The sequence below is a fragment of the Algoriphagus hitonicola genome (assembly GCF_900113375.1).
GTDB classification, from domain to species: Bacteria; Bacteroidota; Bacteroidia; order Cytophagales; family Cyclobacteriaceae; genus Algoriphagus; species Algoriphagus hitonicola.
The window spans coordinates 6,530-64,200 of sequence record NZ_FOPC01000011.1; the positions used below are offsets into that span (position 1 = coordinate 6,530).

Here is a 57,671-nt window from a genome sequence, read left to right on the forward strand (position 1 = left end):
TGCACAGAAACTAAAAAATGTACCGTCCCGATGGGACTCCTAAGCTAGATCTCAGCCATTTTTCCAGCCGTTAAAACGGCTGGCAAGAAAATCGCTCGTCACTCCGTGACTTTTCGCCCCGTTTTGTGTCCTCACGAATCGGAAGAATCTGATTGATGTCAGTGTCAATTCCTTCCGTCTCCCGTCATCCCTCTCATTTCTTATCTCTTAATTCTTGCCTCTTTAATAGCCACTAATTCACGAATGGCTTTCGGTGGAATCGGTGGAAAACCAAGTTTCATTTCCTTCCGTTTTCGGTCCTCCCTCTCATTTCTTATCTCTAGTCTCTTATCTCTTTTTTCCAATCTCTCCTCACACGAACCCCTTCAAAGCCTGACTCAGATCCTTTTTGGTCATGATCCCTCCTTTTCGCCATAGGATTTTCCCTCGTTTGAATAGGGCATAGTGGGGGATGGATCTCACGGCAAATTGCTGGGCAAGTTGGGGATGTTTTTCCACATCAATCTTGAGGAGCTTGATTTTTCCCTGCATGGAATCCAATACCTCTGAAATGACCGGCTCCATGGTCTGACAGGGGCCACACCAATCTGCATGGAAATCCACCAATAGGAGATCGGGACTTTTGCTGAGGAGTTCTTTGATGTTCTTTTTTGCCATGTTCCCTAAAATAAAAAAACCGGCTGAAAAACCGGTTTTTTTTAAGAGATGAGTGGAAGATTAATTTTGGTCTGCTGGAGGGGTAGGCATTTCTAAACCTAACTTAGCCAATACCAACTCAGTGAATTTATCTTCTTCTTTGGTATAAAGTAGAATAGGAGCCTGACCTGCAGTCTCTGCAAATACATGCGTGTAATCATTTTCAGCAGCAACAGCATTGATCGCATTGATAACTTTAGTCTGCACGGGCTCAAGTAGCTCTTGCAGCTTGCGCTGATAGCTGGTAGATGCATCCTGATCGTATTTCTGAAGATCCTGCTGCAGTTTGCCTAGTTCTTCCTCTTTGGCAGCTCTTGCTTCCTCCGTCATAGACGCAGCAGCCTGCTGATAAGATTGTACCTGTCTTTCAAAATCACTGGCCTTGGTCTGAATGCTGGCTTGAAGCTGAGATTGGTAGTCCTGAAGGTCTGCCCCGATCTGCTCCATTTCTGGCATGAGGTCCATGATAAATTCGACATTGGTGTAACCAATTTTTAATTCTTGCGCTTGGGCGACAAATCCTACGCAAAGCATTGCAATTGCGGAAAGGATAACTTTTGCTTTCATATGAATCTTATTTATTTAATTTTAATTGTCTTATTCCTGCCTGTCGGAAGACAGGGAATCTCACACTCCTGATGAATTATAAATTAATATTTCAGGGAAATGCTCGATTTCATCATTCTTGTTTTTTGTATTTTAATTATTGTCTTCTATTCCTAATTCGTCCAGGACAAATTCCGAGTAATCATGCCGAGGGTCTGTCCAGATAATCCCGGTGGCACTGGCGGCTTTGTCATAAACCATCCCCAAATTATTCCGTCTGGATACCCGCTCGAGGGCATCGTAGATTTTGGACTGGAGCGGCTGCATGAGTTCGGCCTGTTTTTGATAGTACTGTCCGTCTATTCCAAAGATCCGGCTGGTAAAGGCTCTGGCTTCTTCCTCTTTCTTTTTTATGTCCTGTAATCTAGTCTGGTACATTTCCTCTGTGAGAAGCACTTCCTCAGCTTTGAGTTGGCTGTACATTTCTTGAATCTCTTTATCCAAACTTTGTGCCTCATTCTTCCAAGCATCGCTGAGCTTTTTTAGTTCCTCTTGGACGATTTTGTAATCGGGATGCTTGTTGAGAATGTACTCAGTATCTACATAACCCCATTTTTGTGCTGTCAGCGTACCTGAAATCAGCATAAAGAGCAACAAAAGTACGATTTTTGGCGATTTATTCATTGGTCTGTTTTTAAGATTTGACTCTATGCAACGAATCAAAGCTCGATAAATTTTGACATAAATTAACCAATTCGCATCTGTTTTCAATTTTATCTAAACTGCTGCCCGATGGTAAAGTGGAATTGTGCGCCACTTCGCTGATTCGATCCTGGAATCGCATCAAATCCATATCCCCAGTCTACACCGAGTAATCCAAAGGCCGGCATAAATATCCGGGCTCCCAAGCCAGCGGATTTTTTCAAATCATAGGGATTGAAATCCCTGTAGGATCCCCAGTTGTTTCCCGCCTCAGCAAATCCCAAAAGGAAAATAGTTGCGGAAGGATTCGGAGAAACCAAGAATCGCAATTCCATCACGTATTTATTGTACACGATCCCTCCGTAAGGATCTGGATTTTCTGTACCCCGTGTATCTCTACCAGGGGTGATGGATTGGTTTTCATATCCTCGAAGACCAATGATTTCCTGACCCAAAGCGAAGTTGTTGAAGGTCATTCCATCTCCACCCATTACGAAGCGCTCCAGCGGAATCATTCCGATTTTATCCCCATAGGATCCAAGGAAACCCATGTGGGCTCTTGCACTGGCTACGAGTTTTTGTGAGCCAAAGAGCGGAGTATAAATGGATGCATCAAACATCCACTTGTGGTATTCCAGCCATTTGAATTTCTCCTCATCGGCAGTTTCTCCATCAATATTTTTATTGAGGGAAGAATAGGGAGGAGTTAGGGACGTAGAAAGGGTAATGTTAGACCCAAATCTTGGATAGATCGGGTTGTCCACGTTGTTTCTACTGATGGTATTGTTGAAGGTTAAGCTATTAGATTTTCCGGTAGGGTAGCTGAGGCCAAATGAAGTTCCAAATTGGTCAAATTCATATATCTGGAATTGAATGGAATTGCTAATGCTGAAGTTATCATCCGGCCAGGTTACTCTTCGGGCCAAACCAAGCGTCGCTCCGGTGATTTTAAAGAAGCCGAGTTCATTACCAAAATTGTTTTGGCTAAAGAAATCTACCTGTCGCTGAACGGAGTGATTGAAGCTAAAACTCAAGGCATTTGGCTTTTTGCCTCCAAACCAAGGTTCGGTTAACGAAACGGAGTAGTTTTGGAAAGATCGGCCATTGGCCTGAACACGGAGGGAAAGTTTCTGCCCATCACCTACCGGTAGTGGATCCCACTTGTCGAAGTTTCTCACATTTTTCAGTGAGAAGTTGTTGAATACTAAGCCCACCGTGCCGACGAACCCATAGAATCCACCCCAACCTCCAGAGAGTTCGATTTGATCATTAGGCCTCTCCTCGAGCTCAAAAGTAATATCTACAGTTGCAGCTTCGAAATTAGGTCGAAGGTCCGGATTGATTTTTTCTGGATCAAAGTACCCCAACTGAGATAGTTCTCGAATGGTACGAACCAACAAACTTCGGTCAAATTTCTGGCCCGGGAGTATTCGGATTTCCCGCATGACCACGTGATCGGAGGTTCGCTCGTTTCCTTTGATTTTTACGGAATTCACCGTGACCTGAGGTCCTTCGAACACCCGCATTTCCATATCTATGGAATCACCGACTACATTGACTTCTACGGGATCAATGTTGAAGAAGAGGTAGCCGTTATCCTGATAAAGGGAACTGACATCATCACCTTTTTGCGGATCATAATTCAATCGGGTATCAAGTTTTTCCTTGTCATAGACATCTCCTTTCCGAATACCCAATCTAGTCAATAGGACATCATCCGGATGAATAAAATTCCCTTCAAAAGTGATATTTCGGTAGTAATATTTCTGTCCTTCTTCTACTTCAATATCGATGTTGATTTTCTCCTCATTGAACTTATAAACTGAGTCTTCCAGTATTTTCACATCTCTGAAGCCTCTACTCTGATAGAAATTGAGGACGTTTTCCTTGTCATTTCTATATTCTTTGGGGATGTACTTTGATCCGTTAAAGAAATTCAGTTTGAAGTTTTTATTGATGTAGGTTTTTACGCTTTCCTGAGAGACTGAGTCTGTGCGAAATGCAGCATTGGCATAATCACTGGCAGAGGCTGAAGTCAACCGCGAATAAATATCTCTAAAGACGGATACTCTTGCGTGTTCTTTGGTCTTTTTAAGTTTCTTTTTAACTCTGGAATCGGCGATTTCATCATTCCCGAAAATTCGGATTTCATTGATTTTGACCTTGGTTTTGGGATCTACATCAAAGCGAAGTTTCACCGAGTTGGGCAAAGTGGTATCTCTTACTTGGACTACTTTGACTTCAGTGTTGAGGAAGCCTTTATCCAGGTAGTATTTCTCAATATTTCGCTGTGCGGTATTCATGACATCCTCCCGGACGACTCTACCACGGATATTGACTTTGTCTCGAAGCTCACTTTCTTGAGTTTTGTTTACACCGGTGAATTCCACCCGTGAAAAGCGGGGGCGCTCAGTCAAATCGAGTAATAAATAGATGTCTTCTCCTTCGATTTTGGTCACCAAGATCTGTACATCTCCGATGATTCCCTGGCCCCAAAGTTTCTTAAGCGCACCGGAAATAGCATCACCGGGAACTTCAATCCGGTCATCGACTTTTAGTCCTGACAAAGAAATGATGGCGTTTTCATCCAAGGTGGACAGCCCCACAGCCTTGATTTCGGCGATGCGATAAGTCTGAGGTTTGGAATAGTTCAATTCCAAAATATTCACAGGTTTGGGCGAAGTATAGCGACTTTGGCCCAAACGAATTTGTGCCGTAGCTGCTGTAGTCCAAATCAGACAAAACAGGATCAATAAACTTCTTTTCATTAATTACTTAAGATTTAACTTGCTCTCCGGTTTTTCCAAACCTTCTTTCTCTGTTTTGGTAATCCGCAATCGCGGCCACCAAATGTTCCCTTCTGAAATCCGGCCATAATACGGGAGTAAAATGCAACTCCGTATAGGCCAATTGCCACAGGAGGAAATTGCTGATTCGAAACTCTCCGCTGGTCCGGATCATCAATTCCGGATCCGGGATTCCGGCAGTTTCGAGATGGTCAGCGACTACCTGCTGGGTGATTTCCTCCACCTTGAGTGTTCCTTCTGAGATTTTTTGAGCAATGCGTTTGGTCGCCTGAGCGAGTTCCCACTGTCCGCTGTAGCTTAGGGCTAAAATGACCTTAAGGCCATCATTTGCAGCAGTGGTTTTTTTTGCCTCCATGAGTTTTTCATAGGCGGGGGCTGGGAGGCTATTCAGGTCTCCGATGCTTTCCAGACGAATGTTGTTTTTCATCATCATGGGAACTTCATCGGTGATGGTTTTCACGAGGAGTTCCATCAGTCCGTTGATTTCTTCTTGCGGACGGGACCAGTTTTCGGTAGAAAACGAAAACAAGGTAAGGTATTCTACCCCGAGATTTTCGGCTCCTTCTATGGCATCTTTAACTGCCTGAATGGCATGTCGATGTCCGAATATCCGCATGGCTCCTTTCTTTTTGGCCCATCGGCCATTTCCGTCCATGATGATTGCAATATGTCTGGGGATCCGCTCTCGGTCTAGTACTTCCTTCATTACTTGGTTTCCGATACCTTACATTTTTGGAGGTACAAAAATGGGATTTCTTTTCCAATAATTAAGGCTATGGCTCAATTAATTAATAGGCATAGCACTTTGTACTGGCAAAGGTATAGCTCAAAGTAACTCCTAAAAAGTAATACCAATCCTTGTCATAGGGGTTTCCAAAATTGATCCCATAGGGCTGATCTGGATTGGCAGGGTCTGGAAAGCGCGGCACGGGTTCAGTACTGCTGTCGATTTTATCCAAATAATCGGTGAAAGTCGCACGAATACCCGCCTCGAGGGCTAGAGTCCATCGGTCGTTTAACCGGTACTTGACCCCGCCTCCAAATGGAATCACGACTGTGCCTACATTGTATCGCTCGGATACATTATACGCATAGGTGTTTCCCTTTGCGAAAAGATGCGTATATCCGAGTCCAAAGAAGGCATAGGGTGACCAGAAGAATTCTGAATCGTTTCGTAAGAAATCCAGAAAATTAAACTCCATGACCGCCGATCCTTCAGCGAATCCGCCTCGAAAACGAGCATCTCTTCTTTCCATAGCCAAGTCCATAGGACGTACACTATCGGTAGCCCGAAGCGTGCCCAATGTGACTCCTACCCGGAGAGTCCACACATTGTCAAAATTTCTCTTGCCAAACAACGTTCCTTGAAGACCTAAATGGTCCAGGTCAATATGACGGAGAATATCGCCGGTGTAAGCCGTCGTCCCCAGTCCCCCTCCGATTTCGTATTTCTGAGCTTTCACTTCCCATGACCAAATGGACAATAGAAATAAAAGCAAGAGACTGATAATCTGAAATTTGACCTTTTTCAAGACGATGCAAGTTAGGAAGTACACAACGTTTAAAAAACGCTGTTCAGCATTTCTGCGGTTAATAATTGTTAAGCTTGTTTTGGATAGTTTTTTAACGACCGAGATTCAATTTCTCATATCCAAGCCCCAATTTAATTTATATCTCAAGGTATCAAAAAAATTATAACTGGGTAATTTCATCAATCGGGCATGAAATCGTTCTTTTCGGACACTGAGCTTTAATTCCGAAGAAATCGAAGTGGACCTTGAATCTAGGGAAATTAGAAACTTCTCAGTCCGGCCCTCAATCTCAAAGCTGATCTCACTATCATCGGATACGATGATAGGTCTTACGTTCAAATTATGTGGACTCACCGGAGTAATCACCAGATTTTTGGCTTCAGGAGAGATCAAAGGGCCTCCGCAGCTCAATGAATATCCGGTAGACCCTGTGGGCGTAGCTACGATCAGTCCATCAGCCCAATAGCTATTTAAGTATTCGCCATTGATGTAGGTATGTACCGTAATCATCGAAGAGGTGTCTCGCTTATGGATCGTAAATTCATTCAACCCAAAATTCAATCCATTGAAAAGCTTACGTTTGCTTTGTAAAGAAATGAGCGTTCGGTTTTCGATTTGGTAATTCTCCTCCGCAATGTGCCGAATTGCTTCCTTTATTTTATCCGTTGCTACCGTGGCCAAAAAGCCCAATCTTCCTGTGTTCAAACCTAATATGGGAGTTTCTAAGCTTCCTACCTGACAAACCGCATCCAGAAGGGTCCCATCGCCACCGATAGAAATAAGGAAATCCATCAACTTCATATCTTTTTTGCTTTCCAGGACAGAATAGTTTAGGCCGATGTTTCCATGCATTCTGATTTGGCGGTCAAACTGCTTGGTGACAAAAATTTCGAATTGATAGCTTTCTAAAGCTGAAAATAGGGCTTGGACGTCTTTGAGGAACTCTAATTTTAAGGCCAAGCCGTGCAAAGCGACTTTCATACCTTAAATATCTAAAAATCTCAATAAGTTTCCGATTCGGTCTTCCTCGCTGCTTACGCCGGTTTCTTCTTGATAATGGTCTAAAATCCTGAATCCAAATCGCTCCAAAGTTGCTTTGATGTGACGCAGTTCAGGTTTGTCCAGCTTTAAAGTTAATTTGATTTTAGAATCATCCAGCGGATCATTACTGATAAAAGAACTCAGAACTTTGGTATTTTCGGATTCTATTATTCTGCAGATTTCTGCCAATGAATAATCCGTCATATTCATGGAAAGGATCAAAACGGAGCCCTGAGATTGGATAGAAAGGCTATCTGCAAAGGCGGAAATGGCATCTTCCATAGTCACTACCCCGAGATAGGCAAGTTCACGGTCTAGGACTGCAACTACATTGGATTGAAACTCGGCGCTGACTTTAAGTACATCATAAATATGCTTGTCACTGAAGACCCAACAATTCGCTGCTTCAGGTATAAGACTGCCTACATTTTCATCCGGATTATTCTGATCAAAAATCATTTCGTCGCGAAGCAATCCCAGAAATTTACCCTGTTCCACTACCGGCAAGACGTCGGTGCGGATTTCTTCCATCCAAGCGAGCGCCATTTTAGTTTTGTCCGTCAGCTTGAGAGGAGGAATCAGATTATTAATAAATTCGTAGGCCTGCATGAAAGAAAGATAGGGAATGATTTAGAACTTTTAAAACGCCGAAGGCAGCTTTCTTGTTCCTTTTTTCAAATGGGGACTATTTATGCAACTGAATTTAACCGATAAAATAGTTGTATCCCAGTCCTAAAACTATACCTCCGGCTATGATCAATGGAGAGGTGATTTTGGTAAATTGAAGTAAAGAGTAGGTGCCCAGTACCATTAAAATATTAATCAAATTGGCCTCCATCGGCTCGAAAAGCAAATAAGCCGCTGCAATGAGCATCCCGCAGGATACCGCATTGATCCCTTCAAGTGCGGCTCTGACGGGGCGGTATTTTTTCAATTGCTCCCAAAATCTAATCACGAAGAAAATCATAAATATCCCCGGTAAAAAAATCCCCGCAGCAGCTATCAATCCCCCCGATAAAAAACCCAAAAACCCGAATTCTCTCATAGACAAGGCACCCACATAGGAAGAGATGCTGAAAGTAGGCCCGGGAATTCCCTGAGAAATCGCATAGCCAGTCAGAAATTCTTCCGAACTCAAAAATTGCTTAAAGTCCACAAACTCAGTGTAAAGATACGGGACCAATACCTGACCACCTCCGAAAATCAAACTCCCGTTTCGATAGAAGTTTTCGAATAAAATCACCGGCTGATATTGAGTAATTGCTCCCAATGTCGCAGCAAAAACCAATACTCCGGCCCACAAATAGAAATTGCTCCATTGGATTACTAGAGGTTGATCCTGTTCGATTTTGGGTTGTTTTTTATATTTGATAGAGGTGCTGAGCCCTCCTATGATCAACAGCACCGGGAAGACATAGGGAGAAGAATAGAAAAATGAAATAAAGGTCGAAATCAAGACCAATACCATTGCTTCGGTGGTTTGGACCATTTTGCCAATGGTTTTCTGAGCTGCAAAAATGATAAATCCAATGGCCATAGGCTGGATGAACTTAGCAAAATTGAGTGCTCCCGGAGTGTATTCTTGTAAAAAATGGATCAATGCTGCGGCAGCTGTCATCAATAAGGTCGCTGGAATAATCCATACCAAAAGTGCCAGATAGGCAAGGTTTGGGCCACCGACCCGAAACCCTATCGCTGAAACTAGTTGGGTGGAAGAGGGGCCGGGCAGCATATTGCAGAGGGCATTCAGCTCCCAGAGTTCTTCTTCGGAAATGTAATTTCGCCTTTGAACCATCCGCTCCAAAAGCATGGCTAAAAATGCTTGAGGACCGCCAAATGCAGTAACAGAAAGGGCCAGAATGTCCCTTAAAAACAGGTAATATCTGACCCTTTTTACCGACATGCGCTTATTTGCGTAAACCTAGTTCGCGAAGCCGCTCTTCCAAAAACTCTCCCGCTGTAGCATCGGTAAATTGTTTTGGGTGTTGCTCGTCCACACAATTGGCAAGGCAAGTCAAATCCATTTCAGATCTTGGATGCATGAAAAACGGAATAGAATATCTACTCGTATTCATGAGTTCTTTAGGTGGATTGACTACGCGATGGATGGTAGACTTTAATTTTTTATTGGTCAGGCGCTCCAGCATATCGCCCACATTGACAACCAGCTGATCTGGTAATGCCGTAATAGGGATCCATTTGCCATCTTTTCGAAGGACCTGCAAGCCGTCAGCACTTGCCCCCATCAGAAGGGTGATCAAATTGATGTCTCCATGTTCGGCTGCTCGGACAGCATCAGCAGGAACTTCCTCTGGATTTTCAATGGGGAAATAATGAATTTGACGCAGGATTGAATTTCCATATGCCACTTTGTCTTCGAAGTAGTCTTCTGGCAAGTTCAGGTTCAATGCAATTGCCTTTAGCATATTTCTGCCGGCATTTTCCAAAGTTTGGAAAGCTTCCAAAGCATCATTTTTAAATTGTGGAAGCTCCTCCGGCCAGATATTTTCCGGATATTCATTTTTCACAGAATCTCCATCGGGAATTTTGCTGAGTTCCTGACCCACATGGTAAAATTCCTTGAGGTCACCGGTGTTTCGTCCCTTGGCGTGTTCTTTTCCTTTGCCGGTGTATCCGCGCTGAAATCCGATTTCCGGTTTTTCATAGTTCATTTTGACCTCATCGGGTAGGGCAAAAAACTCCTTAATAGAGCTGTAAAGTCTATGTTGGAGCTCCTGAGAGAGGCCATGGTTTTTGATGGCGACAAAACCTATGTTTTCATAAGCTTCACCTAATTTTTTTACAAATTGAGCCTTCTGTTCTGCATTTCCCGAGGTGAAATCTGCTAAATCCAGGCTGGGTATTTCGTCAAATAGAATTTCCATATTGTTGATATTCCAGAATTTTTGGGTAAAAATAATACCTTTAGTATCAAATTCTTTCACAATCATGAAAAACCTGAACGGAGTGCTGGTTTTACTTTCCTTTTGTCTCGCCTGTGGCGAAGAGCGAAAGCGCATCAACGAGGTGGAAATAGATTCCTCCGGGGATTCGACAGCCTTGGCAGAAGAAAAGCCGAGGGTTCAATTTTACCAGGTGGAAGAGGAGGAAGCTTATCCGGATGCCATCTTGGAGTTGTATTCTCCGTTGGGAAATCAAGTATTTGACCCAGGTGAGGTCCCTTTTGAATTTAACATCAAGAATTATCCCTTTGGTGAGGTGGGTGATACTTCCTTTCGACTTTATACCATTCTAAACGGAGGAGACCCGGTGGGTTTTCGCACACCTATTTTTCAGCAAGAACTCGGAGAGGGGAGTTTTCGGGTGGTTGCCTATTTGGTGGATGAAAAAGGCATTTCGCTGAAAAATTTTGGGAATTATGTGGATCGGGATTTTCAAGTTGGTGAGTCCAGGCCCTTTCCTTATTCTGCCGAACCCTATTTAGGATTAAATCTCCCACATAATGATCAGGAGTTTGAACAGGCTGAACCCATCGTGGTGGATTTTTTGGTAGTAGGTGGAGATATGAAGCTGGATGGGCTGATCGTCCGCGTGGAGATCGGGGAGTTGAGTTATGAGGTAGATCACATGGCTCCAATCCACCTCGAGAATATGTTGCCGGGAGATTATTTGCTTCAAGTCAAATTGCTGCGCAAAGATGGAAAGGAGCTCGAAGGACCTTTCTCCTCGGTTACCAAGCGGATTCTTGTGAGATAAGTGCTTATCTTTGGCAATCGAAAAAAATAAACCATGCTATTAGTTAATACTATTCGAGATCAATTTGATCGGGTTTTGGCCGGTCTGGAAAAGCGGAATTTCCCAGAAGCCAAGTCTATTTTGACCCAAGTCATCGCGCTGGATGATCAGCGAAAAGCCAGTCAAACCCAGAGAGATCAACTTCAGGCCGAGTCCAATTCGATATCAAAGGAAATCGGACAATTGATGAGGCTTGGAAAAAAAGAAGAAGCCGAAATAATAAAATCAAAAACCACCGAACTCAAGCTGCAGGTCAAAGAACTTGAGGATAAAAATGCCACCGCTGAAGAGGAATTAAAGGCTTTGCTCTATACGATTCCCAATATTCCTCATTTTTCTGTTCCTGCAGGAAAATCTGCCGAGGACAACGAAGTGGTATTTGAGCATGGCGTGATTCCCGATTTGGGTGAAAATAAGGTGCCACACTGGGAACTGATCAAAAGCTATGACATCATCGATTTTGACCTGGGTGTGAAAATAGCTGGTGCAGGTTTTCCGGTTTACAAAGGAAAAGGAGCTAGGCTTCAGCGAGCACTGATCAATTTCTTTTTGGATGAGGCTTTGGCAGCAGGATTTATGGAAGTGCAGCCGCCCATTTTGGTCAATGAGGATTCGGGCTTTGGGACAGGTCAACTTCCGGACAAGGAAGGGCAGATGTACCATGATGCCGCAGATAATCTTTATTTGATCCCAACGGCAGAAGTACCGATTACCAACCTTTATCGTGATGTGATCTTATCAGAGGAGGATTTACCCATTAAGAATGTCGGATATACACCTTGTTTCAGGAGGGAGGCAGGTTCCTGGGGTGCTCATGTCAGAGGACTGAATAGACTCCATCAGTTTGACAAAGTAGAAATCGTTCAAATCACCCATCCCGATCATTCTTATCGGGCGCTTGAGGAAATGAGTTCGTATGTTCAAGGGTTGCTTAAAAAACTGGAATTGCCCTATCGCGTCTTACGATTGTGTGGAGGAGATATGGGCTTTACGAGTGCTTTGACCTATGACATGGAAGTGTACTCTGCCGCCCAAGAGCGATGGCTGGAGGTGAGTTCGGTGTCCAACTTTGAGACCTATCAATCCAATCGCTTGAAGCTTCGCTTTAAAGATGGAGATAAAAAGACCCAATTAGCTCACACCTTAAATGGTTCAGCTTTGGCCCTACCTCGGATTGTGGCGTCTATTTTGGAAAATAACCAAAGTCCCGACGGGATTCACATGCCAAAAGTGCTTCATTCCTATTTGGGATTTGATAAAATTTAATCTAAAGCCGCTCCATTCGAGCGGTTTTTTTGAAAGTGTAAATGTCAAAATCGATGAAAAACTGCCTTGCCCTTTTGATTTTGCTGCTAAGTGGTCTAAGCTTAAATGCTCAAGAAAAATCTGATCGTGATCAAATCACCGAGACCGTAAACTGGTATTTTGAAGGGATGATGGAGCGGAATTTGGAAAAACTGGAACGGGCTTTTTTGCCCGAGGCCAGGTTGATTGGATATCGTGGGGAAAATTTGACCATTACGGATTTTAAAACCTGGTCGGGAAATACGGCTTCGGGAAATCCGAGAAATGCTAAGGAATACAGAAATGAGATCGTGTCTATCCGAGTCCAGGGAAATACTGCCTCTGTCGAAACAGAGTTGTATTGGCCGGAGATTTATTATTATGATTTTTTGACTTTGATTAAAGTGGAAGGAAGCTGGAAAATCGTCCACAAAAGTTGGTGGGAAAAGCCACTATAAACTCAGCTTTTGATGAATATCCAATACCTGTGGAATCAACAGGGCATTGTCTTTATTTTTAATTACAAAATCTGCCTTTTCGTTTTTGACTTCATCAGGTAATTGCTGATCGATAATTTGGTTGATCTGCTCGAGCGTGCGATGAGCATCTCGCATGAGAATCCGATTGACTCGTACTTTCAAAGGCGAACTAATTGTAATTACGGCATCGAGCTTTTCTTCTCCACCGGTTTCAAAAATCAATGCGGCTTCTTTGAGTACGTAAGGACTGTTTTGTTGATTTGCCCAGTTTTCAAAATCTTCACCTACGGCAGGATGCACTATACTGTTGATGAGTTTAACCTTTTCAGGATCAGAAAAGACGGTTTTTGCCAAAAATTCTCGATTGATGGTTCCTTGTTCCGTGTAGCTTTCCGCACCAAAGTTTTTTTGAATTTTCTCTTTTAAGGCTTGATTATCATTCATTAAAAACTTAGCCCGATCATCAGCAGAATAGATTGGAATACCTAAGATTTCAAAAATTCTGGCAACGGTAGATTTTCCCGAGCCGATGCCTCCGGTAATTCCTACTCTTTTTGGTTTATTCATACTTAAGTCTAAGAATAGACGGTTCTATTCGTACCTGATCCAAAAAGGGCGGCATAGGCCTGACCTGCACATCAATGGTAGAATCTTGCCTGTTTCGTTTAGCAAAATCAAGAACGGCTTCAAATTCCAGCTCTTTCAATTCTTCGGTTTCGCGTTCGTCCACCAAATAATACATCATAATGAGCGGTTCTTCCTCCTCCAGCGTGACGGTTCGGGGAAAATTTATCTTCTTGATCTTTAGTCTTTTATTTCCTTCGAGGAAAGCCACCAAATCCAAACTGACGGCCACGGTTTCTTCTTCAATTTTGATAAATTCCTCCAGTTCCTTTGAAACGCTCAATTCGACATTTTTAGTAAGATCATCCTGAAGTCGATTTTCATCCAGATTTACTGGAAATTCTCCTTCAAAAAGTTCAATAATGGATTGAGGCCCTGTGACTGTAATTTGGCTGGGCTCAAAGGCAGGTTCTTCTAAAATTCTAAAATTATTGGCTAAGGTAAAACTAGTAGAATCGAGAACCGGGATCAATTTTACAGTTTGAATGGGATCAATTTCATAGTGAATGGAATCATCCACAATAGAAATCAATTGGGTAGGGGTGATAAATTCCGAAAAAGTACGTTTGAGATCAGAGGCAAGGATGTAATCAGAATTTGCGGGACGATCTAATTCGATAGAAAAGGGAGTATTGTTGACGTTAAAGTATTTGCGGAGCAGATCCCAGCCATTACCGCTGATTTCGATTTGGACTGACTCGGGCAAAGGTTTGACAGCCATGTAATCTTCCTGATCGAAGATGAATTCGATCGGAAAATCGACAATAGTGGTATAGTCGTCCTTATTCAGGGCGTTTAAAATCCAAAAAGTGGTAGCCGCTGCCACGCAGAGTACTACCACTTTTAGATTAGAGAGTTTTTTAGGAGAAATCCTTTCTGAGGATTTTTTAGTATCCGGCAAAATTCAATTTTATTTAGACGTTTTTTTGGAGAAATCCATGGAGACGGCAGATTTTTCAACCCTGACCTTGAATCCGCGATCCAGTTCGAGGATCACGATGTCATTTTCGACTGAACTGACCTTGCCATGAAGCCCACCAATGGTGACGACATCGTCTCCTTTTTTGATTTCTTCAATAAATTTTTTGGTCTCTTTTTGTTTTTTCTGCTGTGGTCTGATCATAAAGAAATACATGATCAATATGATAGAACCAAACAGGAAAACCTGTCCCATAATGCCTGAGCCACCCGCGGCGGCCTGTGCCAAAACTGTTACGATCATGGATTATCTTTTCACAGGACCGACTGCTCCGGAACCAGCAACTTTAGGAGTCACGGTTCCTCTCATTCTTAGTCTTGTAACTGTTGGGTTTGTATTTGCCTGAATCGTAACGGTTGGAGACTGAGCTCCGGATTTTGCTGCGGAGTTAAATACCACTTTGACAAAACCTTCTTCTCCTGGATTTACCGGCGCTTTGGTCCAGTCAGGGCTTGTACATCCGCAAGAAGCCGTGATATTAGAAATAACCAAAGGCGCTTCACCGTTGTTGGTGAAATTAAATACGCGCTCGATTACTTCACCTTCTCGGATAGTGCCAAAATCGTATTCCATTTCTGAGAATTCGAAAGCTCCCAAGCTGCTGGGATCAGCAGTCTGAGTGGATTGGGCATTGACTGGAGTGACTGAAGAGCCACCAGTTTCTAGTTGGGCGATTTTTTCCTCTAGTGCCTTAATCTTAGCATCTTGCTCGCTTTTTTGGCTACATGAAGTACCCAAAGCCAAGGCTAGGACCAAAGCAGCTAAACTCATGAATTTCATTTTCATATTAGTTTTTCTCTTGATTTATTTGGTCGATTAATTTATTTACATCAGTAAGCAGATTTTCTGCTTTATTTTTTGCCTCGGTAATGACACGTTTGCCTTCTGTCTTGGCCTCGTTTAGGTGAAGTTCTTTTCCTTCGACGAGTTCATCGATCAATTCTTCCAGCTCTTTTTTGTATTTGGAGAGCCTGAATGAAAGACGGTCACGTGTATTACTTCCTGTGTCAGGGGCGAAAAGTACACCCATAGCGGCACCTACTCCGGCCCCAATGACAAATGCGATGAGTGAATTGCTGTTTTTGCTCATAATTTTATTATTTATTGTCCAAAAGTCCTCTTCCGCTTTTACGGATTTTTCCTTGATCGGTTAGCTCTTTTGACATGACATCTAGTAGTCCATTTACAAATTGCTTGCTTTTGGGCGTACTGTATGTTTTTGAGATGTCGATGTACTCGTTAATACTGACCTTGACAGGGATGCTCGGAAACCGCTGCATTTCTGTGACGGCCATCGATATGATGATTTTGTCGGTAAATGCCAAGCGGTCGATGTCCCAGTTTTTTGTTTTTTGGGCGATCATTGTCTTGGTTTCAAGATCGCTTTCGATGGTGAAGTTAAAGATATTTTGAAAAAACTCCTTATCCTCTTCCCAGTTCATGGCGATCTCGGGCATTTCACCTTCCAAATTATCTTCCGGATTGGCGGCATTCTTTAATACTTTAGATGCCAAACTCCTTACAATGGACTTGTTCTCTGTCCAATTAAGGTCTTTTTCCGAAAAGTAGTTCAATATGACCTCGTTTTTGAAGATGATTTTTTTCAAAAGCTCATCCACTGCGGCGAAATCTTGCTCCAAGGTAGGTTCGGCAATTGAAATGTATGCCTGATATTCCGGAGAGGGTTTGATGTAATCTCTAAACCATTCTCTAATCTCCAGCTCGAGATCATTTAGATTCGCATTGTTTTTGGCAACCGCTGCCCGATATTGATCTGATTCCCTCAAATTGACCAAGATTTGGTTTTTGGCCAAGTTCAGTTCATTGGCAAATACAGCAGGTTTGGGGCTATTAAATCGACTTTTCTTTTCGGATTCCTTTTCCACATGTTTGGAAAAAGCCTGTAGCAATTCGATAGCCAATAGGTAAAGCTGTGGAATACGCTCTGCGGAGGCGACCATATTTTTGAGAAGAAAATCTTGGTCTTTTTTATTCGATTTGTGAAACTGCTGAATCGCTTCGAGTACTACTTTTTTTACTTTGGGGCTGGTTTCAGCAGCTTGGAGATGACCTTTGGATTCCAGGTTTTTTTCAAATAGACCGATGGCCAGGTCAGCTTCTCTGCCGAGAGCAGCTTTGTCCTGCACCTCCATACTATTCAAGTCTGGTAGAAAAGACTCTCGTATAAAGTCCTTCGCAAGGTTGAAATTTGATCCCTTGCATTGCTCATAGGCGTAAAGGTTTTGAAAAGCTTTGACCCTGAGGATTCTTCTGTTTAGCATAATGTGTAAAACGAGCTGTAAATATAGGCATTTTGGATGGGCTTGTCCCAGCCTATCAAAGACAAAAAACCACCGAAAGTGGTTCCGGTGGTTTTTACTTGTAATTTGAAGTGTTTTAGAAAGAGAGTTTGACTCTTCCGATAGCATTTATCCGTTCTTGCGCAGCAGCAATTGCAGCTTGCTGTGCCGGGATTTTTTCATCTTCTGATTTTTGTAAAATGCTCAGACAGGTATCGTATATTTTTTCGGTTTGTTGAAAAACGATTTCCCGGTTATAACCCCCTAAGTATTCCGCTCCTACATTGATTACGCCACCGGCATTGATCAGGAAGTCCGGAGCAAAGACAATTCCTTTTTCCAATAACAATTTTCCATGCTTGGTTTCGTCTTGGAGCTGATTATTGGCACCTCCTGCGATCACGGCACACTTCAGTCGATCGATGGTTTCATCATTAATGGTAGCTCCTAAAGCACAGGGAGCATAGATGTCCATGTCCAGGTCGTAAATTAAATTGGGATCGATTGAAACCGCGCCGGTTTCGAGGGCTACTTTTTTTAGCTTTTCTTCAAAAATATCAGTGACTAATACTTCAGCGCCTTCTTTTACTAAATATTCGATGAGGTATTTCCCAACTTGTCCCACGCCTTGAACTCCGATTCGTTTTCCAGACAGTGAATCTGATCCAAACGCTTTTTTGGCAGCAGCTTTCATGCCCATGTAGACACCAAAAGCCGTGACCGGAGAGGGATCGCCTGCTCCGCCTTTGACCTCTGGCAAACCTGTCACATGGCGGGTTTCCATGGCGATATATTCCATGTCGGAGGTTTTCATATTGACGTCTTCCGCCGTGACATATCTACCTCCGAGGCTTTCGACAAATCTTCCGAATCTTCTTAGAAATGCTTCGTTCTTCAGTTTTGGATCCCCGATGATGACGGCTTTTCCCCCGCCAAGATTAAGTCCCGCCAGGGCGTTTTTGAAAGACATGCCACGTGAGAGACGAAGGACGTCTGTGATCGCTTCCGACTCTGAAGCATAGGGCCACATGCGAGTGCCTCCCAAGGCCGGGCCCAGTGTCGTATTGTGAATCCCAATAAGGGCTTTTAGGCCGGTGGGCTGATCATGGCAAATCACGAGCTGCTCGTGATCCATGGTGGTGATTTGTCCAAAGATGGATCCTTCTTTCACGGTTTCGGAAGCTTTAATCTCTAACATGTGAACTTAGCTTTTTAGAATGTGTTATATTTGGGTTGTCCCTTTTAGGAAACAGGCCGATACAAAATTAAATACTTTTATTGGCCTTCAAAGGGTGAAGATATTCAGTTTCTACATTCTAATTCCTCGATTTTAACGTTTTTATTTGGTGAAGCCACTCTGGAGACTCAATAAGTATTTATATAAATACAAAGGCTTATTGCTTTTGGGAATACTATTTACTGTAATCTCAAATATATTCGTAATTATCCCTGCGCAACTGGTCAGACTTGCCATAGATTATGTGGTGGAAAGTTTTTCGATTTTTAGACCACTCGAACTAGGGGGATTGGGTGAAAGTGCCCAAGAAATTTTCTTAAATTTTGTTTTGGTCTTTGGGGTATTGATTTTAGCCATGGCCTTGCTACGCGGATTTTTTCTCTTTTTGATCAGACAGACCATCATCATCATGTCGCGCAAGATCGAATATGACATGAAGAACGAGATTTTTGAGAAATACCAAAATCTTTCGCTGAGCTTTTACCGAAAAAACAGTACAGGAGATCTGATGGCGAGAATCACAGAAGATGTCAGTCGTGTCCGGATGTATCTTGGGCCTGCTATCATGTATGGTTTGAATCTTTTGATCCTATTTCCACTGGTGATTTCCTATATGATCATGGTTAATCCCGAATTGACCTTTTATTCCCTGCTTCCCCTACCGGTGCTTTCGATCAGTATTTATTTTGTCAATAATCTAATCAATGAACGGTCGGAAAAAATCCAGCGTAGTTTATCCAATCTCAGCACTTTTGTGCAGGAGGCATTTTCCGGGATTCGGGTTTTAAAGGCCTTCGTTAGGGAAAATGACAGCGTTCGAAATTTTACCATTGCCAGCGAAGATTATAAAGATAAATCCATCCGGCTGACTAAAGTCAACGCCCTGTTTTTCCCTTTAATTATGGCTTTGGTGGGAATATCAACCATCATCACGGTCTATATAGGTGGATTGCAGGTCATCAATGGGGAAATTGGTTATGGGGTCATCGCCGAGTTTATCCTTTACGTGAACATGTTGACCTGGCCGGTGACTTCTCTAGGCTGGGTTACTAGTATCGTACAGCGGGCAGCGGCATCACAGACTCGGATCAATGAGTTTTTAGATGAGAAAAATGACATAAAAAGTTCGACTCATCTCGAGGATCCTATCCAAGGCACCATAAAAGTCACCAACCTGAATTTTGTCTATCCCGACTCAGGAATTAAGGCATTGGATGATGTCAGTTTTGAAATCATGGCAGGACAGACCTTGGGAATCATCGGCACTACGGGTTCTGGTAAATCCACCATCGCCAATCTGTTGATGCGGCTTTATGATCCGGTATCTGGAACCATTGAAATTGACGGAAAAAACATCCAGACAATTGATATATCTCATTTGCGAAGAAATATAGGTTATGTGCCACAAGATGTATTTTTGTTTTCGGATTCGATTGGAAACAATATTGCTTTCGGTTTGGATTATGCTGATCAAGAAAAAATCGAACAAGCCGCAAAAGACGCTGATGTCTATCAAAACATCGTAGATTTTCCCAAGGGCTTTCAGACCATGTTGGGAGAGCGGGGGATTACGCTTTCGGGTGGGCAAAAGCAGCGGGTTTCTATAGCAAGAGCGATTGCAAAAGAACCAAGAATTTTAATCTTGGATGATTGTCTTTCGGCAGTAGATACCAAAACAGAAAATGTGATTCTCACGGCCATGAAAAATATCATGCAGGAGCGAACTTCCATTATTATTTCCCACCGGGTATCTTCTGCCAAGCTTGCCGATCATATTATTGTGCTGGATGATGGCAAGATCATAGAGCAGGGAAATCACGAATCACTTATGGCTCAGAAAGGAGTCTATGCCGAGCTTTACGAAAAGCAAACTCAAGCTGGAGAATCTGTGGATTCTGAGCTCTAATCATAGCTGTTTTTTCATTATTAATCAGTAACTTACCTGCTACCTAGCTTTTTGGAGACATGGAAAAGGACAAAAAAGGAATCAAAGAAATAGAGGCTACTCTACAGGAGGTCGGTCAAAAGATCGAAGAACTCATCGCTAAAGGGGCTGAAGCCGGAGCGGATGTCAAAGAAGAAATTGAAAAAAAGATAGACGAACTCCGATCCAATAAAACTACCCTGGAAGCAGAATTGAAAAAGGGGAAAGAACTACTTCAGAAGGAATTTGAAGAAAAGAAAGAAGAGTTCAAGAACAAAAAGAAAGAATTTGAGCCAAAACTGAAGGAATCCAAGGGGTTTTTCAAAGAAGGCCTGAGGCAAATTGGAATGGCATTCAAAGCGCTTTTTAAGAAGAAATAAATCAGGGAAAAAATTAAAAAAACCTGCTCGATTTCAAATCAAGCAGGTTTTTTTGTGGGGTATCTTATTCAAATCAATCGTCCTTTAGCGCATTGCAGCGATCGTAAGTCGGGTCAATGTCGATGAACACATCCTCTTTGGCCGTGACAAACCAATTGCTCAAGATTTCATCCTCCTTTTTACGCAAAGCCGCGGCTTTCATTTTTTCATAGTCATCGTTGAGATTAGCCCGATGAGCGGGATAGCTGGCTTGATAATATAAAACCCGAACCTTGGTTCCTTCTCTTGGATCTTCAAATCGGATGGGTTCGGTGATGGTTCCTACCGTCATACTGTCAATCATAAAATAAAGCACCGGGTCTTCAAGAGTTCTTAGCGTCAGGCGATTGGAATTAGATCCCGGATCGGTGAAATATCCGCCATTGTCAGAGGTATTTCGATCATCAGAATATTCCTTTGCGGCTTTTGCAAATTCAATATTACCTGCTTCAATCTCAGTACGCAAACTGTCTAAGTAGCGCTCGGTTTTCTGAATATCTTCCTCAGTAGCTTTAGGGATCCGTAAGATATGACGAGTATTGAAGGTTCCATTGCGGGTTTCTAATAACTGAATCATGTGAAATCCAAATTGGGTTTCCACGGGGTCGGAGATTTCCCCTTGCCTCAATCCCAAAGCAGTGGCTTCATATTCTGGGGCTAGTTCCCCTCTTCCAAAAAAGCCAAGATCACCTCCCTGAACTGCTGATCCAGGATCTTCAGAGTATTCTTTGGCCAGTTCTGCAAAATCGGCTTCGCCGGACATGATGTCTTCTTTGAATTTTAGCAGCTGATTATAAATATCCTCTTTGGTTTGACGATTGACCTTTGGTTTCTTGACGATTTGGCCTACGGTTACCTCTTTTGAAAACAAAGGGAGAGAATCGGTAGGGATGCTTTCGAAAAAAGCCCTTACCTCTGCTGGAGATACAGTGACTCCCTCCGTAATGGTGGCCCGCATACGCTCCACGATCATTTGCTCTTCGATGGCATCGTACATCTCGTTTTTAAGTTGCTCCCCGGTTTTACCGTACATCTCAAGAAGTTGATTTTCATCTCCGCCAAATTGCTGAAGAACCATATTGAATCGGTTCTCAGTATTCAGCTGGACTTCGGCAGGGGATACGACGATGGAGTCGATTTCGGCCTTGGCGACCATGAGTTTATTGATAATTAGCGTCTCAAACACCTCACATCGGCTCGGAGGATCGATCCCTTGCTGTGATTGGGAAATGGCCTCCAAGTAAGTCTTTTGCAAATCGGATTCAAGCAAAATATTATTATCTACTTTGGCGATGATTTTATCGATTACCTGTCCGGTTTGATTACTTTCCTGTGCTGCAACCTGTTGGATTCCCAGGCTACAAAGAATTGCGATTGTAAGTCGGTTTAATTTATTCATTCGAATTCACTTTGGGACCTAAGGCCCCCAGCATTTTTATATGATGTTACTGATTGATAGCCACAAAAGCCTCTTCTATGGCTGGTTTATTGATTTGTACTGCGTATTTGGATCGCAGACTTTCCAATAGATTTTCGTCGAGGAATTCCTGATAATCTTTGATCACCTGACCTCGGGTTTCCTCAAATTTCTTCGGTCCAGCCGATATTTTTTCTCCTTTGAGCAGTAGGTATGTTTCTCCTTCGATTTCCAATTCCTCGAAACCTGCCTCCCGTTTGCATTCGGACAAAACCGGGTGACTGGAGAGTTCCTTTACTCCTGACTCGATCTTGTACGCCATGGGATTGTCTTGTCTGGATTGGGCAATAAATTCTTCGCTGAATGATTCGCTGTAATTTTTTCCTTCCAACTGATTTTTTGCCGAAGCAAGCATTTCCTTATCTAGGACCTTTACGATCAAAACGGGAATCCTTTCTCCCCATTGATATCGATCCAAATGCTGCTGATAAAACTGGCGCTGCCCCACTGAATCCTGGATTCCTTTTTGCCAAACTTGATCATTCATCAGGGAAAACAGAAGAATTCCATCCCGATATTCCTTAAGAAGCATCTGATACTCTTTATTTGTGGACTCCAGATGCTGTTCTTCTTGTTGATCTAGGAGGGTGCTCAAATATCGATTATACCACAGTTCGAAGTTCCCTTGATTTTTGGATTTGGGATTGGCCTCGTCATATCCTAGGAAATCGATAAAATCGCTGACCGGATAGCTCGTGTCTTGGATTTTGAAGAGCTCCTGTTCGGGAGAGATTTCCAAAGATTCCAATTTGAGTTTAAACTCGTTTTTTGGAGTTTGGTAAAGTTCGTTAATCAGTCTTTCGACCAATTCTTCATTTTCCTTAAAACCGTAACGGGATTTTTGGATGGCCAAAACCTGGGATTGAATCATCGAAGAGCGGGATTCCCGGAGGATTCTGGATCGAATCTGATCTTCCATTTGATCAAAACTATCCAAAGGTTTTCGATCTTCCAGCCTCAAAATATGAAACCCGTAGCGGGTTTTGATGGGAGGGGAGACTTCTCCCGATTCGGTCAGCGAAAAGGCGGCCATTTCAAATTCCGGAATCATACTGCCCACAGCAAACCAAGGCAAAAGTCCTCCCTTTTGACTGGTGGCCGGGTCTTCGGAAAAGTTCTTGACAATGTCTTCCCAAACGGTTGTTGGTTTCTGGATCTCGGTATAAATGTCTGCTACTTTTCGTTTGGCTTGATCTTCCGACTCTGGTTTTTCGGGATCTATCCGAACCAATATATGAGAGACCTGAACCTGACCTGGATTAGGTTTTCTTTCCTGCACTTTAATAATATGATAGCCAAAATTGGTCAAAATCGGCTCGGAAACTTCCCCTGGATTGAGCGAATAGGCGGCATCTTCAAATGGCTGAACCATCTGCAGGGAGGTAAAATAGCCCAAGTCACCTTGATTTTTTTTGACGGATGGATCATCCGAATATTCCACAGCAAGGGCATTGATATCTCCACCGGACTGGATCTCCTGACGGACTTTCAGTGCCATCTTGAGGACAATCAAGCTATCCTCGGCGCTGGCATTGGGCGGAAATTGGAAAAGAATATGACTAGCCCTGATGACTTCCTGCATTCGAGAATAAGCTTTTCTCAATTCTCCTTCCTCCAGTGAGTTTTTGATCAAATAAGGAGCTTTCAGATTTTCTTTGAAAGCCTCAAATTCCCGGGTGAATTCAGGAGTTTCGTTTAGCCCCAAAGCTTCTGCTTCTCTGACTTTTAGCTTATAGTTGATGAATAATTGGAGGTTTTCCTCAAAATCCTTTCTACTCAAGCCAGGTGCATTTTCATTATTGCCCTTGCCCATGAGGTAAATAAATTCATCCTTGCTCACAGACTGTCCGCCAACGGAAAGAAGTTCTTCCGAATCATCCAGATTTTGAGCATGGACAGGGCTTCCTGACAGAGTCAGAACTAAGACTGAAAATAGAATGGCCGATGCAGTTCGGAAAGTCATGGATCAGATTGCTGATTTTGAAGATGCAATGTTACAAAATTATCAGGATTTCAAGGGAAATGCCTTTGACAACAGTGATTTAACAAGAATTAGGAAGAGAAACGTTTGATCAATCGGCAGGTATTCGTCCCTGATTTGGATTCAAACTGGATTTCGTCCATGATTTTCTTTACCAAAATGATGCCTAAGCCACCTTTTCTCTTTTGAGCGATCACGTTTTTCAGATCCGGTACTTTGTAATCGAGCATATTAAAAGCCTCTCCTTCATCCTGAATTTCAAAAATTAATTGTCCTTTTGAGTTTTTTACGGTAAGTTTTATAATGTCATGCTCATTGCATTGATGAGAGTGGATGATCAAGTTGGCACAAACTTCCTCCACCGCCAATTTAAGCTGATGATGATCCTGCTCAGTAAGGTGCAGGGGTTCCAGTACCTTATCCAGAAAGGCTCTCAATTCAGCCAAAGCGGTTGTTTGGCAAGTAATCTGGAGTCGGTGAGCAATCATTTAAATTTCTTTTATCACGGTTTCTTTGTCAGGCATTATCGAGATCAGTTGATCCAAGCCCAGAATTTTAAATACTTCCAAAACACTGGGTCCTAAGCCATAAATGATAAATCTGATGCCTTCCGCCTGAAAATCTTCCAGATAGGACATAAAAACACCCAATCCGGCCGAAGAAATATAGTGGAGATTTGTCCCATCGACCAAGATAGATTGGGCTCCATCATCGATCATTTTTCGGATCGAATCATCGAGTTCCACGCTATTGCTCGCATCGATTTCTCCATTTAGTGTTAAAATATGATGTGGATGTTCTTTTATGATTTCAAGTGACAACATGTTTTTTCTGTATTCAGATAAATTTTACTATGACAGTGGAATAATCGTCGTCTATCATTCCATCCCCACCGACAAATTCGTGTAAGGCATCCACTAAAATTGTCTGCATTTCACGGGGACTTTTGGATTGATTCTTTTCTACTAAGGTTCGAATTCGTTCAAAACCAAATTGCTGATGTTGTTGATTTTTGGCCTCTACGATTCCATCTGTAAACAAAACCAGCAAATCCCCATTCTGGAAGGTGAAGGTCTTTTCCTCAACGTGATTTTCATATTGGATGTTTCTCAAAATCCCCAAACCAAGTCCGTCGATCCCTAGATATTCGGCTTTTTTAAGATGATTTTGATACATCAGCGTGGGGACGTGGCCCGCCCGGGCATGGCAGAAGGTTTTCTGATGCGTATCAATAATAAAAATCGAGGCTGTGATAAAATGATTTCGCTCCAAGCAGCGGCTTAGGGCAGCATTGGCCCGGATCATAAATTCAGAGGGACTGAGATTCAATTGAATCAGACTATGAAAAATCCCCTTCATCTGAGACATGTGAAATGCGGCTGAGGTTCCCTTGCCGGAGACGTCTCCGATGATAATCACAAATCGATGCTCGTCTAGCTGAAAAGTATCGTAATAATCCCCTCCTACTTCATCTGCGGCATTGGAATAAGCACAGATATCAAAGGTCTCATTATGATCTAGTTTGGAAGGCAAAAGTGATTTTTGCACCCGCTGAGCGATTTTAAGTTCCTCTTGATAGCGCTCGTTTCTCACGGCTTGATTGAGAAGGCGATGATTTTCTACTGCAATACTGGCCTGACGGGCAAAGGTGCTGATGATATTGATCATCTCCTTGTTAAACCCATCACGAACTTCCTTGAAGAGTACGAGCTGCCCGATCAAAGATTTATTGACCACAATGGGTACGATTAGGGCAGTGAGGTACTTGGAGTGTTCTATTTTTAAAGACAGTGGCTGAAGATGATCAGGAATGTGTTCGGCAAGCCATTGTTTTTTGACGGAGTTTTCTTCGAGTAGGTAGAAAAGCTCTTTTTTGGTTTTTTCATCGATAAACCGCGCTTGTGCGATTTCGATTTCCTGTTCTCTTGTTACTTCCAGCCAGGCCCCATCAGCATAGGATGCACTCATGCAGGAGTCCAATAAAATATCCAGTACCTGCTCTTCATTTTCATCCGGCTTGATGGATTGGCTGAGACGCTGAAAATTGATCGCTTCAGTCAGCTTTTGTTCAAATACAGATGAAGTAGGAAGGTTGAAAAGAGTGACTAGGAAGCTGAAAAACGCATAGATTATGGTGAAAAAAAACAGGGAGATCAAGAACAGATTGTCCATCAAGTTAATGGGGTACATTTCACTCGATGACAAGAATCGGTTAGTTTGGAAAAAAAGTAAACCTGCACATAAAAGGATAAAAAACAGGAAAAGTAGCGTTTTCCATTTTTCCTTAAATGTCAGATAGGGGATCCATTTGAGATTGACCGAAAGCACGACTGCCATGAGAATCGTGATGGCCAAAACAAAGAGAAATGGATAATCAAATGATACCGGCTGAAAAAAGACAAAAAACAAACAGCCCAATAGGATCAACTCATAGGTCTGCCACTGCTTGACGACTTGTTTGCTTTTTTGATATAGAATCAGACTTCTCCATATCAAGGAAGTGGATATGATAAAAATCGAGATTAGCGCAAAGTGAACGTGGTAGAAGAAATTCCTAAGAAATGGATCGCCGGCTAATTTGGTATCGCCAAGGAGGAAGTAGAAAATTTGAATCAAGAGATAGACGCCGGTGGCAAAAATCCCGGTGGAGGCTGCCCTCCAGATCAATTCCAGAAAATCGTTTTTTGAGTCTTTTGCAATCCGATATTGGTAAAAAAAGTAAATCATGAGGAAAAACAAGGCCTCCAATATCCAGGTAAATTCCTGGGCGATACCCGCATCCATATTGTTGATTTTGCCAAAAAGCCGGACTAAATCCACAAAAAGCAGGGCAAGCCAGACTAAAATAGCCAGTAGAAAGCTGAGCTTGCCGATATGTATTGCTGGTAGTTTTGGCATAAATTCAATTCCCAATATTACTCATTGGAATCCGAAAAAAATGACAGTTCCTAGTTAAGCTAACTCCCAAATTGTTAAAAAATTATAATTGGGGAGGCAAAGCATTATACAAATACAAGATCATCTATGAGGTCTTTTCCGTAGCGATCTTCGATCAGGGTCAGGATTTTGCTTTTGTTAAATTGCAATTCCCGCTTGACCGGACCGGAGTTGATTTTTGCAAAAAGTTTTTTCTCCCGGATAAAAACAGATTCAGTTCGGTCTGCGATCGTTTTGCCCACTAGCTCAGCCCAATCATGAATCAGCGATTTTTCTTTGAATTTTCCCTCCAATCGATAGGCCTTCAGGAGTTCCTGAAACGCCTCTTCCATAGGGGCGGCTTCTTTCTTTCTTCCAGGGAAATTTTTGTTTGGATACATGAATTTTATAAAAATAATGCTGCGGCGATACTGTCTGCTATTAATTTTCCGCTTCGACTCAAAGATAGCGTATTATCTTTCCAAAGCAGCCATCCTGCTTCTTCCATTTGAGCTAAAACTGCTGATCGCTCCATTTGTAAATCTACCCCATAGTGTTCTTTTACCCAAAGAAGATCAATTCCCCAGCTGGTTCTCAAGGCTGTGAGCAAATATTCATTTAATCGATCCTGCTCATCCAAAATTTCTATCTCAAAAGGAACCTGATCTTGCTGGAGACAACGAATATACTCCGGGTTGTTTCGAGGATTTGCCCCTCGATTTTTTCCATCATAGGAATGAGCCCCCGGACCTAATCCCAAATAGGCTTGGCCCAGCCAATAGGAAGTATTGTGGATGGCCCGATGACCGGGAAGAGCAAAATTTGAGATTTCATACTGTTCATATCCTGCCTGCAGGGTAAACTCTTGCATGATTTCAAATTGCTCCGCCACAAACTCATCTGAGGCTGGAGTAAATTTGCCTTTTTCGGTCCAATTACCAAGAGCGGTTTTGGGTTCTATGGTCAGCCCATAGCAGGAGAGGTGACCGGGATTTTGTGCCAAGGCCAGTTTGAGATCCTTTTTCCAGATGTCATGATTGGAAGATGGAAAACCATAGATCAAATCCATGCTGAATTTCCCGAAGCCGGCATTCCGGGCTTTTTCGATGGCTTGGTGGGATTCTTCTGCGGTATGTGCTCGGTTATAAAAGCGAAGCACTTCCTCATCAAAACTCTGAATTCCCAAACTGAGGCGATCGATTCCCAACTCCTTCCATGCGCTGAGATTTTCTTCACTCAGATCATCGGGATTGGCTTCGAGGGTGATTTCTTCAAGGTCCAAGGCAAAGCTTTCTTTTATTTCGCGAAGCAAAAAGTCAATCCATTTGGGATGAAGTAGGGAAGGTGTGCCGCCTCCAAAATAAATAGTATTGACCGGAGCTCCTTGAAGGTAATTTGCCCGATGTTTGATCTCCTTTCCGATCATCAGAATCATCTGATTTAGAAATGTGGTATTGGTGCTGAAGTGAAAATCACAATACCGACAGGCTTGTTTGCAAAAAGGAATGTGGATATAAATGCCTGCCATGGGGAATTAGTTATTTTGCAAAGATAATTAAACCTAGATGCCCTTAAAAAGCCAATTGATCAGTTGCTGTGTGATATTTCTGCTGTTTGCCAAGTCGGCATTCGCACAGGAAGGCTATTGGCTAGGCTGGGAGGAAAAAGACCAAGAGGAGATCTATTGGGAGATTTTTGAAGCTGATGAGCAAAGAAATACAAAAATCGACTCATTAATCGCAGGTTTGAAAACCCAAGGCTACCTCGGGGCAGATTGGGAAGAGGAATATGATCGGAATGATTCCCTAAAAATCTCCTTTTACTATGGCCCAAAAGTAGAATATTTAAGTCTTCGGAATCAAAATGTTCCTGTTGACTTTTTGAAGGGGACGGGAATCAATCAAATTTCTCTGGAGGATTATAATGAACTCGTCAAAAAAATTCTGGGGGAAATGGAAAATAACGGTTTTCCGTTTTCTTCACTGCGATTGGATAGTTTGGTTTTAGAAGAAAATCGCTTGGAGGGATCGCTGCACTTGGACCGAGGGCCTGAAATTCTCTGGGACAGTGTGCGGATCGCTTCATCCAGTAAAACCAATCCCAACTATCTTCAGCGACTCAGCGGACTGGAAGTAGATCAGCCTTTTTCGCAAGAGCAGCTGGACCGAAGTGCCATCAGAATGAGCAGGCTTCCCTACTTTGAACTTCAGGCAGCACCTCAGGTGAGTTTTCGTTTACAAAAAGCGCAGCCAAACTTTCTGTTGAGAGATCGGAATGCCAATGTGATCGATGGAATTATAGGCTTGCTTCCCAATGAAAATGATCCCGGGAAAGTTCTGATTACCGGACAGCTGGACTTGCAGCTCTATCACTTGGGCGGTCGAGGAAGAGACGTGGTGTTGAAATGGCAGCGGTTTAACGAACTGACTCAGAGTTTGGATTTGGGATTCAAGGAGTCTTTTGTTTTCAATTCGGGAATTGACTTGCGTGGGGAGTTTAGTTTGCTCAAGCAGGATACGACTTTTATCAAGCGACATGTGGGGCTGGATGTCGGTTTCCGTGCCAATCAAAATGTATATGTGCGTTTTTTTACCAAAAGACAGGCAAGTGATCTCTTGGCCAGTTCCGGTTTTGGAGATCTAACTGAGCTTCCGGATTTTGCTGATTTGCGATGGAATGAATATGGAATCGGGATCGAAGCCGATCTGTTGGATCAACCCGTTTTCCCCCGAAGAGGATTTTTGGTGGATTTTCAATTTTCTGCTGGAAACAAACGACTTCTTCAGAATACCGCTTTGCCCGAGGATTTATACACCGGGCTGACACTCAATACTCCTCAGTATGCTCTGCAGCTTGAAATGGAAAAACACATCTATTTCAAGCCGTATTGGGGCGCCTTTTTGCGTTCGGCTAGTGGCTGGATTCAAAATCAAAATCTTTTTCTCAATGATCTATTTAGAGCGGGAGGTCTGAGAAGTATCCGTGGTTTTAATGAAAATTATTTCTTTGCCTCCGCCTATTCCTATCTGAATCTTGAACAGCGCCTTTTTTTTGATCGGGAATCGTATCTTCTGATTTTTGCTGATGCTGGGATTTTAGAAAACCCTTACTTTGCAGAAAAAATTGACAAGCCTTTTGCTGTTGGTGCTGGGCTTAATTTGGATACAGGTACAGGATTGTTTCGGTTTATTTATGCAGTAGGCAAATCTGCTGAACAACCCTTTTCCTTGTCCTTTTCTAAAATTCACTTTGGATATTTAGCACGCTTTTAAATGAGGTTGAGAATTTTACACTTGGTATTTTGTGCGCTGCTTTTTGGGATTCCCTCCTTTTGTTATGCTCAGATGCTGGAGGATTTTAATGACCGCTGGGAGTATGGAGGACTGGGGACCTGGTTTGAATCCCATGACCGAATCAGTCAGGAATTGGATTTGAAAGCGTTTCCCAAAGCAAATATATATTTGGAAGTTCCTGAAAAGACGGTGGTATTCGTCGGCGAAAAATTGTGGTTTTATACCGATTCGGATACGGTGGTAATCCGAGAAGTAGACTCAGTATATCGGGAATTGGGATTGGAAAAAATTCAATTGACCTTATTTAAAGAAGGGATTCGGACTGATCAGGTTTATCTGGCCAAAATCATTGGGTCGGAATTGCTCCGAAATGCCGGAAAATCCTCGATTGATGGAGTTGAGCTCAGGAATCAGGATAGGCAAAAAATCCGGGATTTTTTTATTGTCAGTCTTTTGGTGATTTTAATTATGACAGCGATATATAAAATGGCCTATCCCTATATTTTTGGGATGATGCTGCAGCCACGGGGACTTCTGAGCGATGAGGATTTTTCTGATGTGGGCAGTTTGCAAAAGTTCTTTTCTTTGGATGTGGTGTTTTATGTATTTATCGTAAATCTGCTGCTTTCCTTACTGTCGATTACCAGTTTATTATTTTTCAGACCGGATGTCATGGATCAGATTCAGCAGAGTTTGACCTCCTCGCTTTACTTTCTTTGGGTGATCGGTGGGTTTTTCTTTTTGGGATTGACCGTATTGAAGTTTCTTGGGATCCGCTTGGTCGCCTTTCTTTTTGATTTGGGCCGGATGGAATATGCCCATTTCTTTTATTTGCTACGTCTGATCGTATGGTCAGGCATGGTGGTGATGCTGGTAGTGGCATATTCACTACTTAATTCTTTTTATAATATGGAATTTGTACTTGATTCTACCCTAAATGGATTTTTTTGGTTTTACTTGCTAGGTGTTTCGGTCTTATTCTTTATGATGATGAATCGGTTAAGCTTTAAGAAATATCATTTATTTACTTACCTTTGCATCGCAGAATTAGTGCCCTTTCTTGTATTCTCGAAATGGATCATGGGATTGGGTCAATTTTAAACTAAAATCTCAAGGACAGTTACGCATGAATGCAGCTATTAAGGATCGGTTTAAACCCGTCAAAAGTATTCTTGTCTCACAACCAAAGCCTAGCGACGTCAATTCGCCATACTTTCAGCTCGCCGAGAAATACAATTTAAAAATTGATTTCAGGCAGTTTATCAAGGTGGAGCCCGTTCCGCCCAAAGAATTCAGGAAGCAAAAAATCGATATTTTAAAGCATACTGCGGTGATTTTCACCAGTCGCAATGCCATCGACCATTTTTTCAATATCTGTAAAGAGTTTAAAATCGAAATGCCGGCCGACATGAAATACTTCTGTATTTCGGATCAGACGGCACATTACCTCCAGAAATATATTGTGATCCGAAAGCGAAAGCTTTTCGTCGGACAAAAGACTGCGGAGGATTTATTTGATTATTTTAAAAAGCACAAATCCGAAAAATACCTGTTCCCATGCTCTGATATTCGGAAGGATGATATTCCAGACTATATGAGCAAAAATGGGATTGCATTTACCGAGGCCATTATTTACCATACCGTAGCGGCGGATCTTTCCGATTTGGCAGATGTCAAATATGATATTTTGGCTTTTTTCAGTCCTTCAGGAATCAAATCACTCAAACAAAATTTCCCGGATTTTGAACAGGGAAATACCAGGATAGCGGCTTTTGGGCCGACCACGGCACAGGCAGTAAGGGAACTTGACCTCATTTTGGATATCGAAGCGCCCTTACCAAATGCACCAAGTATGACTGGGGCATTGGAGCTTTATATAAAAAAAGCAAACAATTTGTAAATCTTAGAATCAAAACCTGTGGTTTTTCAGTTTAAATTCTTACACTAGTCTTAATTATCTGACAAAACCACGTGCAAATGATTTTAAAAGGTTGTTGGAATTGCTTTTTTGGAATGGGTTTGATCCTCTGCTTTTTGCTAGGTCATAACTCCTATGCTCAGCAGGATGCCCAATTTACCCAGTATATGTACAATGGCATGTACTACAATCCGGCATTTGCAGGAAAAGAAGGCGGATATCGGTTTTCTGCCTTGCACCGGACCCAATGGGCTAATTATCGAACAAGTAGCGGAACAGGTGGAGCTCCTGTCACCCAACTGATCACCGCGCAAGGAAGCTTAGATGATAAAAATATCGGTTACGGACTGAACATCGTAAATGACCAAATCGGTCCCACATCGAATTTAGAGCTTAATTTACAGGGAGCATACCATCGAAAAATCAATCGGGCCACCATTAGTGTGGGTGGATCCGTGGGGGTGTTTTCCAGTACATTGGATTATGGGGAGCTGATTGTAGTAAATCCCGAGCCAAATTTGCCGACTTCAGGCAGAGAGAATTCAATGAATTTAAATATTGGCTTAGGAATTCTTTTTGATCGGGGAGATTATTACTTAGGTTTGAGCTCCAGACATTTGAATGAACCCCAGTTTGATTTTGGGGAAGGTGACTATGGCAACCAATTGGTCAATCACAGCTATTTATTGGCTGGATATCGAATTCGCCCGATAGGTCAATTGAGATTGGAGCCAAGTTTATTGATAAAATCTTCAGGATTTAATAATTTTTCCTACGATGTGAGCGTTATTGCAACACATCAGAATAGGATTTCTGGAGGTGTAGCGTACAGAGGGGAAGAATCGATCAGTGTTTTATTGGGCTATGCCCTACTCCCAGACAATTCCTTGAATCTGGGATATGCTTTTGATTTGGTAGTCAGTGGTCTAGAAGCCAAATCTCCTACCAGCCACGAGCTGTTGCTTCGATATCGACTTACTTCGGTAAGTAGAGACGTTCAGCGGGTCATACAGCGGACTCCAAGATTTAGATTCTAACCGTGTATTTTAAAAATTTTCGAGCGTGAGATATTAAAAAAGTTCAATTTTAACTTTATTTAATTTTGGCAGGTTATTTGCATAAATGAATAAAATTCTGCTAAATTTCGCTCTCTGAGTATGTTTTAACGTGCACATTCATTTGATGATATAAAAAACGTCATTTATGTATAATAAATTCAACCTACGCTTTACGCCAGTTATTTTAGGCTTGGCCATAGCGACAATTCTTCCAGGTTGTGGACTCTTTAATAAGAAGGGATCTGCAAGTGAAAAGATGAACCGACGCGGTGAAGTAACTGGTGTTGCTAAGCGTGATAGTTGGCAACAAAATCTTCCTTACGATATGGTGCCAGTCAAGGCTGGTACATTTTGGATGGGACAGTCCGATGAGGACATTGCTTTTACCCAATCCTCTATGAACAAACAGATCACTATATCTGAGTTTTTCATGGATAAATATGAGGTATCCAATAATAAGTATCGTCAGTTTTTAGAAGCAGTTAAGGAGGGTGTATACACTACAGGCACTCCGACTACACTTAAAGACGAACCCCAATTAAATTATGATGAGTTGAGACCAGACACTACCGTTTGGTCTACCAGTTTTTCTTATCATTATGGAGATCCTTTGATGGAGTTTTACTTTGACCATCCCGCTTTTGACAATTATCCTGTGGTAGGTGTCTCTTGGGATCAGGCCAAAAAATACTGCGAATGGAGAACGTATCATCAAAATGCCAACGATGAGTATAATTTTGATGCCCCTTCGTTCCGACTTCCTACCGAGGCAGAATGGGAATATGCCGCCAAAGGTGGAAAGGATGTGGCAAAATATCCTTGGGGCGGTCCATATCTTAAAAACAAGAGAGGCTGCCTAATGGCTAATTTTAAACCCGGAAGAGGTAACTACATTGATGATGGATTTGCATATACTGCACCGGTTGATGTTTTTGCACCAAACGGCTTTGGTCTTCACAATATGTCTGGAAACGTAGCGGAATGGGTACTTGATGCCTACGCTCCGACTTCCCGCACTGCTACATGGGATTTGGATCCGGTTTATGACGTACCGACTGAGCCTAGAAAAGTAGTAAGAGGAGGTAGCTGGAAAGATATTGCCCATTACTTAGAAACTTCCACTCGTACATACGAATACCAAGATGTAGCTCAAGCTCACATCGGATTCCGTACCGTTACTACCTTCATCGGAAGATCTGGATCTATGGATGTGAAGTCCAGTGCCAGAAGAAGACGTTAATTTTCAAAAACCTACCCTATAAAAACCAAAAACCTTAATTTCTACTTAAAAAATGGCTAGCAACAGCAACTTCTTTTATTCCAACGTAATGCCAAAGATCTATGGCATTGGCGCGGCAGTCGTAATCCTAGGAGCGATGTTTAAAATCCTTGATTGGCAAGGTGCAAACTGGATGATCGGTATTGGATTGTCTACGGAAGCAGTAATTTTCTTCTTGTCTGCTTTCGAGCCCAGAGCTAACGAAGTGGATTGGACCAAAGTTTATCCTGAATTGGCCGAGGATGGAACTGTTGCACCAAGAAGAGCTCCTAAAGCAGCCGCCGCTGGAGACCAAACTTCTCAAAAGCTAGATGAAATGCTGGCCAAAGCCAAAGTTGGTCCTGAATTAATTGAAAGCCTAGGCAAAGGAATGCAAAACCTTGCAAGCTCTGCCGAGAAAATGGGAAATCTTGCAGACGCCGCTGTAGCTACCAATGAATATGCTACAAACGTAAAAACGGCTGCCAAGACCCTAGTGGATATGAATGCTTCTTATGGCAAAACTGCCGCGGCTCTTACCGAAATGTCTGCAGCTTCTCAAGATGCCAAAGAATATCACACCCAAGTAGTCACGGTGACCAAAAATCTTTCTGCTCTGAATGCAGTCTATGAAATGGAACTTCAGGATGCAAACAGCCATGTGAAGACCTTGAATAAATTCTATTCAAACATGACTGCGGCAATGGAAGGATTGAGCGAAGCAGGAAAAGAAACTGAAGCGTTTAAAAATGAACTTGCCAAGCTGAACCAAAACGTCAGCTCACTTAACAAAATATATGGTGGAATGCTATCCGCTATGAAAGGTTAATTCTTTTCAATTCACAAAAATCCATTAGATAAGAACAAATGGCAGGAGTAAAAGAAACACCTAGACAGCGGATGATCGGAATGATGTACCTCGTGCTGACCGCTTTGTTGGCATTGCAGGTAAGTAATCAGATCCTTCAAAAGTTCGTCTTGATCAACGACGGTATGGAACGCACCTCGCGTAACTACGTCTTGAAAAATCAAGCGACAGTTGAATCCATAGAATATACGGTAGAGCAACAGGGGAACAACGAAAAAGATGTCCCAAAAGTAGGAGCTGCTCAAGAAATCCGTGAAGAAACCAAAGAAATTACCGCCTATTTGGAGGAATTGAAAAAGCAACTGATCGAACAGTCAGGAGCGAAAAATGAAGAAGGAAACTTCGTCAATTCCTCTTTGAAGAATACAGAAGTCGCTGGAAATATCTTTGTAAACAACGGTAAGGGAGAAGAGCTAAAAGCTACCTTGAATGGTTTTCCAACTAAAGTCCAAGAGATTTTAGAAGGAGTAGGAATCACAGACCAAACGTTTAACCCAATCGCTTTGGACGCTTCCGAGATCGACCTATTTAAAAACGACAGTGAAGCCCGAAACAAGGACTTTACAAATCTAAACTTTGTCAAATCTCCGGTTGGAGCTGTTTTAGCTTTGCTATCACAATATCAGAATGAAGTATTGAATATCGAAAGTGAGGCTTTGTCCACTATCGCAAATACAATCGGTTCGTTTTACTTCAAAGCAGATATTACAGAAGCTCAAATTTCGGCGGTTTCAAATATCGTAGCTGCAGGTACCAAATTTGAAGGTACCATGTTTATCGCTTCTTCATCATCTTCTTCTCGCCCAACTATGAATGTGGACGGACGATCAGTAGAAGTGGATGAAAAAGGGTTTGGACGAATTGAATTTACGGCAACTCCTGCGACTGAATATGATGATAGAGGTCTTTCACGTAGAGTTTTGTCCGGTGAAATCGTCACCAACATCGGGGGAGAAGATCAGGTTCTTCCTGTCGAATACGAATATTTTGTCGCGCAGCCAGTCGTGAAAGTTTCTTCTGAAGTAGTTCAGCAGTTATATGCAGATTGTGCGAATGAGCTCTTAATTGAAGTGCCTGCTTTAGGAAATACTTATGCTCCTGAATTTGCGATCAGCAATGGTCAGTCTATCAAAGGAAATTCCCCTGGACAAGTTACGATCATTCCGGGTGCTTCTGGAAAGGTGACCATCGGAGTGAGCAGTGGAGGAAATAAAATCGATGATGTCGAGTTTGATATCAAGCCTGTACCTGCGCCGTCTATCGTACCTGTGATGGGTAATGGTAACGAAGTTGACATCAGTCAGTCTCAAGCAATCGGTTCCTTGACTGGATTGAAAGTGAGAGCAGTTCCTGAGCCAACATTTGGAAGAACAATGGCTAAAGACGCAAACTTTGAAGTAACAGGTGGAGAGGTACGATTATTGAGAAATGATGTACCAAGACAGACTATTCAAATCGCAAGTGGCAATAATATTGCAATGCGTCAGTTATTAGAAAGTGCGCGTGCTGGTGATGATATTGTAGTTGTCGTAAATCAAGTGACCCGTACCAACTTTAGAGGAAATAAAATTCCTACTACTTTGAATCAAATCATTCGGATCGGGGTAAAATAATATCCCGATAAGAATCAAGAATAAAAGATTATGAAAACTATCCTTCAAAAATTAATCCTTGCTGCATTGGTGATTGGGCTTTTTGCTCCTCTCACTTCCAATGCACAGGTAGCAACTAGTGTCAATCCATCAGGATTTGGAGATCGGCAGTTTGATATGGATACTATTTTCTCGGCGAGAAAAATCCGCGAAGATGATAAAATGTATCAAATCGGAGTTTGGCGAAGAATTGATTTGAGGGAAAAATATAATCTTTCGCTCTATGGTTCTGGCGATGCAAAAAGTAACGGGATCATCAATCAAATTTACGATGCTATTGTAGATGAAAATGCACTTGAAGTTTTCGGAGACGAAGATTTCACGCAGCCACTTTCTATCGCAGAGTTTCAGGAAAACTTCTGGTTGAATGCCACCGGAGACAGCATCTTCTCCAAGCAGTTGTACTATTTGGATTTTAAAGAAGACTTTGTCTTTGACAAACATCACTCGGATATGGTTTTTGACATCAAGTTTATCCATTTGGTGATGCCTTCTGCGACGAATTCAAATGCTGGGGAGAAGACCATCGGATACATCAGATACAAGGATTTCTTCAATTACTTCAAAGATCATCCCGAAGCGAGATGGATCAACTTTAAGAACCTTTCTAAAAGTTTGACTTATGATGAAGCCTTCGAATCCAGACTCTTCAGGTCAGTAGTGAGAAGATATACCAATCCTGATGAAGCACTGGTGGCGGATTTGGTAGATTTGGATCATCCTAATCCTGAAATGCAAGCGTATTTAGATGCACTAGCTTTCGAATACGATTTATTAGAATTTGAAAATTCCCTCTGGGAATGGTAAAATATAAAAGGGGCTTTAGGCCCCTTTATTTTTTTCTTTCCATTTAATCAGTTCCTGAGCTTTACTTTTCCCGATAATTGCTGCGAGCTCTTCCTCCTTTGCCAAACTAATCTTCTTGACCGATTTGAAATGACTGAGCAATTTATCAGCAGTATTTTGGCCTATCCCGGGGATAGAAGTAAGCTGGGTACCAAAGGCATTTTTACTCCTGACGTTTCGATGAAAGGTGATCGCAAACCGGTGGGCTTCATCTCTGATCCGTTGTAAAAGTCTGAGGCTTTCCGATTTTTTATCGATGTGAATGGGATAGGAATCTCCAGGAAAATAGATCTCTTCCAGGCGTTTTGCAATTCCGATAATCGGCATTTTACCATAGATACCCAATTCCTGCAAAGCTTCTACTGCGGAGGATAGCTGACCTTTACCACCGTCGATTACAATGAGCTTTGGCAAAGGTTTTTCCTCCTCCAAAAGTCGCTTATACCTTCTCCCTACGATTTCCTTCATACTGGCAAAATCATTGGGTCCTTCGACCGTTTTGACGTGATAATGTCGGTATTCTTTGACAGCGGGTTTCCCGTTGAGAAAGCACACCATACTGGCCACCGGATTGGTCCCTTGAATGTTTGAATTGTCAAAGCATTCGATGTGATCAGGAATATCGGGTAAACTTAAATCTTGCTGGAGTTGGCGGATAACCCGATCTTTTTTGTCTTGATTCAAGCCCTGTAGCAAAGCTTTTTCTTTTTTATAAAAAAGAGCATTCTTAACCGATAAATCGATTAGGTGCTTTTTGTCTCCGATTTTTGGCTGTACGAGGTTCAATCCTTCGATTGGGTTAGTGATGGAGATATTGGTAAGGGTTTCATCCGCATCACTGTTGAATTGATCTTGAAGTCGAATGAGCGCTGCTACCAAAAGTTCTTCCTCAGGTTCGTCCAGTTTTTTCTTCAGTTCCACGTTTTTTGAAACGATGAGCGAACCATTTTTTACCCGCATATAATTCACGTAGGCTTGCTTGTCATCCACCACGATGGTACAGACATCGTGATTGTGAATGCTGGGATTGGCGACGAGTGACTTGGCTTGATATTTTTCTAGCAAGTCCAATTTATCTTTGGTTCGTTGGGCCTTTTCAAATTCAAGGTTTTCGGCAAACTCCTGCATCTGCTGTTTGAAGATGCTTTTCGCTTGGCCCAAATTTCCCTTCAAAATGTGCTTAGCTTGTTCCAAATCCTCCATATAGTCTTTCTCCTTTTGCTTTCCCACACAGGGTCCCTGACAGTTTCCGATGTGATATTCTAGGCAGACTTTATATTTTCCTTCTTCAATTTTGTATGGGGACAAATCCAGCTTGCAGGTACGAATAGTGAATAATTCCCGGATCAAGTCCAGCACATTATTCATCGCTTTGACACTGGCAAAGGGCCCGAAATAAGTACCTCTTTTAGGAAGATATTTTCGGGTTGGGAAAATCCTCGGAAAATTCTCCTTGGTGATCAATAAATAAGGGTAGGTTTTATCATCTCTCAGCAAAATATTGTATTTGGGCTGAGACTTTTTGATTAGATTATTTTCTAAAAGTAAGGCATCAAACTCCGAATCAACCAAGGTGATTTCAATCCGACGGATTTCCTTAACCATTCGTCGGGTTTTTAAGTTGACCCCGGTATTTTTATTAAAATAGCTACTGACGCGTTTTTTAAGACTTTTGGCTTTTCCTACATAAATCAATTCATCCGACTCATTGAAGTATTTATACACCCCGGGGTGATCGGGCAGTTGAAGGTGTGCTTCGGGTGTGAATGAAGAGGATTGCATACGGCTAAATTAAAAAACAGTCCCGAGAAGAGACTGTTTTTATTTATTGGGATTGGGGAAAATCAAAAATCGTCTCTTTGGGAATCGTAATCAAACTCCACAAATCGCTGACTTTCTCGCTCGTAAACATTACAATCGATCTCAATGCTGAGCGGTCGCTCGGGCATAGGGAAAGGGCCTTTTGTATATCCCAAGCTTTCATCAGCATATACTTTTTCCATGTATTTGACCCAAATGGGACGAGCAGTCTGTCCACCCTGACCGGTAATCCAACTCCTAAAGTGAATGGCGCGGTCATCTCCTCCTGTCCAAACACCCGATACTAAATCCTTGCTCATTCCGATGTACCAGCCATCCGAAGCATTTTGGGTAGTTCCGGTTTTTCCTCCTAATTGATTCCCTTCACGCAATGCCCAAGGAACACCTTGACTAGTTCCTTCCGACTCTTCAAATCCACCTCTGAGCATGTAAGTCATAAGATAGGCATGCTCTTCGCTCATGGCGGGGCGCTTTTTAGGAGTGAATTGCTGGATGACATTTCCGTTTTTGTCTTCGATCCGGTCGATGTAGAACGGCGTAGTGTGCTCCCCTTTATTGACAAAAGTCCCGAAGGCTCCCACCATTTCAAAGATGGAAACATCATTTACGCCCAAAGCCAAAGCCGGCACTTCTTCCAAATCACTCGTGACCCCTAATCGCCTTGCGGTTTCCACCACGATTTTTGGGCTGAGCTTTTTCATCATGTAGGCTGTCACAGAGTTCACAGATTTTGCCATGGCCTTACGGATGCTCATTTTTTCGTAGGTGAATTTCCCATCTGCATTGGAAGGAGACCAGGCAGGTTGACCAGGAATATAAACCTCTACGGGTTGATCAATCACAGAATAGCATGGACTGTATCCGTTTTCGATGGCAGCTGCATATACAAAAGGCTTAAAGGTTGATCCCGGCTGCCTTTTACTTTGCTTCACATGATCAAATTTGAAATATTTATGGTCGATTCCACCTACCCAAGCTTTGATATGACCCGTGTGGGGATCCATGCTCATAAATCCAGTCTGAAGGAATTTCTTATAATAGCGCATGGAATCCATCGTGCTCATCAGGGTGTCAATCTCACCATTCCAAGAAAATACCTTCATGGGTTTTTTCTCGTTGAGCTTGTATTCGATCGAATCGGTGTCGTCTTTATAGCGGGTTTTCAGCAACCGATAAGCTTCGGTCCTTTTTACCGCATTTTCGATGAAGTTGGGAATCACCCGACCATCGCTATCTATCCACGGATCCCGATTTCCCATTTCGTTGAAAAACTTTTCTTGAAGTACCCGCATGTGTTCGTCCACTGCCTCTTCTGCGTATTGTTGCATGCGGCTATCAATGGTGGCGTAGATCTTCAATCCGTCGCCAAAAAGGTCATAGGATGTACCGTCAGATTTGATGTTTTCTTTAGTCCATCGAATCAAGTCTGCTTTGATTACTTCGCGGAAATAAGTAGCCAATCCTTTATTATGGTTGGATACATTATAGTTCAACTCGATGGGCAATTTGGAGATAGAGTCGTATTCGGCCTCACTGAGTGAGTTATTTTTCAGCATTTGTCCCAGGACCGTGTTTCTCCTTCTAAATGAATTATCGGGATTGAAAACAGGGCTGTAATAGGTGGGGGCTTTGAAGAGTCCTACCAAAACGGCCGATTCCTGTACATTTAGTTCTGAGGGGTCTTTACCAAAAAATGTAGAAGCCGCAGTTTTGATCCCATAGGCATTGGAGCCAAACTCAGAGGTGTTTAAATAAAGCGTCAGAATCTCGTTTTTGGTATAGGCTTTTTCTAGCTGAGTCGCTACGATCCACTCTTTGGTTTTCACGATTAGCATTCGTAGTCCGGGAACCGAACTCAAAAACCCCTGATTGGCAATATTCCTGGTTTTAAACAGGTTTTTGGCAGTTTGCTGACTCAAAGTAGATCCTCCACCGGCACTTTGCTGCAAGATGATTGATTTGACAAAAACCCGAATCATGGCGATCATATCAATCCCGGAATGGTCTTCAAAACGCTCATCCTCTGTGGCGATGAGAGCTTGTACCAGATTAGGCGAAAGTTCATGATAGCTGACAGGAGATCTGTTTTCTCGGTAATAGGTCCCGAGTAATACTCCGTCTGAGGAATACAATTCGGAAGCTTCCTCACTTTCAGGATTTTCCAAGGTTTTAAAATCCGGGAGTGGGCCAAAAAGTCCTAGGAAATTTATGCTGACCATCCATACAAACAGGATGAAACCCAAAACTCCGGCTGCAAACGCAATCCAGAGGTATTTAATGGTCTTCTTTGCCCAAGGAGCTGTCTCAGGTCTGGTGTTTTTACTCATATTTTATTGGTAAGCGACCTTGAAAAAGGCCCGGTATTCCTCGATATTTTTTGTACGGTTAAGTACCTGAAAGTTTTCAATGGAAATAAAAAACGAATTGTTTTTTATTTGATCGGAAATTTTATCGGATTCAAAATCCGTTAGAAACTTCTCAAAATAGGTTTTAGCCTTTTCACCGTCAGTAAAAGGACTGATGATAAAGATAGCATTCTCTCGGTCCATATTCATCTCTCCAGTTCGCAGCCGCGCATTGGAGAAGTTTTTTGCGTGGAAAACCTCCAGGTCTCCTACCACTCCTTGGGCCTCCTTGGCTTCATCCGGACTCATTACCAATACCACAATATGTGTCTGGCTGTCATTGAGTTGGAAGGGAGAGTCTGGTAAGGGATTGGAGATTTCTGTCGAATCATTTTCAGCCACATTTGTAGAATCTGATTCTACTGCCGCCGAATCTACGGGATTCAATGCCGCAAGTTCTTCCGATGACAGCAGTGGAATCAGCATATTTCTTGCCAATTCTTTCAATGCGCCTTCTTCAGAATTTTCGATATAGCTTTCCAGTCGTTCCCGATACCGGGCTTTGCTTTCGAGCTTCCCTGTCACCATGATGTCAAGAAGGAGTAGTCGTTCGGTATTTCTCGTGAGGGGATAATCCTCTAAGGTACTTTTGATCAATTGGCCGGCCTGTTGAAACTTCCCTGAATAGTACAGATTGTAGGCCTCCTCATAGCGCTTGGAGGATTCGATATATGCTAAATTTCCAGAAGCGGCATCAGGATTATTGACAAAATAGGTGTATTGCGACTCGGGGTATTCGCGGTTGAGTCTGCTTACATATTGCTGGGAATTTCCATTTTGATCTTTCTGAGCAAGGTAAAGGAGGTAATAGGCTTCAGGTTTTCGGCTGCTTTGGGGATATTCCCGGACCAAAACCTCAAGATTTTCGATGCTGTTTTCGGCTTCGCTTAAATCAAAGTAAAGTAATTTTCCCAACTCAAAATAGGATTCCTCCAGTTCCTGATTCAGGGTGGAAATATCTTCTTCTGTAGATGGAATCTGTGCGAGCAAATCCTCGATGGAAGGCAACTGATTAAGTGGATTTGATTCTTCTTCGACTTCTTCTCCGCTTTCTTCGTCTTCAAGCGTTTCGGATTCGCTGTTGTCAAAAACTACTGCTCTTCTCCGCCAATTGTCCTGAAGTGGTCGGTCACCCCAAGTGCGATAAAAATCAATCGCCCCCTGCTGCATGGCTACTCCATTGTCAAAATAAAATGTCGAAGATCCCGATCCACGATCGGCAAAAGCCAATAGATTATCAAAAATCCCCGAACTCTCAGGCTCCTCCTGAGCTTTGGCTTCTGCAATCAGCCGCTCCTCTTCGGATTGGATAAACTGCTCAGCGATGACCCGCTGATCTTCTTCCGAAAGCTCACTTAAGACCAAAAGACTGTCATTGGATTGAATCCGCTCCACATGAAATACAAACTGATCTAAGGTTTCCTTTTGACTGGCAATCTGAACAGCTGCTGGACTTCCTTCCGGAATATAAGTGAGTGCACTGTCCAGGTAATACTTTGTAGCCCGGTAATCCCGAAATTCGTCAAGGTGGATATCGGCCAATTTCTCATAGATATATCCTTTCAGCCTTTCGTTGCTTCCGGGTTCTTTGGCCGCCTGGTGAAGCAAGTCTATTGTCAAAGGGATATCACCTTGTTTTTCTTCAAAAAGCGCTTGTTCATATACAATGACATCTTTCAGATCCCTGTTTTTCGGATCTTTATAGAGTGATTCGTAATAGTTTCGGACCTTTTTCAAGTCTTTGGAAGCATTGAGTTCGGCTACTTGCTGCGCAAAGAGCTGGGAATAAAAACTCCGCTCATAGGGGGGATTACCTTCTTGGGCTTTTTGATAAAAATCGTAGGCTAAAGCGTCCAAACCTTCCCGCTGATAGCGCTGAGCGAGGATAAAGTTAATTCGGGATTTCTCTTTGGGATCTTTGGCATATTCGATCGTTCGGTCCAAGGCGCCGATGACACCGTTTTGATCAGCTCTCTTTTCGTAATAATAAGCCAAAGTCCGGTAGAGTTCGTATCGGTTTTCATCTTTGATATCGCTTTCTTTGGATAGGTAATCGATGGTAAAATTGGCATTTTCCACTTCCTCCAGATCCACATAAAGCCGAAGCAAAGCAATCAGGGCCTGATGCCGGAGGTCTTTATCTTTGCTATTGACATTGACGTATTTGAAGGCGTTTTGAGCGTCGTCAAACTGTCCCTGCAGATAATCGATTTTTCCGATCAAATAATAGGAATCATCCACCCATTTGGAAATCCGATGCCATTCGATTGCTTTCGAGGCAAGGTCCCGGGCCGATTCCAGTTTTTCTTTATTGGCCTGAATCGTGGCCGAGTCAATCGGAAAAAAAACCGGAAGTACCTGCGTGTAATCTTCCTTGTAGTTGGTCTGAACTTCAGTGACTACTTCTTTGATTTTGACATCAGAGAGATAATAGGCATTGTAGTGGGAAGTGAGGTTGTGAAATGCCCGATTGGTAAAGGTATTTCGCTCAGAGGAACAGGATCCAATAAAAATGACTGAAATAAGAAGGATGATTTTGAAAAACCGCATGAGAAGTGGGTAGAAATCCGGGTACCAAAATAGGCTTTTTGAACTACTTAAAGAACGTTCAAGTGATTTCAATTATTTTGCCAATAAATTTCAGCTGAAAATAGATGCCGTAAAATTGGTTAATTTGGTAAGATGAACAAAAAAGAACCACAAAAACCACGATTTGATCCGCCTTTATATATGAAGTATATCGGTCTGTCTTTTCAGCTTTTTGCAGTGATCGGCGGAGGAACTTGGCTGGGATGGTGGATTCAGGGGAAAAGCGAGATGAAATTTCCGATTTGGATTATGCTCTTTGTTTTTTTGTCAATAGCCTTGGCATTTTATCAGCTTTGGCAATCCTTACAAAAGGATGAGCGGAGCAAATAAATTTTTTCCTGTAATTTTGCCTCAATTCTACAGCCTATGAAATTGCTCAAAAATATCCACCTTAGTTTTTTGGCCTTAAGTGTATTGATTTACCTGTTGATTTTACTTTTACAGCAGGTTTTGCCTCAGGTAATTCATGAGGAAATCTGGATGATTTTTGGGTTTTTGGCCATTTTCTCCTATTTCATTACGAGTGTGGCACTTTGGCTGTATAAAAAATCTCCTGAAAATATTCTGCAAATCAAACTTTTGGGTATGTTGATTCGCGTGATTAGTGCATTGGGCTTTATCGGGATCATGGTATTTCTGGGGATGGAGAATATTCTTCTGTTTATATCGGATTTCTTCATGATTTTTTTGTTCTACCTGATTTTTGATATCTACACCTTTATTTCTAACTTGCGCCCGATTTCGAAGTAGCCCTCAAAAAAACGAGTTAATGACGCGCAAAATTCTGGCATTAAGTGTTTTATTCTCAGTAATGTTACTGAGCTTCACCAGCGCGACTTTCGCAGCAGGTTCGGAGACCGAAGGAGGAGAAGATCCGACGGGTTTTATCATGCATCACATCAAGGATTCGCATGAATGGCATTTTTTCAATGTAGGGCATACTCATGTCACCTTGCCACTGCCTGTAATCACCTATGCTCCGGATCGGGGATTGGAGTTTTATTCCTCCAAAGATTTCCAAAATCCCGAGACGCATAAATTCGGAAAAGAATATGCGCACAATGGCATCTATATCGATGATCATGATCATTTGGGACGAGTGGATGGCGCTGCGATCTATGACTTTTCTTTGACCAAAAATGTGGCGATGATGATATTTGTCATTGCCGTGATTCTTTACATCTTTCTTTCGGCTGCCAGTCATTATAAAAAGCACGGTGCCGTAGCTCCAAGGGGAATTGCATCTTGGGTCGAGCCGATTATAATTTTTGTACGGGATGAGATTGCAGAAAAATCAATCGGTCCGAAATACAAAAAATTTGTTCCTTATTTATTGACCTTATTTTTCTTTGTCTGGATCGGCAACTTGCTGGGATTACTTCCTGGTGCTGCCAACTTGACCGGAAATATTGCGGTGACCTTTACCTTGGCAATCTTGACCTTTATCATCACCAATGTCAATGGAAACAAGGATTATTGGAAGCACGTATTTGCCACTCCGGGGGTACCGGTTGCATTGCTTCCCATTATCGTGGTGGTTGAGTTTATCGGATTATTTACCAAGCCCTTTGCCTTGATGGTCCGATTGTTTGTGGCGATCACGGCGGGACACATTGTGATTTTGTCCTTTATCGCTTTGGTATTCATCTTTGAGTCTTATACGATCGGGGTAGTCTCTACTCTGATGGTTACCTTTATAAATATGATCGAACTGTTGGTGGCTACGATTCAGGCCTATGTATTTACGTTGTTTACAGCGATGTACATTGGTGGAGCAGTAGCGGAGCATGCCCATGACGATCATCATTAATCGAATTTCTTTGTTCAATTTATAAATCTAACGTTATGTTAACTTCTATCTTGTTGACTGCAGGATTCGCACTAATGGGTGCAGGTATCGGTGCAGGTATTGTTGCGATTGGCGCAGGACTTGGTATCGGCCGTATTGGTGGTCAAGCAATGGAATCCATTGCTCGTCAGCCAGAAGCTGCAGGTAAAATTCAAACTGCCATGTTGATCATTGCAGCTTTGATCGAGGTGGTTTCCCTGTTTGCAGTAGTAATTTGTCTACTTATTGCATTGAATGCAGGCGGAGTTGCCTTCTAAGAACAATGAATAGGGATTGGCGCTAGGCCAATCCCTTCTTTTGAACAAACACGAAATTTAACCCATTTACCATGGATTTGATTGTACCTAGTTCGGGCCTGATATTTTGGCAACTGATTGGCTTTTTAGCCTTGTTTTATGTATTGCTAAAGTTTGCCTGGAAGCCCATGCTTGCAGCGCTTGAGGAGCGTGACGGAAGCATTGAAAGCGCATTGAAGGCTGCTGAACAAGCCCGCAATGAAATGGCAAATTTGAAAGCCGAAAACGAGAAGTTGTTGGCTGAGGCACGTGTAGAGCGTGATATGATTTTGACCAAAGCACAGGAGGCATCTAAGCGCATGATCGAAGAGGCCAAAGAAGAATCGATCAAGCAAGGTGCGCTTATGATCGAAAACGCCAAAGCCGTCATCGAAACTGAAAAGAAGGCAGCCCTTACCGAAGTGAAGAATCAAGTGGCTATTTTGACCTTGGAAGTAACTGAGAAATTGCTTCGTAAAAATCTTTCTGACCAAGCTTCTCAAAAAGAACTGGTGGATGAATTTGTCAAAGACCTGAAGTTAAACTAATCGAATTCCATGTCTAATCATCGAGTTGCTTCCCGATACGCCAAGTCCATCTTGGAGCTTTCTTTGGAAAAAGGATTGCTCGAGGAAGTATATGCGGATTTCAATAAGCTCAATAGTATTGCTCAGGAAAACCGGGAATTGGGTCTTTTACTAAAAAATCCGATAGTCGCTTCTGAGAAAAAACTGAAAGTTCTTCAGGAGTTATTTGCAAAAGACTCCCAAAAAATGACGCTTAAGTTTTTTGAGATCGTGGCTAAAAAGAACCGTGCGGATGTCCTAGTCGAAGTGGCTAAGGAATTTGTGGCGCAGTATAACTTACACAAATCGATTCAAGTAGCGGAATTGACTACCACCTATCCGGTAGAATCCGCTCAGCGAGAGATCTTCGAGAAATTGGTTAAGGATATTTCCGGAAAGAAAACCATTCAATTCATCGAAAAAATCAACCCCGATTTGATTGGGGGATTTGTATTGAAAGTCAATGACCGTCTTCTCGATGAGTCCTTGAAAAGTAAGCTAAACGCCTTGAAAATCGAGTTTAGCCAAAACCATTACGAAAGTAAAATATAATTTAAAAAGCATTAATCAATCTATATCATGGCAGAAGTAAGACCAGATGAAGTTTCGGCAATCCTGAGAGAGCAACTCTCCGGTGTCAGAACAGAGGCCGAACTTGAAGAAGTGGGCACCGTACTCCAAGTGGGTGACGGGGTAGCCCGAATCTATGGACTTTCAAAGGCACAGTCCGGTGAATTGCTGGAATTTGAAAATGGTCTGAAAGCCATGGTGCTCAACCTGGAAGAAGACAATGTCGGTGCCGTACTTTTTGGAGATTCCAAGGAAATCAAAGAAGGAGATACCGTAAAACGAACCAAGAAAATCGCTTCCCTGAAAGTAGGTGAAGGAATGCTAGGTCGGGTGGTAGATACACTCGGTAATCCAATTGATGGAAAAGGTCCTATCGCTGGTGAATTGTACGAGATGCCATTAGAGCGAAAAGCTCCCGGGGTAATCTACCGTCAGCCGGTAACCGAGCCACTTCAGACCGGAATCAAATCTATCGATGCCATGATTCCTATTGGACGTGGACAGCGGGAATTGGTGATTGGTGACCGTCAGACCGGTAAAACTGCCGTGGTGATTGATACCATTTTGAATCAAAAAGAATTTTACGATAGAGGAGAGCCTGTATTCTGTATCTATGTAGCTATTGGACAGAAAGCCTCTACCGTCGCAGGTGTAGTTGCTGCCTTGGAAAAAGGCGGTGCAATGCCTTATACCGTTATCGTGTTGGCCGGTGCATCAGATCCAGCTCCCATGCAGTTCTTTGCCCCATTTACGGGTGCAGCCATCGGAGAGTTTTTCCGTGATACCGGACGTCCGGCGTTGGTGGTATATGATGACCTTTCCAAGCAGGCGGTAGCTTACCGTGAGGTTTCCCTTCTTTTGAGAAGACCTCCGGGACGTGAGGCCTATCCTGGAGACGTGTTCTACCTGCACTCAAGATTGCTCGAAAGAGCCGCAAAAATCAATAAATCTGATGCCATTGCGCAGCAAATGAACGATCTGCCGGATACCATTAAGCATTTGGTCAAAGGTGGAGGTTCCTTAACTGCCCTTCCAATCATCGAAACCCAAGCGGGTGACGTTTCTGCTTACATTCCGACTAACGTGATTTCCATTACCGACGGTCAGATTTTCTTGGAGACCAACTTATTCAACTCCGGTATTCGTCCAGCGATCAACGTGGGTATTTCTGTATCCCGAGTAGGGGGTAATGCGCAGATCAAAACCATGAAAAAGGTAGCCGGTACCTTGAAGTTGGATCAGGCACAGTTCCGTGAATTGGAGGCTTTCTCTAAATTCGGATCTGACCTTGATGCCACGACTAAGCGTACCATCGAGAGAGGCCGCCGAAATCAAGAGATCCTAAAGCAGCCACAGTACGCTCCGGTAGCCGTAGAGCACCAGGTAGCGATCATTTATGCTTCTACTAAAGGCCTGATGGACAGTGTTCCTGTAGAAAAAGCAAGAGCATTTGAGCGTGAATTCTACTTGTTGCTTGATTCTTCTTATCCTGAGGCGTTGAAAGCAATCTTAGCCGGGGATATCGATACCGCCGGAGAGTTGCTCGAAAAAGCAGCAGCAGAACTTGCACCTAAGTTTTCAAAGTAATATTTCAACTACCGGGGCTTCGGCCTCGGTCATTAGATAGAAGTACAATTAAGCACTGATGGCTAACCTTAAGGAAGTAAAGCAGCGTATCACCTCGGTAGTTTCGACACAGCAGATTACCAAGGCTATGAAAATGGTCTCTGCGGCAAAACTCAGAAGAGCACAGGACAAAATCGTGCAGATGCGTCCCTATTCTCAGAAGTTGACCAATATCCTCAACAATGTTTCCGCGGCTGCCGAGGGATCGGAGGATCTAGTCTATGCCCAAAAGCGTGAGGTAAACAAGGTGCTGATCGTACCCGTGACTTCGGATAAGGGACTTTGCGGTGCCTTCAATTCCAATATTATCAAGGCCTCTAACGCAGCGATCAACGGGCAATTTGCAGGAAAGCAGATTTCCATTCTTCCTTTGGGTAAGAAAGCTTACGAATACTTCAAGAAATCCGATTACACGCTGATTGATCAGTTTTATCAGGTATTTTCAGAGGTTGCTTTTGACAATGTCAAGTCAGCGGCTGAGTTTGCCATGAACGGATTTGTAGCGGGAGATTATGATCAAGTGGTCTTGGTCTTCAATGAATTTAAGAACGTTGCTACGCAAATTATCCGTACCGAGAAGTTTTTGCCTATGGCCCAAGAGGAAACCAATGAGGTAAAGACGGCCGAGGTGGATTATATTTTGGAGCCATCGAGATCTTATATCATCGAGGAATTGGTTCCCACTTCCTTGAAGATTCAGTTTTACAAAGCTGTTTTGGAAAGCAATGCCTCCGAGCACGGCGCTCGAATGACCGCGATGGACAAGGCGACAGAAAACGCCGGAGATTTGCTTAAAGAACTTCGCCTGATGTACAACCGTACCCGTCAGGCAGCGATTACCAACGAGATTTTGGAAATCGTGGCCGGTGCCAATGCATTGGGAGGAAAATAAAATCCAATAGACCCATATTTCTAAACCACAGCTTGCAAGGGCTGTGGTTTTTTTGTGGGATTTTTATAAATTGAACTAAAGTTTTTAATAAAATGATGTTCAATTTACCTGAAGAAAGAAATCTACCAATCCAATTTTTATCTTCTACATTAGGAAAGACAGCTGCAACTTATAAGTTCTACTGGTTTATTTCCTTAGTTCAATTGATTGAAGAAGAAGGTGCTATCGTTGAAAAAAAGAAAATCTTTGCAAGGATGCTTGCAAATGCATGGTATACGGTTAACTATTTCAAAATTTCTTTTGGAAAACAAGACAAAGTTCATGAAGCCGTTTCTTATTTTAAAGAGGAAATAAAGATTCCAATAGACTTGGGTCGGACTAGAGTTTGGGAAAAAATACTTTCAAGTAAAGATTCTCGATCTAATTCAATTCTTTCACATTTCGACAATCAAGTGCCTCACTGGTTTCTTTCACCGTGGTTTCCAAGGATGAGTAAGCGACAGATTTATTCGAATTCCAAGGACCCTAAAAGAAAGAGTCCGTATTTTTTAGAATCAAATTTCATAGAAGTTAATCCAGAATGGTTATCTTATCTTTTGAAAAATTCAGCGATTTTAAAGGATTTTTGCTTTTGGAATTTGAGTTTGTTTTTACAAAAACATAACCCAAATGTTCCTGACATACCCAATAAACTTATCAAGCCAATAAGTAGGGCCTCGCTAAATAAACAAAAGAGAGATTTCTGGAATATCTATTTTGAGGAAGTTAAAGAACAGGAGTGTATATATTCTGGAGAAAATCTCACATCAAAAAATTATGTTTTAGATCATTTTGTCCCTTACAATTTTGTTTCTCATGATCTGAATTGGAATTTGGTACCAGCTCATGCATCAATCAATGGATCAAAAAGCGATAAGCTTCCAAGACTAAATCAGTATTTCGATTCATTTTATGAAATACAGAAAAGAGCCCTCCAAGTAGTCATAAAAAATCATCCAGCTTCGAAATTAATTGAGGACTATTTGTCAATTTTTCCTTCCATCGAGAGCTTTCAATATACTGGATTATCAAAGAATAAATTTAAAGAAACGATAGAGCCTCTGATTACCATTGCTCATAATAATGGTTTTGAATTCTATGAACCAAAGGCAAAATAATTTTTCACATCTCACCGCAAAAGAGCGATCATCGCTTTCTTTTCCTGCAAAGAGAGTTAAGGAAATGGGACTGCTTCAAGGTGAAATTCTGGATTTTGGTTGTGGCTTTGGAAAAGATGTTGAAATCCTATTTCAGCAAGGATTTTCAATTGAGGGATATGATAAGTATTACCTCCCCGAATATCCCAAAAAGCGATATGATACAATCATCTGCTTTTATGTTTTGAACGTATTGATGCCAGAGGAGCAATCTCTGGTTTTGATGGAAATTTCGGCATTGCTTAAGCCCTCTGGTAAGGCTTATTTTGCTGTTCGGCGGGATTTGGTTTATGAAGGATTCCGGACGCACAAGATTCACCAAAAACCGACTTACCAGACCAATGTGATCTTACCTTTTCAGTCTATTTTTAAAAATGATTTTTGTGAAATTTATGAATATCGACATTTCAATCAATTTGAAAATTCTGAATCTAGTTGCCCGTTTTGCTGCCCAAGTTCAGAAACAGAATTGATTCTTGAATCTGCACAGGCTTTTTCGATTTTTGATAAATATCCTGTAAATCCGGGTCATGCATTAATTATTCCGAAGCGACATGTTTCAGATTATTTTGAGTTGAGTTTTATGGAGCAATCATCTTGTATTTTTATGCTCAATGAAGTGAAAAAGGAAATCCAAAAGCGCTATGTTCCCGAAGGGTTCAATGTGGGGATTAATATTGGTGAAAAAGCTGGACAAACTATTTCACATGTTCATATTCATTTGATTCCAAGATATTTGGGTGATGTTGAAGATCCGAGAGGTGGGGTGAGGGGGGTGATTCCCCAAAAAAGGAATTATTAAACTCAATTTATAAATGTCATTTTCTCAATAAGTCTCCTGTACCCAACGCTCCAAAAATACATCGTTTACCTCGTAGAAGGTGTTTCCTTCAGGGTCCGTTTCCTGATAGATCATTTCCTTTTCTTGGAGGACCTGAAGGGATTTGATGACAGTCGCAGAACTCCCTAGGTTGTGTTCACTCAGAAAGGATTTTGAGGTGGGTTGATAGACTTTCCCAGCCTTTGCTATGGCAATTAATAACTTCCATTGTTGGGTACTCAATAGGTTTCTGAAATGCAGAAAGAAAGCTTCGTTCTCTTCCAAAATCTGTTGGGCACATTTTTGCCAATCCGTCTTTTTATAGACTATTTTTGGAACTTGAACTAGCCGATTGCAGAGTAATTGCACATAATAAGTATGACCTTTAGTCCATTCAAGAATTTGGTCTGCAAGTTCGGGAGCTAAGGTTTTCTTGTGTTTTTTGAAAATATCAATAATAAAAACCCGGTATACCTTTGGATCAATTTTTTGAAGCTGAATAGGGCTTGCACTTTTAAAAAATGGGCGGGAAGGATTGGAAAACAACTCATTTAAAATAGATTGCTGACTTCCTGAAAACAGAAAATTAACATTTTGAAGCTTCTGAATGACCGATCTCAACCAGGCGTCAGTATTTTTCTCAGGATAAGCATGAATTTGCTGAAATTCATCAATCGCAATCACCATGGGCCTCTCCGAACTTTCCAGAAAATTCAAAAGATCTATAACCGGCTGCTTAGCCTCACTTACCTGAAAACTCACTTGCGGAAGCCCACTTAATTGATCAAAAGATATCATTGGTCTGAGATTTTTGACAAAGGACCAGACTTTTTTCCCCCAACTGTCTTTTTCAGAAAATTGATGGAGTAATGCGGTACTGAGGGAATTCAGCAGTTGTTTTTCATTTTCGGTCGAAAGAATATCGATGTAAATGAAGTCCCAATTTTTTGGCATGTGCTCCGCCAAATGATGAATTAAAGCGGTTTTTCCTAGGCGTCGCTTTCCATATAATAAGCAAGATTGACCATTTGTCAGGTTTTTAAGGAGCTGATGAGTTTCTTTTTCTCGATCACAAAAATATTCCGGCCCATAATATCCTGTGGTTGGAAAGGGATTTGCAGGTGTTTTGTGACGCTTACCCATGGCTTTAATATTAACTTACCTTTTGTTACTTACCAAAGGTAACTTACCAAAGGTAACTTGCCAAAAGTAAGTTGATGAATTTTTATAAGCCATCTAAACTAGATCTATTGGGTAGGATACTATTCGAGGCTAGCAAGTGTCAGTCGGCAGACAGCGACTAGGGGAAATGGTAAAGTAAAAGGGGGATTAGATTCTTCGCTTTTTTCCAGTCAGACCATCAATCGAAAATTTTCCACCACCAAAAACCAATAAGCCCAAAAAGGTCAGAAAATAGAGTAAAGGCAGCTCTTTTCTTCCAAAAGGATCATCTATATGCGCATAGAAAGCCGCAGTCAGCATAGTGATCATTAGCGGGATGGTTGCCAATCGAACCTTAAACCCAACCATAATCAATACCGAGCAAATCACCTCTGCAAAAATCGCCAAGCCCAAGGATACTGTAGGCCCTAAGCCAAAAGGATCTGCAAACTTAACTTCGTCTGCCATGATTCGCTCAATTTTGGGAATGCCGTGGGTGAGCATCATTCCGCCGGCACCCAAGCGGATAATTAAGAGAACTAGATTTTTTTCAAAGGATCTTCTCATGTTAAGGGAAACTTAGGGGTGATCGAAATGTATTATATTCAAAAATAATGGAGTTAAGATTAGCTAAAAGTTAAATTTTATTGGGTTCTGAATATTCGGGATAATTGGTTTTGAGCGGTTGTTTGGCCAAAGGGGTTTTAATTTATCTTTTCACTGAATTCAGATGTGATTTTTAATGCCTTGAAACTACAATGCTTGGGCAATGTCAAGCAAACCTCCCGACCTCAAATCCTCCGATCTCGATTGTCGTGTCTTTTTGCTGATGCAATTCCGCCAATAGTTTGCCTGTGGCCGGAGCCATGGAAATACCCATCATGGAATGCCCGCTTCCCACCAAAACATTGGAATAACCTGGAGCAAAGCCGATGTAGGGCATTCCATCCGGTGAACAGGGTCTCAAGCCTTTCCAGATTTCGGATTCTTTGGGAAATTTGGATTGAAAGTCAGGATAATAGCGATTGATGGATTCGAAAATGCCTTGAACTCTTTTCATATCGATTTTTTGATTGGTACCGGCGATTTCCATCGTGCCGCCGAAACGAATATGTTTTCCATAGGGACTGACGGCTACTTTCATCTCGGTTAGGATGCTTGCTTGCTTGATTTCGGGTTGATTTTGCTGCAGAAAAGAATAGCCCTTTCCTCCCATCATGGGAAGGGTAAACCCGAGTTTTTTGGCTAGTTCCCCAGACCAAGAACCCCCGCAAAGCAAGACTTTTTCAGCCTCAATTTTACCGGTGTCCGTCAAGACAGCCTGAACTTTACCTTCCGACTTTTCAAAGCCCAACACCTGGGTTTCGGTCAGAAATTTTACTCCCTTTGCTTCCAGGTATTTTTTCAAGAAGCTGTATAAAGCACCCGGGTCCAAGTGGGCATCACCCGGAAAAAGGACTGCGCCTTTGGCTTTGACTTCCAGATTGGGCTCCACCTTTCGAATATCTTCAGGACTTAGGATTTCCGCCTCCAAGCCGTGCTTTCGAGCCAAATTTGCAAATTCGATCTCCTCTTTTTCCATGGCATCTGTCTGATATACCATCATCAAACCTTTATCCTGAAATGCCAAGGCAGCCTCGGGATGAGTTTCGCGAAATTCTAGGTAAAGCGACTTGGAAAGTAAACTGATGTTTTTTAGAAAGGGAATGGCCTTTTCGACTTGCTTTTGATTGGCGGATTTAAAAAAAAGCAGACTCCACTGCAGAAGCTTATAATCGAAGCGAGGATGGATGTAAAAAGGGCTTTTCGAAGAGAACATCCAGGAAATACCTTTCGCAATCATGCCGGGAGCAGCTAGCGGGATAATATGACTGGGCACAATCATTCCCGCATTGCCCGTGGAGCAGTTGTCCTTAAGGTCTGTGCGGTCAATAATAGCTATTTCAATTCCTTCTTTTTGAAGAAAATAGGCTGTGAATAATCCCACAATGCCACCGCCGATGATAAGAGTTGATTTCATAAATAGAGGCTAGATACTAGATACAAGAAGCAAGACCAGAGAAAGTCTAATCTCTTGGTTCTTCTGTCTTGACTCTTAAATAACTTGGAATCCATGTACATACGGATCATCATCATCCAAAATAATGGTATTGTATCCGTAGACTTTGGCCCAACCTTCGATGCTGGGAATGATTGCGGGTTTACCTGCGATTTCGGTTATTTCCTCGATTCTTCCGATAAATTTTGATCCGATAAAGCTCTCGTGGATAAACTCATCCCCCGGTTTTAACTTGCCTTGCGCAAACCACTGCGCCATACGTGCCGAGGTTCCTGTCCCGCAAGGTGAGCGGTCGATGGCTTTGTCTCCGTAGAAGACCGCATTTCTCGCCGTGCTGCTTTCATCCAGGGTTTTTCCAGTCCACATGACATGGGAAAGCCCCCGAATGCGTTCATGCTCGGGATGAACAAAGTCGTAACGTTCGTTCATTTTTGCCCGGAGATTTCTGGCCATAGAGATGAGTTGCTCGGCTTTGTAATGCTCCAATCCGGGAAAATTCTCCTGCGGATCCACAATGCAGTAGAAGTTGCCTCCGTAGGCCACATCGACGGTCAATTTTCCCAGTTCTTCGATTTCGATTTCAAGTTTTTCGGCTGCCAAATAGCTTTTGACATTGGTCAGTTTTACGGATTTGACCTTTTTACCTTCCTGTTTGTATTCTACCAAAACTAATCCTGCCGGCGCTTCCATTCGTAGAAATCCAGGCGTTTTGGGATGAATCAGGCCTTCTTCAATGGCAATGGTAATCGTGCCGATCGTGCCGTGACCGCACATAGGAAGGCAACCGGAAGTTTCGATAAAAAGGACTGCAAAGTCATTTTGAGGATCGTGTGGCGGAAAGAGCATGGAACCGGACATCATATCATGACCCCGTGGTTCAAACATCAGCCCGGTTCGGATCCAATCCAGATTTTCCAGAAAATACTGGCGTTTTTCCAGCATATTGTTCCCCTTGAGAAAAGGAACGCCTCCGGAAACTACCCGAACGGGATTGCCGCAGGTATGAGCATCAATGCAACTAAAGGTGTGGCGAGAAGGCATTTAGATTTGAAATTCTAGATGTGAGATTTGAAATTGAGGAAAAAGGGGAAAAGAATTGGCAAATATGAGATGTGCTTTACCATGCGTAAATCACTTTTTCCACTCTCCATCTACCATCCTCCAAATTCCCAGCGGATTATCGTTTCGCAAGGCATCGGGTAGCAGTTCATCGGGCATATCCTGAAAGGCTATGGGGCGGGCAAAACGCTTGATGGCATAAGCCCCGACCGAGGTACTTCTTGCGTCCGTGGTCGATGGATAAGGGCCACCGTGCTGCATGGCATTTCCTACTTCCACGCCGGTTGGAACGCCTTTGAAAAGCAATCTGCCGCATTTTTCTTCCAATAAATTGATGAAGTAAAGCTGATTTTGGAGTTCTTCATGCTCTGCCCAAACGGTAATGGTCAATTGCCCGTGAAGATGCTTTGCAATCTCCTGTAATTCCTCCTCATTTTGATATACGACCATCATGGCAAAAGCTCCAAAGACCTCTTTTTGGAAAATATGATCATTCAACCAATCGCTTGCTTTGATTTCTGCCAAAGCGGTACTTCCATTGATCAGATGCTGCGGATCGGCCACTTTTACCCAACGGAGTTCTTCGCGGGATTGAAGCAATTGAAGGGAATTGTAATAGGCTTCTGCGATTCCCGGATGAAGCATGGGTGCTGAGGCAATATCATTGAACTCGTCCGAGATGGCCTTTTCAAATGCTGCTGCTTGCGCTTTAGGGACGAAAATCAAACCCGGATTGGTGCAAAATTGACCCACACCCAAGGTCAGTGAACCGACAAATGCTTTGGCTAAGGCATCATTTTCCTTTTTCAATTTCTCCGGAAAGCAAAAGATAGGATTGACCGAACCCATTTCGGCATAGACCGGAATAGGCTCTTCTCGTTGGTTGGCTAAATCAAAAAGGGCTTTGCCACCGGTATGCGAACCGGTAAAAGCCAGGGCTTTTGCCAGTGGGTGCTTGACGAGCGCCTGTCCTTCTGAAATACCTCCCTCGACATGGGTAAAAAGAGCTGATGGTAATCCGGCTTTTAAAATCGCCTGATGGATACAATCTGCTACTTTATGAGAAGTCTTGGGATGGGCAGGGTGAGCCTTGTAAATCACGGGACAGCCTGCCGCCAAAGCAGAAATGGTATCTCCTCCTGCAGTGGAAAATGCCAATGGGAAATTACTCGCCCCAAAAACAACTACCG

At 42.5% G+C, this 57,671-nt stretch carries 55 protein-coding genes (1 of these 55 cut by a window edge); 23 read left to right on the top strand and 32 right to left on the bottom strand.

Annotated features, from left to right (window positions below; translation table 11 throughout):
- Positions 1–351: 351 nt before the first annotated feature.
- From BM043_RS14370 to BM043_RS14415, 10 genes are all read right to left on the bottom strand, one after another.
- Positions 352–657 (bottom strand): thioredoxin family protein, encoded by a 306-nt coding sequence (locus BM043_RS14370; RefSeq protein WP_092792850.1) that lies wholly within the window; start codon positions 655–657, stop codon positions 352–354.
- Positions 658–717: 60 nt separating this feature from the next.
- Entirely contained in the window at positions 718–1,263 is a 546-nt protein-coding gene (locus BM043_RS14375; RefSeq protein ID WP_092792851.1) for an OmpH/Skp family outer membrane protein, read from the bottom strand.
- Between the two features lie 132 nt (positions 1,264–1,395).
- Positions 1,396–1,926, bottom strand: a complete 531-nt coding sequence (locus tag BM043_RS14380) for an OmpH/Skp family outer membrane protein (protein WP_092793159.1) — start codon at positions 1,924–1,926, stop codon at positions 1,396–1,398.
- 89 nt (positions 1,927–2,015) lie between these two features.
- Entirely contained in the window at positions 2,016–4,712 is a 2,697-nt protein-coding gene (locus BM043_RS14385; protein ID WP_092792853.1) for a BamA/OMP85 family outer membrane protein, read from the bottom strand.
- Positions 4,713–4,719: 7 nt separating this feature from the next.
- A complete protein-coding gene (locus BM043_RS14390; protein ID WP_092792855.1) occupies positions 4,720–5,457 on the bottom strand; it encodes an isoprenyl transferase in 738 nt (245 codons plus the stop codon).
- Between the two features lie 82 nt (positions 5,458–5,539).
- On the bottom strand, positions 5,540–6,283 hold the full coding sequence (gene porG, locus BM043_RS14395; protein WP_092792858.1) for a type IX secretion system protein PorG: 744 nt from the start codon (positions 6,281–6,283) through the stop codon (positions 5,540–5,542).
- A gap of 105 nt (positions 6,284–6,388) precedes the next feature.
- On the bottom strand, positions 6,389–7,264 hold the full coding sequence (locus tag BM043_RS14400) for an NAD kinase (protein WP_092792859.1): 876 nt from the start codon (positions 7,262–7,264) through the stop codon (positions 6,389–6,391).
- A gap of 3 nt (positions 7,265–7,267) precedes the next feature.
- Positions 7,268–7,933: a CBS domain-containing protein gene (locus BM043_RS14405; RefSeq protein ID WP_092792861.1), complete on the bottom strand. Its 666-nt coding sequence runs from the start codon at positions 7,931–7,933 to the stop codon at positions 7,268–7,270.
- 94 nt (positions 7,934–8,027) lie between these two features.
- A complete protein-coding gene (gene chrA / locus BM043_RS14410) occupies positions 8,028–9,227 on the bottom strand; it encodes a chromate efflux transporter (RefSeq protein WP_092792863.1) in 1,200 nt (399 codons plus the stop codon).
- Between the two features lie 4 nt (positions 9,228–9,231).
- Positions 9,232–10,209: an isopenicillin N synthase family dioxygenase gene (locus BM043_RS14415; protein WP_092793161.1), complete on the bottom strand. Its 978-nt coding sequence runs from the start codon at positions 10,207–10,209 to the stop codon at positions 9,232–9,234.
- A gap of 64 nt (positions 10,210–10,273) precedes the next feature.
- Here BM043_RS14415 and BM043_RS14420 point away from each other — a divergent pair, with 64 nt between their 5' ends.
- Genes BM043_RS14420 through BM043_RS14430 form a run of 3 tightly spaced genes read left to right on the top strand, consistent with a single transcriptional unit; the run spans position 10,274 to position 12,822 of the window.
- Positions 10,274–11,041, top strand: coding sequence for a hypothetical protein (locus BM043_RS14420; protein WP_092792865.1), 768 nt, complete (start codon positions 10,274–10,276; stop codon positions 11,039–11,041).
- 33 nt (positions 11,042–11,074) lie between these two features.
- Positions 11,075–12,346, top strand: a complete 1,272-nt coding sequence (serS, locus tag BM043_RS14425) for a serine--tRNA ligase (RefSeq protein WP_092792867.1) — start codon at positions 11,075–11,077, stop codon at positions 12,344–12,346.
- Positions 12,347–12,399: 53 nt separating this feature from the next.
- Positions 12,400–12,822 (top strand): nuclear transport factor 2 family protein, encoded by a 423-nt coding sequence (locus tag BM043_RS14430; protein ID WP_092792869.1) that lies wholly within the window; start codon positions 12,400–12,402, stop codon positions 12,820–12,822.
- On the opposite strand, the gene coaE is transcribed toward BM043_RS14430, so the two are convergent.
- From coaE to BM043_RS14465, 7 genes are all read right to left on the bottom strand, one after another.
- A complete protein-coding gene (coaE, locus tag BM043_RS14435) occupies positions 12,817–13,410 on the bottom strand; it encodes a dephospho-CoA kinase (RefSeq protein WP_092792870.1) in 594 nt (197 codons plus the stop codon). The two genes, BM043_RS14430 and coaE, sit on opposite strands and share 6 nt — an antisense overlap.
- On the bottom strand, positions 13,403–14,368 hold the full coding sequence (locus tag BM043_RS14440; RefSeq protein ID WP_092792872.1) for a YbbR-like domain-containing protein: 966 nt from the start codon (positions 14,366–14,368) through the stop codon (positions 13,403–13,405). The genes coaE and BM043_RS14440 overlap by 8 nt, the downstream gene beginning before the upstream one ends.
- A 9-nt stretch (positions 14,369–14,377) precedes the next feature.
- Positions 14,378–14,689: a preprotein translocase subunit YajC gene (yajC, locus tag BM043_RS14445; RefSeq protein ID WP_092792874.1), complete on the bottom strand. Its 312-nt coding sequence runs from the start codon at positions 14,687–14,689 to the stop codon at positions 14,378–14,380.
- 3 nt (positions 14,690–14,692) lie between these two features.
- A complete protein-coding gene (locus BM043_RS14450; RefSeq protein WP_092793163.1) occupies positions 14,693–15,226 on the bottom strand; it encodes a DUF1573 domain-containing protein in 534 nt (177 codons plus the stop codon).
- Positions 15,227–15,233: 7 nt separating this feature from the next.
- Positions 15,234–15,536, bottom strand: coding sequence for a YtxH domain-containing protein (locus BM043_RS14455; protein ID WP_092792876.1), 303 nt, complete (start codon positions 15,534–15,536; stop codon positions 15,234–15,236).
- A gap of 7 nt (positions 15,537–15,543) precedes the next feature.
- Positions 15,544–16,728, bottom strand: a complete 1,185-nt coding sequence (gene nusB, locus BM043_RS14460) for a transcription antitermination factor NusB (protein WP_092792878.1) — start codon at positions 16,726–16,728, stop codon at positions 15,544–15,546.
- Between the two features lie 115 nt (positions 16,729–16,843).
- Complete coding sequence (locus BM043_RS14465; RefSeq protein ID WP_092792881.1) at positions 16,844–17,944, bottom strand: Glu/Leu/Phe/Val dehydrogenase dimerization domain-containing protein; 1,101 nt, start codon at positions 17,942–17,944, stop codon at positions 16,844–16,846.
- A gap of 148 nt (positions 17,945–18,092) precedes the next feature.
- On the opposite strand from BM043_RS14465, the gene BM043_RS14470 reads away from it, so the two are divergent.
- On the top strand, positions 18,093–19,889 hold the full coding sequence (locus BM043_RS14470) for an ABC transporter ATP-binding protein (RefSeq protein ID WP_092793165.1): 1,797 nt from the start codon (positions 18,093–18,095) through the stop codon (positions 19,887–19,889).
- 59 nt (positions 19,890–19,948) lie between these two features.
- On the top strand, positions 19,949–20,287 hold the full coding sequence (locus tag BM043_RS14475) for a hypothetical protein (protein WP_092792883.1): 339 nt from the start codon (positions 19,949–19,951) through the stop codon (positions 20,285–20,287).
- Between the two features lie 73 nt (positions 20,288–20,360).
- Here the strand turns inward: BM043_RS14475 and BM043_RS14480 are convergent, their stop codons facing one another.
- The 7 genes from BM043_RS14480 to hemW all read right to left on the bottom strand — a co-directional run bounded on the left by BM043_RS14480 (position 20,361) and on the right by hemW (position 28,228).
- A complete protein-coding gene (locus BM043_RS14480) occupies positions 20,361–21,725 on the bottom strand; it encodes a peptidylprolyl isomerase (protein WP_092792886.1) in 1,365 nt (454 codons plus the stop codon).
- A gap of 46 nt (positions 21,726–21,771) precedes the next feature.
- On the bottom strand, positions 21,772–23,766 hold the full coding sequence (locus BM043_RS14485) for a peptidylprolyl isomerase (protein WP_092792888.1): 1,995 nt from the start codon (positions 23,764–23,766) through the stop codon (positions 21,772–21,774).
- Positions 23,767–23,855: 89 nt separating this feature from the next.
- Entirely contained in the window at positions 23,856–24,272 is a 417-nt protein-coding gene (locus BM043_RS14490; RefSeq protein ID WP_317042383.1) for an ATP-binding protein, read from the bottom strand.
- A complete protein-coding gene (locus tag BM043_RS14495; protein WP_092792890.1) occupies positions 24,273–24,608 on the bottom strand; it encodes an STAS domain-containing protein in 336 nt (111 codons plus the stop codon).
- 13 nt (positions 24,609–24,621) lie between these two features.
- The gene (locus BM043_RS14500) at positions 24,622–26,682 is read right to left on the bottom strand and encodes a GAF domain-containing SpoIIE family protein phosphatase (RefSeq protein ID WP_092793169.1); all 2,061 of its coding nucleotides are present in this window, start codon (positions 26,680–26,682) and stop codon (positions 24,622–24,624) included.
- Between the two features lie 104 nt (positions 26,683–26,786).
- On the bottom strand, positions 26,787–27,101 hold the full coding sequence (locus BM043_RS14505) for a DciA family protein (protein ID WP_092792892.1): 315 nt from the start codon (positions 27,099–27,101) through the stop codon (positions 26,787–26,789).
- A gap of 5 nt (positions 27,102–27,106) precedes the next feature.
- Complete coding sequence (gene hemW, locus BM043_RS14510) at positions 27,107–28,228, bottom strand: radical SAM family heme chaperone HemW (protein WP_092792894.1); 1,122 nt, start codon at positions 28,226–28,228, stop codon at positions 27,107–27,109.
- Between the two features lie 37 nt (positions 28,229–28,265).
- Between hemW and BM043_RS14515 the strand changes: the two genes are divergently transcribed.
- The 8 genes from BM043_RS14515 (at position 28,266) to porN (ending at position 37,554) form a co-directional block, all read left to right on the top strand.
- Positions 28,266–29,972, top strand: a complete 1,707-nt coding sequence (locus tag BM043_RS14515) for a BamA/TamA family outer membrane protein (RefSeq protein ID WP_092792897.1) — start codon at positions 28,266–28,268, stop codon at positions 29,970–29,972.
- Positions 29,973–31,094, top strand: coding sequence for a DUF4271 domain-containing protein (locus BM043_RS14520; RefSeq protein WP_092792899.1), 1,122 nt, complete (start codon positions 29,973–29,975; stop codon positions 31,092–31,094).
- A gap of 25 nt (positions 31,095–31,119) precedes the next feature.
- Positions 31,120–31,893 carry a uroporphyrinogen-III synthase gene (locus BM043_RS14525; protein WP_092792901.1) on the top strand — a complete coding sequence of 258 codons (774 nt, stop codon included), beginning with the start codon at positions 31,120–31,122 and terminating at the stop codon, positions 31,891–31,893.
- 77 nt (positions 31,894–31,970) lie between these two features.
- The gene (locus tag BM043_RS14530) at positions 31,971–32,948 is read left to right on the top strand and encodes a PorP/SprF family type IX secretion system membrane protein (protein WP_092792903.1); all 978 of its coding nucleotides are present in this window, start codon (positions 31,971–31,973) and stop codon (positions 32,946–32,948) included.
- Between the two features lie 166 nt (positions 32,949–33,114).
- Complete coding sequence (gene porK / locus BM043_RS14535; protein ID WP_092792905.1) at positions 33,115–34,209, top strand: T9SS ring complex lipoprotein PorK/GldK; 1,095 nt, start codon at positions 33,115–33,117, stop codon at positions 34,207–34,209.
- A gap of 52 nt (positions 34,210–34,261) precedes the next feature.
- Complete coding sequence (gene porL / locus BM043_RS14540) at positions 34,262–35,056, top strand: type IX secretion system motor protein PorL/GldL (protein ID WP_092792906.1); 795 nt, start codon at positions 34,262–34,264, stop codon at positions 35,054–35,056.
- 38 nt (positions 35,057–35,094) lie between these two features.
- The gene (gene porM, locus BM043_RS14545) at positions 35,095–36,708 is read left to right on the top strand and encodes a type IX secretion system motor protein PorM/GldM (RefSeq protein WP_092792908.1); all 1,614 of its coding nucleotides are present in this window, start codon (positions 35,095–35,097) and stop codon (positions 36,706–36,708) included.
- A 30-nt stretch (positions 36,709–36,738) separates the two neighbouring features.
- Positions 36,739–37,554, top strand: coding sequence for a type IX secretion system ring subunit PorN/GldN (gene porN, locus BM043_RS14550; RefSeq protein ID WP_092792910.1), 816 nt, complete (start codon positions 36,739–36,741; stop codon positions 37,552–37,554).
- A gap of 15 nt (positions 37,555–37,569) precedes the next feature.
- On the opposite strand, the gene uvrC is transcribed toward porN, so the two are convergent.
- From uvrC to porW, 3 genes are all read right to left on the bottom strand, one after another.
- Positions 37,570–39,375, bottom strand: a complete 1,806-nt coding sequence (gene uvrC / locus BM043_RS14555) for an excinuclease ABC subunit UvrC (RefSeq protein ID WP_092792912.1) — start codon at positions 39,373–39,375, stop codon at positions 37,570–37,572.
- 62 nt (positions 39,376–39,437) lie between these two features.
- On the bottom strand, positions 39,438–41,741 hold the full coding sequence (locus tag BM043_RS14560; protein ID WP_092792913.1) for a penicillin-binding protein 1A: 2,304 nt from the start codon (positions 41,739–41,741) through the stop codon (positions 39,438–39,440).
- A gap of 3 nt (positions 41,742–41,744) precedes the next feature.
- A complete protein-coding gene (porW, locus tag BM043_RS14565; RefSeq protein WP_092792915.1) occupies positions 41,745–44,369 on the bottom strand; it encodes a type IX secretion system periplasmic lipoprotein PorW/SprE in 2,625 nt (874 codons plus the stop codon).
- 132 nt (positions 44,370–44,501) lie between these two features.
- Between porW and BM043_RS14570 the strand changes: the two genes are divergently transcribed.
- The 10 genes from BM043_RS14570 to BM043_RS14615 all read left to right on the top strand — a co-directional run bounded on the left by BM043_RS14570 (position 44,502) and on the right by BM043_RS14615 (position 52,184).
- A complete protein-coding gene (locus tag BM043_RS14570; protein ID WP_092792916.1) occupies positions 44,502–44,738 on the top strand; it encodes an AtpZ/AtpI family protein in 237 nt (78 codons plus the stop codon).
- A 36-nt stretch (positions 44,739–44,774) separates the two neighbouring features.
- On the top strand, positions 44,775–45,158 hold the full coding sequence (locus tag BM043_RS14575; RefSeq protein WP_092792918.1) for a hypothetical protein: 384 nt from the start codon (positions 44,775–44,777) through the stop codon (positions 45,156–45,158).
- 19 nt (positions 45,159–45,177) lie between these two features.
- The gene (gene atpB / locus BM043_RS14580) at positions 45,178–46,218 is read left to right on the top strand and encodes a F0F1 ATP synthase subunit A (RefSeq protein ID WP_092792920.1); all 1,041 of its coding nucleotides are present in this window, start codon (positions 45,178–45,180) and stop codon (positions 46,216–46,218) included.
- A 35-nt stretch (positions 46,219–46,253) separates the two neighbouring features.
- Positions 46,254–46,514, top strand: a complete 261-nt coding sequence (atpE, locus tag BM043_RS14585; RefSeq protein WP_092792921.1) for an ATP synthase F0 subunit C — start codon at positions 46,254–46,256, stop codon at positions 46,512–46,514.
- A gap of 71 nt (positions 46,515–46,585) precedes the next feature.
- The gene (atpF, locus tag BM043_RS14590) at positions 46,586–47,080 is read left to right on the top strand and encodes a F0F1 ATP synthase subunit B (protein WP_092792923.1); all 495 of its coding nucleotides are present in this window, start codon (positions 46,586–46,588) and stop codon (positions 47,078–47,080) included.
- A gap of 9 nt (positions 47,081–47,089) precedes the next feature.
- A complete protein-coding gene (atpH, locus tag BM043_RS14595; RefSeq protein WP_092792926.1) occupies positions 47,090–47,650 on the top strand; it encodes an ATP synthase F1 subunit delta in 561 nt (186 codons plus the stop codon).
- Positions 47,651–47,677: 27 nt separating this feature from the next.
- Positions 47,678–49,255: a F0F1 ATP synthase subunit alpha gene (gene atpA / locus BM043_RS14600; RefSeq protein WP_092792928.1), complete on the top strand. Its 1,578-nt coding sequence runs from the start codon at positions 47,678–47,680 to the stop codon at positions 49,253–49,255.
- 58 nt (positions 49,256–49,313) lie between these two features.
- Positions 49,314–50,186, top strand: coding sequence for an ATP synthase F1 subunit gamma (gene atpG, locus BM043_RS14605; protein WP_092792930.1), 873 nt, complete (start codon positions 49,314–49,316; stop codon positions 50,184–50,186).
- A 92-nt stretch (positions 50,187–50,278) separates the two neighbouring features.
- Positions 50,279–51,343, top strand: a complete 1,065-nt coding sequence (locus tag BM043_RS14610) for an HNH endonuclease domain-containing protein (protein ID WP_092792932.1) — start codon at positions 50,279–50,281, stop codon at positions 51,341–51,343.
- Entirely contained in the window at positions 51,324–52,184 is an 861-nt protein-coding gene (locus BM043_RS14615; protein ID WP_092792934.1) for a bifunctional class I SAM-dependent methyltransferase/HIT family protein, read from the top strand. The genes BM043_RS14610 and BM043_RS14615 overlap by 20 nt, the downstream gene beginning before the upstream one ends.
- A 24-nt stretch (positions 52,185–52,208) precedes the next feature.
- Here BM043_RS14615 and BM043_RS14620 read toward each other — a convergent pair whose 3' ends face one another.
- From BM043_RS14620 to BM043_RS14640, 5 genes are all read right to left on the bottom strand, one after another.
- Entirely contained in the window at positions 52,209–53,345 is a 1,137-nt protein-coding gene (locus BM043_RS14620; RefSeq protein WP_092792935.1) for an AAA family ATPase, read from the bottom strand.
- A 186-nt stretch (positions 53,346–53,531) separates the two neighbouring features.
- Entirely contained in the window at positions 53,532–53,930 is a 399-nt protein-coding gene (locus BM043_RS14625) for a DoxX family protein (RefSeq protein ID WP_092792937.1), read from the bottom strand.
- A gap of 205 nt (positions 53,931–54,135) precedes the next feature.
- On the bottom strand, positions 54,136–55,383 hold the full coding sequence (locus BM043_RS14630; protein ID WP_092792939.1) for an NAD(P)/FAD-dependent oxidoreductase: 1,248 nt from the start codon (positions 55,381–55,383) through the stop codon (positions 54,136–54,138).
- A 75-nt stretch (positions 55,384–55,458) separates the two neighbouring features.
- A complete protein-coding gene (locus BM043_RS14635) occupies positions 55,459–56,463 on the bottom strand; it encodes a 4-hydroxyproline epimerase (protein ID WP_092792942.1) in 1,005 nt (334 codons plus the stop codon).
- Positions 56,464–56,553: 90 nt separating this feature from the next.
- Positions 56,554–57,671, bottom strand: the 3' portion of a protein-coding gene (locus tag BM043_RS14640) for an aldehyde dehydrogenase (NADP(+)) (protein WP_092792943.1). It continues 328 nt past the right edge of the window; the window shows 1,118 of its 1,446 coding nt (coding positions 329–1,446); its start codon lies off the right edge, out of view; the stop codon is at positions 56,554–56,556.

Coding starts and splice junctions, on each gene's coding strand:
- BM043_RS14370 (WP_092792850.1), bottom strand. CDS start 657: ATGGCAAAAAAGAACATCAAAGAACTCCTCAGCAAAAGTCCCGATCTC.
- BM043_RS14375 (WP_092792851.1), bottom strand. CDS start 1,263: ATGAAAGCAAAAGTTATCCTTTCCGCAATTGCAATGCTTTGCGTAGGA.
- BM043_RS14380 (WP_092793159.1), bottom strand. CDS start 1,926: ATGAATAAATCGCCAAAAATCGTACTTTTGTTGCTCTTTATGCTGATT.
- BM043_RS14385 (WP_092792853.1), bottom strand. CDS start 4,712: ATGAAAAGAAGTTTATTGATCCTGTTTTGTCTGATTTGGACTACAGCA.
- BM043_RS14390 (WP_092792855.1), bottom strand. CDS start 5,457: ATGAAGGAAGTACTAGACCGAGAGCGGATCCCCAGACATATTGCAATC.
- BM043_RS14400 (WP_092792859.1), bottom strand. CDS start 7,264: ATGAAAGTCGCTTTGCACGGCTTGGCCTTAAAATTAGAGTTCCTCAAA.
- BM043_RS14405 (WP_092792861.1), bottom strand. CDS start 7,933: ATGCAGGCCTACGAATTTATTAATAATCTGATTCCTCCTCTCAAGCTG.
- chrA (WP_092792863.1), bottom strand. CDS start 9,227: ATGTCGGTAAAAAGGGTCAGATATTACCTGTTTTTAAGGGACATTCTG.
- BM043_RS14415 (WP_092793161.1), bottom strand. CDS start 10,209: ATGGAAATTCTATTTGACGAAATACCCAGCCTGGATTTAGCAGATTTC.
- BM043_RS14420 (WP_092792865.1), top strand. CDS start 10,274: ATGAAAAACCTGAACGGAGTGCTGGTTTTACTTTCCTTTTGTCTCGCC.
- serS (WP_092792867.1), top strand. CDS start 11,075: ATGCTATTAGTTAATACTATTCGAGATCAATTTGATCGGGTTTTGGCC.
- BM043_RS14430 (WP_092792869.1), top strand. CDS start 12,400: ATGAAAAACTGCCTTGCCCTTTTGATTTTGCTGCTAAGTGGTCTAAGC.
- coaE (WP_092792870.1), bottom strand. CDS start 13,410: ATGAATAAACCAAAAAGAGTAGGAATTACCGGAGGCATCGGCTCGGGA.
- yajC (WP_092792874.1), bottom strand. CDS start 14,689: ATGATCGTAACAGTTTTGGCACAGGCCGCCGCGGGTGGCTCAGGCATT.
- BM043_RS14450 (WP_092793163.1), bottom strand. CDS start 15,226: ATGAAATTCATGAGTTTAGCTGCTTTGGTCCTAGCCTTGGCTTTGGGT.
- BM043_RS14455 (WP_092792876.1), bottom strand. CDS start 15,536: ATGAGCAAAAACAGCAATTCACTCATCGCATTTGTCATTGGGGCCGGA.
- nusB (WP_092792878.1), bottom strand. CDS start 16,728: ATGCTAAACAGAAGAATCCTCAGGGTCAAAGCTTTTCAAAACCTTTAC.
- BM043_RS14465 (WP_092792881.1), bottom strand. CDS start 17,944: ATGTTAGAGATTAAAGCTTCCGAAACCGTGAAAGAAGGATCCATCTTT.
- BM043_RS14475 (WP_092792883.1), top strand. CDS start 19,949: ATGGAAAAGGACAAAAAAGGAATCAAAGAAATAGAGGCTACTCTACAG.
- BM043_RS14480 (WP_092792886.1), bottom strand. CDS start 21,725: ATGAATAAATTAAACCGACTTACAATCGCAATTCTTTGTAGCCTGGGA.
- BM043_RS14485 (WP_092792888.1), bottom strand. CDS start 23,766: ATGACTTTCCGAACTGCATCGGCCATTCTATTTTCAGTCTTAGTTCTG.
- BM043_RS14490 (WP_317042383.1), bottom strand. CDS start 24,272: ATGATTGCTCACCGACTCCAGATTACTTGCCAAACAACCGCTTTGGCT.
- BM043_RS14495 (WP_092792890.1), bottom strand. CDS start 24,608: ATGTTGTCACTTGAAATCATAAAAGAACATCCACATCATATTTTAACA.
- BM043_RS14500 (WP_092793169.1), bottom strand. CDS start 26,682: ATGCCAAAACTACCAGCAATACATATCGGCAAGCTCAGCTTTCTACTG.
- BM043_RS14505 (WP_092792892.1), bottom strand. CDS start 27,101: ATGTATCCAAACAAAAATTTCCCTGGAAGAAAGAAAGAAGCCGCCCCT.
- hemW (WP_092792894.1), bottom strand. CDS start 28,228: ATGGCAGGCATTTATATCCACATTCCTTTTTGCAAACAAGCCTGTCGG.
- BM043_RS14515 (WP_092792897.1), top strand. CDS start 28,266: ATGCCCTTAAAAAGCCAATTGATCAGTTGCTGTGTGATATTTCTGCTG.
- BM043_RS14520 (WP_092792899.1), top strand. CDS start 29,973: ATGAGGTTGAGAATTTTACACTTGGTATTTTGTGCGCTGCTTTTTGGG.
- BM043_RS14525 (WP_092792901.1), top strand. CDS start 31,120: ATGAATGCAGCTATTAAGGATCGGTTTAAACCCGTCAAAAGTATTCTT.
- BM043_RS14530 (WP_092792903.1), top strand. CDS start 31,971: ATGATTTTAAAAGGTTGTTGGAATTGCTTTTTTGGAATGGGTTTGATC.
- porK (WP_092792905.1), top strand. CDS start 33,115: ATGTATAATAAATTCAACCTACGCTTTACGCCAGTTATTTTAGGCTTG.
- porL (WP_092792906.1), top strand. CDS start 34,262: ATGGCTAGCAACAGCAACTTCTTTTATTCCAACGTAATGCCAAAGATC.
- porM (WP_092792908.1), top strand. CDS start 35,095: ATGGCAGGAGTAAAAGAAACACCTAGACAGCGGATGATCGGAATGATG.
- porN (WP_092792910.1), top strand. CDS start 36,739: ATGAAAACTATCCTTCAAAAATTAATCCTTGCTGCATTGGTGATTGGG.
- uvrC (WP_092792912.1), bottom strand. CDS start 39,375: ATGCAATCCTCTTCATTCACACCCGAAGCACACCTTCAACTGCCCGAT.
- BM043_RS14560 (WP_092792913.1), bottom strand. CDS start 41,741: ATGAGTAAAAACACCAGACCTGAGACAGCTCCTTGGGCAAAGAAGACC.
- porW (WP_092792915.1), bottom strand. CDS start 44,369: ATGCGGTTTTTCAAAATCATCCTTCTTATTTCAGTCATTTTTATTGGA.
- BM043_RS14570 (WP_092792916.1), top strand. CDS start 44,502: ATGAACAAAAAAGAACCACAAAAACCACGATTTGATCCGCCTTTATAT.
- BM043_RS14575 (WP_092792918.1), top strand. CDS start 44,775: ATGAAATTGCTCAAAAATATCCACCTTAGTTTTTTGGCCTTAAGTGTA.
- atpB (WP_092792920.1), top strand. CDS start 45,178: ATGACGCGCAAAATTCTGGCATTAAGTGTTTTATTCTCAGTAATGTTA.
- atpE (WP_092792921.1), top strand. CDS start 46,254: ATGTTAACTTCTATCTTGTTGACTGCAGGATTCGCACTAATGGGTGCA.
- atpF (WP_092792923.1), top strand. CDS start 46,586: ATGGATTTGATTGTACCTAGTTCGGGCCTGATATTTTGGCAACTGATT.
- atpH (WP_092792926.1), top strand. CDS start 47,090: ATGTCTAATCATCGAGTTGCTTCCCGATACGCCAAGTCCATCTTGGAG.
- atpA (WP_092792928.1), top strand. CDS start 47,678: ATGGCAGAAGTAAGACCAGATGAAGTTTCGGCAATCCTGAGAGAGCAA.
- atpG (WP_092792930.1), top strand. CDS start 49,314: ATGGCTAACCTTAAGGAAGTAAAGCAGCGTATCACCTCGGTAGTTTCG.
- BM043_RS14610 (WP_092792932.1), top strand. CDS start 50,279: ATGATGTTCAATTTACCTGAAGAAAGAAATCTACCAATCCAATTTTTA.
- BM043_RS14615 (WP_092792934.1), top strand. CDS start 51,324: ATGAACCAAAGGCAAAATAATTTTTCACATCTCACCGCAAAAGAGCGA.
- BM043_RS14620 (WP_092792935.1), bottom strand. CDS start 53,345: ATGGGTAAGCGTCACAAAACACCTGCAAATCCCTTTCCAACCACAGGA.
- BM043_RS14625 (WP_092792937.1), bottom strand. CDS start 53,930: ATGAGAAGATCCTTTGAAAAAAATCTAGTTCTCTTAATTATCCGCTTG.
- BM043_RS14630 (WP_092792939.1), bottom strand. CDS start 55,383: ATGAAATCAACTCTTATCATCGGCGGTGGCATTGTGGGATTATTCACA.
- BM043_RS14635 (WP_092792942.1), bottom strand. CDS start 56,463: ATGCCTTCTCGCCACACCTTTAGTTGCATTGATGCTCATACCTGCGGC.